Here is a 57,671-nt window from a genome sequence, read left to right on the forward strand (position 1 = left end):
GTGTCTGTGTGTCTGTGTGTCTGTGTGTCTGTGTGTCTGTGTGTCTGTGTGTCTGTGTGTCTGTGTGTCTGTGTGTCTCCACGCCATTCCTTTTTTTTTGGCGTTATTATAATAATTTAGTAAAAAATAATCAAAATAGATTTTTTGGGTTTTAGTTGGCTGTTTATAAATATTTCAATATTTATACTATTTTTTAAAGTTTAGTATTATTAAATGGATCAAAGTGCTTGGAATGGATAAAAAAGCACCACTTCTTAAAATGCAGTATCAAAAAGAGGTAGAAAAGATAAGTATAGGTTCAGAGTTTAAGATTAATTAATATAAGCTTTATAAAACATAGCATATAATTCTAGTTGCCTCTCTTGAGACTTGTGCAATTGGTTTCTTGGGTAATGCTTCAGGGTGGGAACACAGCAGAGCGCCTAAGTTATCGATGTGCCGCAAGTATCTTAAGGGAGGTTTTTATCTTCTGGTTTCTTGCATTTTCTTTAATCTAATTTGGCACTATGGAATTTTTTCGTGCGGTTTTTTGGAGTTAAAAGCAATTAAGCCTATTGCTATTACATAAGATGTAATTAAAACTCTCAAAGACAATGTTTGAATTTATCTTGAAATTTCAATATTTTTTATCAAGGTGATATTGTTGTTATATGCCACTACTATAATAATATAAAGTTTAAACAATTATTTGATTGTCTCTGACTTTTTTGATACAATGTGACAAATCATAAAATGAAGTGATGGGGCAATAAATGCAAAACAATTTGAGCAATGATGATATTATTGCGTTGGCGAGTTCTTATATGTCTTACGCAAATCTTTTTATCGTTATTGCTACACTTATCATTGCTTTTATCACAATATGCTTAACTATTTATTATAATAGAGACAAGAAGAGGATAATCAATGAAACGACTCGTAATATTTTAAATAAAATTGCCGATGATGAACAAATGAGGAATACTTTTGTTGAGAAAATTTTAGAGAATGAGGATTTTAAACAAGAGTTTGAAAGAATGGTAGATATACACATAAGCGATAAAATGGGTAGACTTGTAGATGAAAATAAAGAAAAATCAAGCATAGGAGGTTTAAAATGAATTGGACAAATATAAAAAATAAATCCCCTTATGAAATTTTAGAAATGCTTCAAATGAATGAGCCGCCTTTTAACCCTTTTGATATTGCAAGAAGGCTGAATCTTAATGTTAAAACAACGCTTGATTACGATAAGTTGGATACAGAAGGTCAAATTAGTGTAAATGAGAATAATGAGCCAGAGATTTGGATAAATCCTATAAAAAGTGAAGCAAGACAACGATTTACTTTAGCACACGAGATTGGACATTTGGCAAATGATGTTTTACCAGAGATTGATAATCCTATTGTTGATAAATATGAGACTTTGTATCGTAGCAACGCTTATGGAGGTATAGAAACAAGAGCAAATAAATTTGCTGCTAAGCTTCTTATGCCTTTAAAACCAATAGAACAATTTATAGAGGAACAAAGAAGTGAGAATTCTAATCTACGTGCTAAAGAGGCAATTGAGCTTATCGCTGCCAAATTTGAAGTTTCAAAACAGGCTGTATTTCATAGACTTCAAAATATAGGGCTTATTGCACCTGATTATAAATATCCTTTTTAGTTAATAGATTTAAAATCTAGTTTTTAGCAATTTGCTTTTGTATTTAGAAAATTCAAATTTATAATATTGGCTGTGTTTAGAATTGCTTTCCTCAAACTTTGGAATTTTGTTTATTATTTTTAAAATCACGTTATATTTTATAGTCTTTAATATTTTAATAATTAACAATAAAAGACAATCTATTCTATAATTATAAATTTCTTTTTCATTAAAAAACGAACTTCTTAAATAGCGAGTCTACTATGCATTTATAGGGCTTTATCCATTGGTTATTTTGAGTGTGCCCTATTGATACTATTTCTTTGCCAACCCTAATAAATTTCTGCCCCTCTGATTCAGCTTTACACAATGCAGTAAGCAATAAATATTTTATATATTTAACAAAAGAATATCTCCTACGCCTGTAATTGTTCCAATACTTATGAATGATAAATGAAATTGCATTTATTTCCTTCTATGATTTTTATCTCATCATTGGTTAAATTATACAATTGATACACTAGATTATCGATTTTAGATTCTAGCTCTTTGGTATCTTTTGTTGGGTCTTTGGCTTTGGAATCTAAAATTTGTTCTACTAGGCTTATTATCTCATCGCTTAAGGCCTTGTTTGTAGAATCTATTTTTGGGATAGGGATATTTAATAAAGGCTCTTTGTCTATTTGATAATTATTGCCCTGCATTTTTCCTTTGTGTTTTAACCAAAATGCGATAAGTTTTGAATTTAAAATAGCAGTTAAATATTTTGTATCAATTTTTTGAGTTTTTATAATATAAAAAGTAGCCGACACATAACAATCAAAGTCAACATAACTAAACTTGGGTTCACCTACGCATTTTCTAAGTGCGATAATTCTAGAACTTCCTGTAAAAAACCTTTCGTCTCTTGCTCTATGTAGTCCATAAGGTTTATTGTCTGAAGTAATGACTTTTTGAAATCTATCTAGATGCTTTTTTAAATTTGGATAATTATCCATAGAGTTTGGCTTCTTAAATGAAGAATTTGTATATATAACCCAAAAATTATTATTTTTTTCAACAAAATATTTCTTTATATCATCACTTTCGTAAATAGGCTTTAAAAGACTTTTTTCAAACTCTAGAAGTTGCAATTGTTTCAATTCTTCTTTTGTTAGTTTTTGAATACCCTGACCAATACAAAAACCCTCTCCCAAAATCCCTAAAGATTTTTTATTTACATTTTCTTGCGGATAAACTATCCCTTGTGCCACTTCACTTTCTTTAAGATAAAAATTTCCATATTTTTGAATCTTATTAAAAATCTCTTCATAATCATTCTTTGTAAAATTTAGAGTTTTACCTATAAAATCTTTTGGAGAAAAATTTATTTCTAAGATTTCGTTATTTTTGGATTCTTTGTTGTTTAAAATATCTTGTAAGTCTTCATAAGTTGGGGTTTTGGTCGTGATTTTTGCAAAATGGAATTTATAATTTTTAGGTGGCTTTGTTTTTTGAAATTGCATTATCATTGTTTGGATACTTGCAGAATCAAACACCATAAAAGAGTTAAAATCAATAAGACTTAAAATTTTAGATTCTTCTAAAACTATATTGCGTAATTTTTTAGCCCCTGAATTTGTAGTCCAATTATTTGTAACGATAAACGATAAAAAGCCATTTTTCTTTAATATGTCAAATCCACGACCCACAAAATGATATCAAATGTCCATTTTGCCTTGATAGGTTCTTAAGTTTTTTGTATTTGCAAAAAGCTCTTTATTATCACTTTCTTTAATATAAGGCGGATTGCCAATTATTAGATCAAAGCCTTTAAAATCTCCACTCTCATCTAGTGCTTCTGGGAATTCAAATCTCCATTCAAATGGTTTGTTTGATTCTAGATTAAAGATAGAGTTGTATTTGTCTTGTAGTTTTGCAAAGTCGATTTGTGTTTCTTTCTCATCAAACTCGAGGAAAAATCCCGCTTTGACATAGATAGAGAGATCTTTGTCGTCTTTGGCTATGTAGTTGCCGTATTTTTGACTATATATATCGCACTCTTTTTCAAAAGCTTTGATTTCTTTTTTGAACTTATCTCTAAAGCAGAATTTTTTGAATGCTTCTTTTAGGTTTTTGATGTCTTTATCTATGTCGGCTTTGCTTGTGTAGAATCCTTGCTTATAGTTTGAGACAGATTTTTTGTAGTCTTCCATTTTTTGCTTAATGTTTGGGTGGTGGCTAAGGCTTTGAGTTATATCAAAATAAGAGATAAGGGAATTACCGCATTTGATATTTATATCTATATTTGGCAGGGTTTGGAGGGTGTTTGTGTTGTCTGTATCATCAAAGATATAGTAGCTATATTTCAATAACTCTATCCAAAGGCGTAGCTTTGTGATTTCACAAGAATTTGGATTTATATCCACACCAAAGAGGCAGGATTCTATTATTTCTTTTTTTAAGTGGAATAGTTCTTTTTGGATTTGGTGCTGTGGCTCATTCTCATCGCTTGGGCGTGTGTAGCTAAATATATCTCCATTTTGTCTTATTACTATTTCATCATTTTCTAGCTTTAGCGTGGTTTTGAAATCTAGTGAATCTAGCAATCCTATTTCATATGCGATAAGCACGATTTCGTTTAGCGCAGAGACTAGAAAATGTCCGCTTCCTACTGCTGGATCGCATATTTTTAGGCTAAGGAGGGTTTGGAGTAATGATTCTTTAGATATGTTTTGCTCTCTAGCTATGTGGAGTATGTCTTTTAAGTTTTTTGCATTCCAGCTAAATGCTTCATTGAATCTATTAAGTATAATTTGCGTTATACTCTCTTTACACATATAGCTTGTAATAAAGCTAGGTGTGTAAAAGCTCCCTTCTTTATAGCCATTTAGCTTCTCAAACACAAGTCCTGGCACAGATGAGTTTATGAGTTTGTCGTGGTTTATCTTAATGTTATCTTGTATATCTTTTGGTGTGGTGGTGAAACTATAAGCATTTAAGAATCTAAATAGATATTCTAAGAGTGGCAATGATCCTTGCGTGTCTTTTAGGATTGATTTTTTGTAAAGTTCTAGTGGTTTAGAATCTAAAAGCTTTATCTCTTTGCCCTCTTTTTCTAGTTCGCTTTTGCCAAAAAGACTTGAGTTAAGATAAGGGATAGATTGCAGTGCTTTAGGTATGGTGCTGTTTCTATCCTTTTGCCTTATGGCTAATACTTCAAAAAACAATGAATTTAGCGTCCTAAAGTCTGGTATATCTTCATGGTTTAGAAATGGTTTATCAAAGTGCTTGAAAGAAATAAGCATAGATTCTAAAAGCCGTAAAAATAAAATGCGGTTATTCCATAGAGTGATGAGGCTAAATATCTTTTCAAAATCTTGTTCTATGTCTAGCCCTAGATTCTCTCTTATGACATAGCTTAGTGTGTTTGGTGTTGAGCTAAGCTTGATTAGTTTATTGCTTCCATCTTCTTTTAACCCTAAAATATAGAGTAGCTCTTCATAGAAATTTTGATTAAGCACATTGCTATCAAAGTTGGATTCTCTGCCAAGTAGCATATGAGGGCTAAAGATCTGATAGAGTAGGGTAGTATCTGTATCTTTGATGGTAAAATGTGTGAAGATTATTTCTGTATCTAATTTGTTTATAATATCTTTTGCTTTTTTGTAGAAAGTTTGTGTTCTTTTGTTATTTACATCTGCATCGCCTACATCTTTGTAGTGTTTTTGTATATCTTTGTTTTGATAGAGTTTTTCAAAGTATTTTGATTTTATTATATAAAATGTATCTATGGTGCATAGAGATATGAATTTTATATGATTATTTCCTTGCTCCCTTTCTCTTATGTAATATAGTAAGCTTTCATAGAATGCTTTTGAATCTAGTGTGTTTTGAGATTTTGGGAATTCTTTTTTATTGGCTACTAATTTTACTTCAAAGAATGTTTTTACTTCGTCATTTTCATATATGGCAAGATCTATTCTTTGTTTTGTATTTATTTTTGGGTAGCTAAATGCTTGTTTTAAAAAATCTGCAAAAAGATTTTTTTGAAATTCCTCACTCTCGCTCGTATCTTTTGTTGTTTGTTTTTGGCATTCTCTTAAGAAGTTATTTAGATGTTTTTGGAATCTTTTTAGAGATTCTTTTGTAGGTATGGGTAGGTTATAATCTTTTAGAAATATATTTAGAGGTATTTTGCTATATACCATGTTTATTCCTTGTATTGTAGAAATGAATTCCCAAAATTCTTTGATTGGTTTTTAGTGTTAGAATACAGCATAGCATATAAGCTACCTGTATTTAGATATATTAAGGATTAGTTTATATGATAGTTTGGTGCTTCTTTTGTGATCATTACATCATGCACATGAGATTCTCTAAGTCCGCTTTGTGTGATTTCTACAAATTCAGCTTTATCCCATAGTGTCGTTATGTCTTTTGCACCTAGATAACCTAAAGAAGCAGAGATTCCACCTACCATTTGATATACTATATCAGCAATCTTTCCTCTATAAGGAACTCTACCTTCTATACCCTCTGGGACTAACTTTTCTCGTGCTACACCTTCTTGGAAATATCTATCAGAGCTACCCCTATTCATAGCGCCCAAACTTCCCATTCCTCTATAACTCTTATATTGTCTTCCTTGATAGATTATCATCTCTCCCGGAGATTCTTCTGTCCCTGCAAACATACTTCCTATCATAACGCTACTTGCTCCTGCCGCAAGGGCTTTTGCTATATCACCAGAGTATTTTATCCCACCATCTGCTATTAGTGGCACCCCATTTTTGTGACATACTTCAGCTACATCAGCTATTGCAGTTATTTGTGGCACTCCAACTCCAGCTACGATTCTAGTTGTGCATATGCTTCCCGGTCCAATTCCAACCTTTACTCCATCAGCACCAGCATCAATAAGGGCCTCTGCGGCTTTGCTTGTGGCTATATTTCCAACTATTACATCTACTACTAGATCTTTTTTAATTTTCTTTAGAGTTTCTATTATTCCATAGCTGTGTCCATGTGCAGAATCTAGCACTAATACATCAGCTCCAGCTTCAACTAATGCATATGCTCTATCAAATTGATTAACACCAATTGCAGCACCAACACAAAGTCTGCCGAAGTCGTCTTTGTTTGATCTTGGATATTCTATTCTTTTTTGTATGTCTTTTATTGTTATTAGTCCTTTTAGAATCCCGCTTTCATTTACTATTGGAAGCTTTTCTATTTTGTTTTTATTCATTATTTCTTTTGCTTCTTCTAAGCTTACGCCAACTTGTGCTGTAATTAGAGGTGCTTTTGTCATTACCTCTTTTACTAATCTATTTAAATCTATCTCAAACCTTATGTCTCTATTTGTTAGGATTCCTATTAGGCTACCGCTATCATCTACTACTGGTACACCGGAGATTTTGTAAGAATCTGTAATTTCTTTAGCTTGTTGAAGTGTAGAATCTGGGCTTATATATATTGGATCTAGTATTACACCACTTTCACTTTTTTTGACCTTTTTTATTTGTTCTGCTTGGGATTTCTCGTCCATATTTTTATGTATGATACCTATGCCACCAAGCCTTGCCATTGCTATTGCGGTTTTGTATTCTGTAACTGTATCCATTGCGGCTGATACTAGAGGTATATTTAGTTTTATATTCTTGCTTAACTTGGTGCTTAGAGATACTTCTTTTGGTAATACTTCAGAATATGCAGGGACTAATAATACATCTTCAAATGTTAATGCTCTTGCTCTTATTTTCATTGCTTCTCCTTATTTTATTGATTGTTCCAAATTTAATGCAAGATCTAGAATCTTTTGCTCATCAAAAGCATTTCCTATTAGCTGCATACCAATTGGTAATCCATTATCTTCACATACAGGAAGTGAGATAGCAGGAAGTCCAGCCAGATTAACTCCTATAGTGTATATATCTTCTAAATACATTTGTAGTGGAGTTTTAATATCATCAAAGCCAAATGCAATACTAGGTGTAATAGGAGATAATATCGCATCACACTCGCTTAATATTTCATTGTATTGTCTTGCAATTAGTGTTCTAACTTTTTGTGCCTTTATATAGTATGCATCGTAATATCCGCTACTAAGAACAAATGAACCAAGCAAGATTCTTCTTTTTACTTCTTCGCCGAATCCTTGTGATCTAGTTTTTATGTATAGTTCTTTTAGGTTATTTATATCTTTTGCTCTATTGCCATATCTAACACCATCGAATCTTGCTAGATTTGAACTTGCTTCAGCTGTGCATATTATGTAATATGCAGAGATTATATAGCTTGTATCTAGCATTTCTTTTTCTACTATTTTATGTCCATTTTTACTTAGAATGTCTATTGTATTTTGATATGCATTTTGTATGTTTGCTTCTGCATCTTTTAGCAATGAAGGCATGATAGCGATTGTCATTTTATTGTTTGGGTTTAGATTTTTAAATGTATTTGTAGATTCTAGCTTTGCAGAAGTTGAATCTAAACTATCATAACCACTTATAGCGTCAAATAAAATAGCACAATCTTCCACATTTTGTGTAATTGGTCCTATTTGATCTAAACTTGAGCTATATGCTACTAGTCCATATCGGCTAACTCTTCCATATGTTGGTTTTAGTCCTACACAACCACAAAAACTAGCGGGTTGCCTAATGCTTCCACCAGTATCGCTTCCTAGTGCGGCTATTGCAATGCCTCCTGCGACCGCAGCAGCACTTCCTCCGCTACTTCCACCTGGGACTTTGCTTTTGTCTTTTGGGTTTAGTGTTTTTCCATAGCAACTACTAGCAGTGGTGCTTCCCATAGCAAATTCGTCCATGTTGGTCCTGCCAAATGGAGAGAGTCTATTTTTTAGCATATTAGAAATTGCAGTTGCATTATAAGGTGCGATATATCCTTTTAGTATATTGCTAGAGCATGTAATTTCCCAATTTTTTACATTTATATTATCTTTAATGGCTATTGGAACTAGACTATCTTCATAGTCTAAAATCTCTCCTACATAAGCGTTTAGATCACTATTTTTTATTTTTTCTTTTAAGGTTGCTTTTAGTTGTAGTATTTCATCTTTATCTAGTTGTAGTGCTTCTTTTAGGGTTGGAATACTCATTTTGGAATCTCCATTGTAAAATTCTGGAATTATAACAAATTTATAGTTTATTGCCTTGCAATAGTTGTGAAGTATCTATTTTGAAATCAAAATATTGCGAAGCAGTTTTTAAATCCCCTATACGAGAGAATTGAGAGACCGCAGCATTTAGATTTTGATCTTGTAGATATAAGATACCATTTGCGATTCTTGTCTCATAGTTTGTTGGTGATTCTAGCTTTGATAATTGCAATAGTGCTGCTGCATTTTCAATATGTCCAGCACCTATTGCTGCAACTGATGTTAGAAATAGAGTTTGAGTGTCATTTTCTTTAAAGTCATCTATAAGACTATTGTATAAGGTAAAGGCTTTTTCAAATTCTTGTAGATATATATATGTTAGAGCTAATGCTTGAATCACACCTCTTGCTTCATTTTGTTCTGTTATTAGTCTATAATCTAGGTCTTGTTGCACATAGTGTAGAGTTCCTATTATATGTGCTACTTTGACATACATTTCTCTAACTACTGCAGGTCCGTAATATATTGGTTCTTTATTTATTGTTTTATCTTGATAGTAGTTTTGGAGTTTTAATGATAAGGCTTTTGGATCATCTTCATAATTAATTGCTAATAGTTCAAGTAGGTTTGTTAGAGGATCTTTTGGCATTATTTCTTTTAGATTTGTAGCTGATTGTATCATTAGGCTTTTGTCGTTTAGTTCTATTGCTTGTGCTAGATTTAGTGCATAGTGTATTGCTTTATTGCTTTTTTTATCTTCTAGGAATTCGAGTGGCACTGGGATTCCATTTCTTGCGTAGTTTAGCATAGCTTGAGTAAATTCTTGCTCGTTTTTATCGGCTTCATAGTTTGATATTTCTCTTCCTAACTCATTTTCTAATCTTTGAGTATCCCTATATGTTAGCTTTGCAGTTATTAATGCAAATATTCCAGTTTGGACATCTTTAGGATTTAGGTGGAATGAACGTATAAAGTGCTGATATGCTTTGTCAAAATCACCCATTTGAGCATAATTTACCCCCAAGTTGTAGTGCAAAATCGAATGGTTTGGATATTGGTTGGATACTGCTTGAAGTAGCTTGTTTGCATTTCGTATATTTCCATTTAGTGTTTCTAATATTGCATTTGCGATGTTTCTATTTACCCTTGATATTGTATTTCCTCTAAGCAATACTTCTTTTGCTTCATTTAGATTTTCTATATTTATATTAATCCCACCTTCAGCTATTATGTTAAATGCCTCTTTAGCATCAAAAACTTTGTATGGTGCAAAGTAAAAAATAATTTCATAAGAATTTAGTTTTAGTCCTTTAAATTCAGACCAGAATCTTTTTTGTGCTACATTTACATCAAAGAAATCTTTTCTTAGAGTGATTTGTATTGGGTATGGATTATCTTTTATTGCTTCTTTATTATCAGAGTATTTAGCTAGAATTGATCCTGCAGCACCAAATTCTGCTAGTTTTAATTTTATTAGTGCTAAAGCCATGTTTGATTGTAGTGTTTCCCCAAAAGCACCTATTGATTGCAATAATAAATTGTTTGCTTCTTCATATCCTCCGATTCTTGCATAAAGTAATGCTAGGTTAAACCAGTTTTCAGAATCAGAAGAGTGTTTGCTTAGATATTCGATTGCTTTTTTGTCATTATTAAAATAAGAATAAAGTGAAGCTAACATGTAGTTACTTTCTTCATCATAATATTGAGAACTTCTGTTTGTAAGTGGTGATATAGCTTCTATGTAGTTTTTATTATAGTATTGTGTTAGGGCATATAAATATGAGTATATTTTAAGATTTCCAGAATATGGCAAGTAAGCTTGTGCTAATTGTAGATAATAATTTTGTGTTAGTGGTTCTTTTAGGTATAGTGCCGATACAGAGGCATTTATTGCGCTAGCTACTCTATCATCACCAAGTGTTATTGTTGATTGGAATGATAATATTGAATCTTTATATGATTTTTCTTCCATTTGTGCTACACCTAAATTATAGCTAGATAGTGCTTCAGAGTAGTTTGAGATTTTTCCATATAAATCTAGTGCTTCTCTTTTGTTTCCTGTTGTATATAGGAAGTTTGCTTTTTTGATTAGATTTTCTAAATCTTCAGCATTATTTATTATATCTTCACCTTTTTCTATTGAGAACTCTGGAGGTGCTATTTTTTCTATTGGCTTTGGTTGTTCTGTTTCATTTTTTAGGAAATGTCCTACTAAAAATATGAATCCCAAAATTAAAAATCCAAGCAATAAAGCTAGAAAAATTGTTAATTTTTTGTGTTCACTAAAGAATTTTGTTATTTTTTCTAGTTTGCTCGGTGGCTTTACTTCTTCTGGTTCTTTTTTTAGTATGTCTTGAAAGATATCAAAGTTATCACTAAGGTTATCATCAAGGCGTATTACATTATCATTATCAGCCATTTATTTACCTTAGATACTCTCTTAAGACTTCTGGTATTTGTATTTCACCATTTTCTGTTTGATAATTTTCCATGATGGCAACTAAAGTTCTGCCAACTGCTAAACTTGAGCCATTTAGCGTATGTGCTAGTATATTTTTTTTGTTTTCATCTTTGTATCTTATCTTAGCTCTTCTTGCTTGAAAGTCTCTTGTATTAGAAATGGAGCTAATTTCTCTATAACAATTTTGTCCTGGTAGCCACACTTCAATATCAATAGTATTGCTAGCACTAAAGCCTAAATCCCCACCGCATAATTGCACTAATCTATGTGGTAATCCTAAAGATTCTAGCAACAAAGAAGCACATGTAACCATTTTATCTTGCATTTCATCACTATCTTTTTGTGATGTTATTGCTACTAATTCTACTTTGTCAAATTGGTGTTGCCTTATTATCCCTCTTGTGTCCCTTCCAGCACTTCCTGCTTCTTTTCTAAAGCATGGTGTATATGCAGTCATCATTAGTGGTAGTTTGTTTATATCTATTATTTCATCATGATATAGATTTGTTAGCGTAACTTCTGCAGTTGGGATAAGATATAAATCATGTCCCTTTTTGGTGTCATCATCAAAAGTTGAATCTGAAATCTTAAATAAATCATTTTCGAATTTTGGTAGTTGTCCTGTTCCAAACATCATTTCTGAATTAACAATGGCTGGAGTTTGAATCTCATTAAAGCCATGCTTTGTATTAAAATCAAGCATATAATTAATAAGTGCTCTCTCTAATTTCGCACCAAGCCCCATAAATACGCTAAATCTGCTTTTAGCCAACTTAACGCCTCTTTCAAAATCTATCCAACCATTTATTTCTGCTAACTCCCAATGTTCTTTTGGAGTGAAGGAAAAACTCTTTGGAGTTAATACCTTTTTTATTTCTACATTATCATTTTCATCTTTGCCAAAAGGCGTCTTATTATCTGGTATGTTTGGGATTATATGAGATAAATTTTGTAGTTTTTCTTCTAGTGCGGTTACTTCTTTTAGTTCATTTGATATTTCTATTTTTAATTTGTCGCATTCTTCTTTTAGTAAATTTATATCTTTGCCTTCTTGTTTATATTGTGCAAACATTTTGCTTTTGGCATTTTGTGTAGCTTGTAGTTCTTCTAGTGATGTTTTTTTGTTTTTGTATGCTATGCTTGTTTCTTTTAGGGTGTTTAAAAAGTTTTTATCTATGTTTCGTTTTGATAATTCTTTAATTGTGCCTTCAAAGTTGTTTATTAGTAGTTTTAAATCAATCATAGATAATCCTAAATAGCAAGTTAATCGTAGAATTTTAACGAAAAATAGTTTAATTTTTTTGTATAATTTCACAAAAATTTTAAAGAGGGTATCAATAGTGGATAGCGTTGGAGATTTTATTACTATTTTAAGCATTATGGGCGTTGTTTCGCTTGTCATTATAGTTGCTACTATTATTTCTGTGGCTAAGAGTGGTGATAAACTTACTTCTTTTGAGAAGAAAGTTTTGATATTTGTTGCAATAGCCCTTTGTCTTGGTATTATGATGCTATATATCTTTTCTAATTTGGAAGTCTTTAAGGCAGCTTTTTAGAGTTTATGCCTCTTCCAAATTCCGCTTTGGAATATTTTCCAATACACAAATGCTCTTAAAAATGTCTCTAGTGTTATGCAGATATAAATGTATATAACTGGATATTTTAGTGTTGCTAAAAAATAGCAAGGCAAGATTCTTAACCCCCATATCATAAGACTATTTACAATTAGTGTTATTTTTGTGATACCAGCTCCTCTTAGAGCCCCATCTAATATACATATAAATGCAAATGGCACTTGAGAGATTCCAATAGGGATTAGGTAGCTTATACTTCCCTGTATGCTTTCTATTTCGTCTGTAAATATAGCGGATAGATAGTATGCAAAGCATGTCATGCAAAGCCCTATTATCCCCATAAATATGCTACCTAACAGAATAGTATTTAATGTGCTATATCGTGCTTCTAGTGGTTTTTTGGCTCCTAGATTCTGTCCCATAAGTGCCATAGCTGCTATCATAAAGCCAAAGCCAGGCATAAAAGCAAACCCCTCAATTCTAGTGGCTATTTGATAACCAGCTAGTGTATGAGTGCCATATATTGCAATTAATTTATTCATTAAAATAATTGAAAAAATTGTAAGCAATCTTTCAAAGCCCGATGGAATCCCTATTTTAAATGCTTTTTTAATGTATTCTAATTTTATTGTTTTACCAAATGTTACGGGACTTTTTTTGTAAAGCCACAATACAAAAAACAAAGAACAAGTCTCAATAACATTAATAATCAAACTAGCAATAGCAGCACCTTCAATTTCTAATCTAGGAATAATAAAGAAGCCAAAAATCAAACAATATTTCAATAACGGATTTATTAGAGTTATTATTATTTTTATAAAAAATGGAATCTTTGTAGCACCAGCTGCAGAAAATGCAGAGATGACTACTTGCTTTATTAGTAAAAGAGGGATTCCAAATAAAAGTATTTGTAAAAAATTATCGCCAATTTGCTGTGAAAATTCATCAACTCCAATCCAAGCAAAAAATGGCGTATAGCATAAAAAAGCCAAGCATGTAAGAGGTATTGATATAATTGCTGTTGCTAGTGTGATACTTGTTATTGTGTTATTTGCCTCTAGTGGATTTTTTGCCCCTAAGAATCTAGATACAAGAGCATTATTACCAACAAAAACTATTGTAGTAAATGCAAAAATAATCATCATATAGCTTAAGCTAACCCCAACACCAACAATAGTAGTAGCCCCAAAGCTACCAAGCATAATTAAATCTATGGATAAATTTATAATATCCAAAAGAGAGTTTAAGCCAGAGGGAATAGCTATGTTTAGTATTTTTTTGCTTCTTTGCTTTGAGTAAAAGTATAAAAACCTTCTAGCCACGCGCTACCAGTCTTGCCACCAATGTTGAATCATCATTTTTGTTTAATAAAGATTCTTCATAAAATAATATCTCTAAGTTTAAAAAAGCCCTTAAAAGTTCATTTTTGTGTAGCATGTGATTTATGTTTATTGGTGTGTTATTTGGTTTATTTATCACAAATGTCTCAAAAATTAATATTCCATTTTTCTTTAAAGACTTTGTAATTTGGGGAAATAGTCTTCTATCTAAAAAGAAACTATTTACAACTAGAGCATATTTGTTTTCTTCTATTATAAAATCATCTAAATCAACGCATATTGCGTTTATATTGTGTTGGTTCTTTAGGCTTTCTATTGCTGTGCTTGATATATCTATACTATCCACAATAAACCCACTATCACGCATAAAATATGAGTTTCTACCCATTCCACAAGCAATATCTAGTGCAACTTTATATTCACAATCTTGTGCTAGATGAATATAATTTTTTAATAGTTCCAATGGTGTTGTATTTGGGGGATTTTCCTTGTGCTTTTTATCCCACTTTTCTTTATCGCTAATCATCAAAACGCTTTAAAATACTAGAGTAAGCATCAATTCTTCTGTCTCTTAAAAATGGCCAGATTCTCCTTACTTCCTCGCTTCTATTTTTATCCCATGTGAAATATAATATCTCTTCTTTATCTATACTGCCTAATGCTAGAATCTCACCTTGTGCGTCAAATGCAAAACTAGAACCCCAAAATCTAATTCCATTTAACACCTTGCTCTTATCTTGTTCAAAGCCAACTCTATTTATAGCTACAACTGGGATTCCATTTGCAATAGCATGCCCTCTTTGAACAGAAATCCATGCTTCTCTTTGTCTATCTTTTTCTTCCTTGCTATCTTCGTCAAACCAGCCAATTGCTGTTGGGTATATTAAAATCTCTGCTCCTTTTAAAGCCATGATTCTTGCAGCTTCAGGATACCACTGATCCCAACAAATTAGCACCCCAAGTTTGCCTAAGCTTGTATTTATTGGTTCAAACCCTAAATCTCCGGGTGTGAAATAGAATTTTTCATAAAATCCCGGATCATCAGGTATGTGCATTTTTCTGTATTTCCCAGCTATTGTTCCATCATTTTCAAACACAACAGAAGTATTATGATATAGCCCACTAGTTCTTCTTTCAAATAGTGAGCTAACTAGCACGATATTATTATTTTTAGCTATTTCGCTAAAGTATTCACAATCTTTATCAAAATCTAATGCATAATCAAAAAAATCTACATTTTCACTTTGACAGAAGTATTCGCTTGTGTGCAATTCTTGTAATAAAACCAATTTTGCACCATTTTGCGCAGCTTCTTTTATCATTTTTGCTGTTAGTTTTAGCGTATTTGGCTTATCGCCTTTGTATGATTGTTGTATTAGAGCTACTTTTATGCCCTCCATTAATCATCATCTCCTTCATATTCAGAATCACTACTATCATAGTCATCTTCATCGTATAAAAAATTATTTTTATTTCCGTAATTTTCGTAATCATCGTCTTTATCTATATCTTCATAATCTTCATACTCTTCATCTTCGTATGGTTTTGTGTATATCATATTAACTCCTTAAAATAAATGATATTGCCTCACTTGCAAGTCTTAACCCAAAAGATGCAGTAACTCCGCTAAAACTTCCAAGCTCTTTACATTTTGGCACTTCTGGGCTAAAAGCAACATAAAAATCACCTCTAAAATTTGCCTTTTTTAATCCTTCTCTAAATTTTCTTGCAAACTTATCCCCATGACTTTTCCAAATGCTTGCAAATTCTATTTTTGAAGGGTCTAGCTTTTTTGCACTACCTGTTGATGATAGTAGTATGGGCATAGTTTTTATCTTTGGTTTATTTGCTATTTTTAGTGCTAGCAATATTTTTGCATTTATATCATCTATTGCATCAATTACTATGTCATAAGATTCGAAGTTAAAACTATTTATGAATTCTTCATCTACTTTAGAATCTATGGCGTTTATTCCTTGATATTTTTTTGCTAGGACTTCTACTTTTTTTTGTCCTACACCTTCAAGGGCTCCTATTTGTCTGTTTTGATTTGTTTCATCAAATTTATCATAATCAACTATACAAATATTTCCAATACCTGTCCTATAAAGGCAATCAAGTGCGAAACTTCCAACACCGCCAACACCAAGTAGTAGAACTTTAGAATCTTGTAGTTTTTTAAAACCATCATCTTTAAATAATAGTAGTGTTCTTGTGAATCTTTTATCCATTATTTATCCATTGTTTTAGTGTATTTATTTTATCTCTTGCCGTAAAGTCAAGTGTTATAGGAGTGATTGATACATAATTATCAAAGACTGCACTAAAATCTGAAGTCTCATCTCCTTCTCTTTCCTTCCAAGATAGTGGATGTAATCCAAGCCAATAATATTCTTCGCCTCTTGGATTTCTGTGTAGTTGTGCATCGTTGCCATACATTCTAATTCCAAGCTCTGTTATTTTAAATCCCTTGCACTCTTGTTTGGTTATTTGTGGGATATTTATATTTAAAAATTGTCTATTTGCTAATGGAAAACCACCTTCTAGGACTTTTTTGGCAAGTTTATAGATACTATCTTTTGCAAGGGCAAAGTCAAATCCAAAATGATTCTTATCCTTTAATACTTGTGATATTGCAATTGATGGAATATCATGTAATGCACCCTCCATAGCAGCAGCTGCAGTGCCTGAATAACTCACATCTTCTCCCATATTTGAGCCTATATTTATCCCACTTACTATTAAATCTGGTGGATTATCATATAGAGAATATAGTGATAAATAAACACAATCAGTTGGAGTTCCATTATCTAGCTTATAAAAATCATCATCTATTTTTATGAATCTAAGCGGGTGTGTTAAGCTCATTCCATGCCCACATGCTGACTTTTCTACTGCTGGGGCTACTACTACTACATGTCCTAGTGGAGATAGTGCTTCTTTTAGAGCTAGAAGACCCGGAGATTCATATCCATCATCATTTGTTATAAAAATTCTTTTCATTAAACCTCTTTTAGATATTTCTTTAAAATAATATTTAGTATTTCTTGTGAGTTTGTATTTAGCTTTTTTATCTTTGAATCTATTTTTGTTTTTAATTTTTCTAGCTCATATCTAGCACCTTCTAATCCTAAAAGATTCACATAGCTATTTTTGTTTGTATCGTTATTTGTTGTTTTTAATGCTTCTTTTTCACTTTGTGTTGAATCTATAATATCATCTCTAATTTGGAAAAATAAGCCTAGCAAGATTCCAAGTTTTTTTAATGTTTTTAGTGTTTTTTTATCTACATTTGCAATTGCTCCACCCATTTGCAAAGAGGCAGAAATTAGTTTTGCAGTTTTGTTTATGTGTATTGTTTTTAGTGATGATAGAGGTAATTTTTTTTCTTCAAAATAACAATCAAGTGCTTGTCCTAGCACCATGCCATAGATTCCACCATTTTTGCTTAATATTTTTACTAGCTTTATTTTTGTCTTCGGTTTTAGCTTTGCTTGTGATAGCAGGTAAAATGCGTAGGTATTTAATGCGTCTCCTATTAGTATTGCTCCTGCTTCGTCGTATTTTGTATGAAGTGTTTTTAAACCTCGCCTTAATGAAGCATTATCCATGCTTGGTAAGTCATCATGTATCAAAGAATATGTGTGTAATACCTCTAGTGCTAATGCTGGAAGGAATGCACATTGTATTTTGTGTGGTGCATAAGCTAAGACTATAGTCATTAATAGCTGTGGTCTAAATCTTTTACCACCGCCTAATACCATCTCCCATAATGCAGATTCATAATATGGGTGGAAACTCTCTATTTTTGGAGCATTTAGAGCTATGAAAGATTCAAAATCATCTAATGTATTCTGTAAAAGCGTTTTCATTTTGCGAATCTTTTGTATTAACTTCTATAAAAAATTGAAAATCATCTCTTGAAATAAGCCATTTTTGCTCACTATCTGGCATCTCTCCTAGCATTCTTATTATGTTGTTATATCCAGTTGGGACTTTTTTATTGTTTATTTGTATTATTTTATCTCCAACTTTTAGCTTATCAAATCCATTTTTAGCCGTTGATTCAACTCTTGTTATGACAAAATTATCAGATATTTCAATTCCGATTCTTGCTAGAAAATTTTCTGGTAATAGCATACCTCCCGTGCGTCTATCGACAACTACGAATGTATTTATTACATTATTATTCCTATTTATTCTAACTGGCACTTTACTGCCTTGTGGTAAATCAAAGACAACTCTGTTAAATGCTGCTAAATCAGGTATTGCCTCGCCATTTATAGCCATTATGATATCTCCATATGCAAATGGATTATTTTTAAAGAATGGATCTACGACATTTACCTCTATTAAACCTTCTTTGTTGCTAAATACTCTAATTCCTATATCCCCATAATAAATAGGATTATTTAAGAATCTATCTATATATCTTTTCTCTAAGAAGTAGTTATTTCCTATGCCAATTCCATATATATGGTCGCATATGGTTGATATTATTGAGCTATTAAATGTTGGGACATTTAAAGTAGCAAAATCAATTTGACTTTGTTGAAGTGTGCTTATTTTGCCACTAACGCTTTGTGTTGGGGTTATACTTGCTATTTCTTGCTCTAGTATATCACCATTTATTTCTCTTATATTAAGTGGTTTTAGTTTCTTTTTTGGTTTTAGAAGATACATTCCGACAAATGGGTCATGTTTTAGGATTGTGTATCCCCTTGGTGTTACCTTTGGCGAATAGTAAAAAAGAACAATTTCTCCATTATTATTTTTTAGTGCTACGCCATATTCTTTGCCAATTTTTTCCATTGATGAGGAAGCTTGTTTTTGACATACTCTAAAATCATACGCAAAAACACTTGTTATAGATAATAGAAAGCAAAATATTATTTTTAACATTACATACCCTTTAATCCACCAAGACCGATGTTATTCATCATATCCAGTGCCATACTTTTTCTATTTTGCTCAAAGCTCTTTAATGCATCATTAATTGCACTAATTAGCAATATTTGCATTGATTCTTTATCTTCTAGTAGAGAATCATCAATGGTAATATCAATTATCTCTCCATTTCCATTTACACTGACACTAACAAGCCCACCACCACTTTTAGCAGTAAATGTTAGATTTTTATTTTCTTCTTGTGCATTGCTGAATTGTTCTTGTAGGTTTTCTAGTGTTTTTAGTAAGTCTTGCGAATTAAACATGTTTTAAATCCTCTTTTATGTTGATTATTTTGTTGTTGCTATCTACTATTACTACTTTTGGTTTGTATGTTTTTAGTTCATCTTCTGTAAATGACGCATATGCTATTATTATTACTATATCATCTTTTTGAACCTTTCTCGCTGCAGCACCATTTAGACATATCTCTCCGCTTTTGCCCTCTATTACATATGTGGAGAATCTCTCACCATTATTTATATTTACTATATCTACCTTTTGTCCCTCAAGCAAGGAAGCTGCATTTATTAACTCTTTATCTATACTAATTGAGCCAACATAATTTAAATTTGCATCTGTTACTTTTGCTCGATGAATCTTGCTATATAGCATAGTCCTAACCACTACAAAACCACCTAAAAATTTATTTAAAGTTGCACAATTCTATCAAATTTTATTAAAAAATGTTAGTAATATTTGTTTTTCCAAAACATATAGTTCATATCTTATATTTTTAAAAGTTTCGCTATAAACTTTGTTTTCTAACTTATAAATTTCTTCTAGCACTCTTGATGACTCTTGTGTTCTTTTGAAATTTGCTATGATTATATTTTCTAGGCTTTCTCTTTGCATTTCATCATTTATACTTTCTTTTAATACATCATGTGTTGATTCTCTTTGTTTTATTATGTCTATGTAATTATCAATTTTACATTTATGTCGTAGGGTTTTTATCGAAGTTGCAAGGGCTTTGTTGTTAAAGCTATATCTAAGTATATCCTCTATAACTCTTAAGCCTTCTTTTAATCGATTGAGATTTGCATCTATGATTCTATGATTATTGCATAAATGAGAATCCCTAAGATTCTCATTATTCTTTTGAATTGAAGATTCCAAGTAATTGAAGTAGTGATACAAAAAGATTTAAAAAGTCTAAATACAGACTAACTGCCGCCATTACAGGACTATCATATAATCCTCTTACGATGTTTTGTGTATCATATGCGATAAATAAACTAAATAATATAGCACCAACACCAGCTATGATTACCTGTAATAAAGGGCTTCCTAAAAATATATTAATAATAGAGCCTATAACTACAACAATAAGTGCTATAAAAAGCATTTTCCCCATACTAGCTAAATCTTTTGTTGTTCTTAGTGCAAATATACTCATAACGCCAAAAATAGCAGTAGTTAGCAAGAATGCTTGAGCTACTATCATAGCACCACCCGGCATACCCAATACTCTACTTAGAATCGGGGTTAGTGTGACACCTGTAACAAAAGTAAAAGCAAATAGCATAAATAGATTTATGCCAGGCTTTGACTTTGTGAAAAACAATCCAAACAAAAGTGCTAATTCCAAAATCACAAATCCTATGTAATATTGGCTTACCACACCACCAAAGCTAGTAATACCTATATAAGCACCAACACTAGCAGCAAAAAGCGACGCAGCAAAAAGCTGATAAGTTTGCTTTACAAAGCTAATTAATGCAACATCACTACTAAAAGTAGCACTTGAAAAGCTTGACTCATTATTTGTGTAATGATCATTTAATGACTTTCTATCATATAAAGACATCATTTCCTCTCTAATTTTTGATATAAAAGTTTGCATTATAACTTATTTTTGTTTTGATTCCAATATTTAATAAAGTTTGTTTGCGTTTTTGTGTTACAATTCGCACTTTTATGTAAGAAAATATTTAAGTTGTATTGGCATGGGAAAGATTAGATTTTTTATAAATGGTTTTGGAAGAATTGGCAGATGTGTCGCACAAATAGCACTAACTAAGATGAAAGATAGATTCACAATCGTTGGGATAAATGACCTTGGAGATAGTGATAATTTGATGTATTTATTATCTCATGATTCAATACACAAAACAGAAATTACATACACAAAGCTAGATGATAGTTTGTATGCTGTAAATGATAATCAAATAAAATTTAGTTCTTGTAAGATTCCAGAATCTATAGATATTCTAGGGGCTGATATTGTATTAGAGTGTAGCGGATTATTTTTGGATAGTAAATCTGTGAAATGTCATTTAAAAAAGGGTGCAAAAAGGGTGATAATATCCGCTCCAGTGCTTGATGATACAAGGACATTTGTATATGGTGTCAATCATAAATCTTATAATGGTGAGGAAATAATATCAAATGCAAGTTGCACAACAAATGCTTTAGCACCGGTTGTCATGTTGCTTGATGACGCCTTTGGTGTTAATAGTGGGATTTTAAGCACAATTCATAGTTATACAAATGATCAAAGATTAATAGATAGTGCATATTATAAGGGTGATTTTAGGCGTTCTAGGGCAGCTGCATTAAATATAATTCCAACTACAACTGGAGCTGCAAAAGCACTGCATTTGGTGCTACCAAGAATAAAAGATAAGCTTCATGGACATAGTGTGCGTGTGCCAGTAGCTGATGTATCAATGATAGACTTAAATATTAACCTAAAAACAAATGCCACAAAAGAATCTATAAATAATCTTTTTTATGAAGCTTCTAAAGGTAGTTTGAAAGGTATATTAGGAGTTGATGATAATTATGGAGTATCGCAAGATTTTGTGAATAATTCCCTAAGCGGTATTGTAGCTAGTGATTTAACATTTGTGCTACAAGATAAAATGGCAAAAATAATGATTTGGTATGACAATGAATGGGGATATTCTAATAGAATCTTAGAAATGAGTGAATATATATTAAAGCAATAAAAGGTAAAAGGTGAATTTGATAAAAGTTATATTTTGTTTAGTGTTTTTGTTTGAGATTTCATATGCTAGTATTAAAAATAAGCCATTTGATATATATGAGCTAAATGGAAATATAAATGGTAATACTCTATTGGTAATTGGCGGGATTCATGGTGATGAGCCTGGTGGATATTTTACCCCTACATTGTTGCTTCAACACTATAAGATAAAAAAGGGAAATGTACTTGTGGTGCCAAATCTAAATCCAGATAGTATTTTAAACTTTAAAAGAGGATTGTATAAAGATATGAATCGTAAGTTTGCGGTTATTTCTAAAAATGATCCAGATTATGATAATGTAGAGAGAATAAAAGGCATAATAAAAGATGAAAAGGTAAATTTCATTTTAAATTTACACGATGGGCATGGGTTTTATAGAGAGAAATGGGAGAATTCAATTTTTAACCCAAGGGCATGGGGGCAAACATATGTCATAGATCAAAAGCAATTAGATGATGTATTGTTTGGCAACTTAGATGAAATAGCACAAAATATAGTAAATAGTCTAAATAAGAGTTTGCACTATGATTATCATACATTTGGGATTCGAAATACAGAGACTAGACATAAAGATGAAGAACAACAAAATTCTTTGACATTTTTTGCAATATCAAACCTAAAACCAGCATTAGCCATTGAAACCAGTAAAAACATTAAAGATTTAGAGTTAAAAACATTTTATCAACTTAGTTCTATCGAAGTTCTTATGGGTATTTTGGGGATAGAGTTTGAGAGGGATTTTGAGTTAACATTAAGTGAAGTTTCTAAAAAAATACAAGAATATGGTGAAGTTACAATAAACAATAATGTAAAGATTCCGCTAAGCAATGTAAGAAGAGTTATAAATTTTGCACCACTTAAGGTGGGCGATAATGAGTTTGTATTTTCTCACCCTCTTGGTAGAGAAAAGAGAATAAAAAATGGATATGAGTTGTATATAGGAAATATAAAGGTATCTACGCTAAGGGCTGATTATTTTTCTATGAAATGCTCATTTGATAGCATGGAAATAGTAAGTGATAATAAGGATATGTTTTTAGCGTCTTTTGGGGATACTATATCATTTAAAGATGGATTTTTAATAAAAGGCAAAAACACAGCTAGAGTAAATGTAATAGGATACTCTAAAAAGGGAGTAGTTAGTGAGAGTGATGTTTTTATAGATTCTAAACTTATAGATAAAAACTATTCTTTAGATAAGAGTGATAGTATCTTTCGTGTGGAAGTTTATGAGGGTAATAATTTTTGTGGAATGATAAATCTAAAAAAAGGAAATTAGTGGAAAATAACAAACAAGCAGTTGTATTGTTGAATATGGGTGGAGTAAATTCACTCTCTGAAGTATCCGTGTTTTTAAAAAACATGTTTTGTGATCCTTATATATTGCCTATAAAGAGTAATTTTATAAGATCAATGGTTGCTAATTTTATAGTTAATAAGAGACTTGAAGAAGCAAAAGAAAATTACAAAAAAATAGGTGGTAAATCCCCGCTTGTTGAGCATACTTTTAAGCTTACTAAAACTTTGGAATCTTTAGATTCGAGCTATTTTTATACATATGCTATGAGATATACACCACCATTTGCACCTATGGTTGTAAAGGAACTGCAAACAAAGGGTATAGAAGAAATAGTGCTATTTAGCATGTATCCTCATTTTAGTTACACTACAATTGCTAGTTCTTATGATGATTTTATAAAAGCACTAAAAAGTGCAAATTATAATCCAAAAATAACCTATATTAAGCATTATTATGATTTTGAGCCTTATAATAAATGCATTGTATCTAGCATTAAAAATACTCTAAAGAATGATAATTCGAAAGAATTTCATCTTATTTTCTCAGCCCATTCGCTACCGCAGAGAAATATAAAGTTAGGAGATCCATATAAAGATGAAATAGAAAAAAATGTAGAAATTCTAAAAGAAATGTTACGAGCAAATAATTTGGAATTTGCAAGTATTAAAATTGCCTATCAGTCAAAAATAGGACCAATTAAATGGCTAGAACCAAATTTGAGTGATATTATTCCAAAATATAAAGATAAAAAATTACTTATCTATCCTATCTCATTTACAATTGATAATTCTGAAACAGATTATGAGTTAAAAATAGAATATAAAAATCTTGCACAAGAATCTGAATTACTGGAGTATAGGGTTGCTGATTGTTTTAATTTTGGAGAAGAGTTTGCAAAATGTATTTTAGAACTAATAAGGAGCAAGGTATGAGCATAAATTCTTATGTTGATGTAAATAATAATAAAATATATGGTGATTTATCTTTAAATCAAAATGTAAATATCCAATGTGTTTATCCAGTATCTGCGGGGGGGGGGGCGAATATTGCCTTTTTTGCTGGAAAGAGTTCTAATGTAAAGATAGAGTTTCATGGTGCAAATTCTTTGGTCTTTATTGGTGATAATGTTGTCTTTCATGGCGAGGTGAAACTAAGGCTTGTATCTGATAGTGTGGTATATATAGGAGATAATACAACAATAGTTGATGGCAGAATCGATGCTTATGAGACAAAAAATGTATTTATAGGTAATGATTGTATGTTTTCTAATGATGTCTTACTTACCACTACTGATAGTCATGGAATCTATAACTATGAGAATAATAGAGTAAATCATGCAAAGAGTATTTATGTTGGAGATCATTGTTGGCTTGGAATGTATGCTAAATGTCTAAAAGGTTCTAAGATTCATTCTGGTAGTGTCCTTGGTGCTTGCAGTCTTTTGACAAAGAAAATTTATTCAAACCAAATATGGGCTGGAAATCCCACAAAAATGGTAAAAAATGATAGCTATTGGCAAAGAGATTTACATGTAAATACAAATGTATGGACAAGGGAGACTATAAAAAATTATAAGCCAAATTTTAGTGATGATTTTAAATATAGCTTTAGTGCAGAATCTTTTTTGGATTTTGATTTTATAGAGGCTTCTTTAGACAAGCTAGAGACTGCACAAAGCAAGTTAGAATTTTTATATAATGCAGTTTATTGCAATAATGATAAAAATAGATTTGCTCTTTTTGAAGATTCAAAGCCAATCTCTAAAGCTAAAAAAATACAAAACAAATTTAGCAAACTAGACATACTAGAGCCACTATCCATTAACTATTTGTAAATAATTTTTTGATAGAATCCCCAAATTAAGTAATTTTCTAGGGGATTAGTAATGAAGTTTATCTTTGTTTTGATTATGGCTATTTTTTTATTCGGTTGTGGAGATTCTGTTGATTCTAGTGTTGTATCAAGTGGGACGAAAAATACCAAAGAACAATTAGACGCACATAATAATATCGATAAAAACTCATATATCGATGTTGCTGATGTATTTTTAGACACTAATAAAATTATAACAAATAACAAGCCTTATTTTCTGGTTTTTGCTGCTAATGGCTGTATTTATTGCGATAAATTAAAAGAAATAGTAAAAGACGATCATGAAATAAAAAGTATTTTAAAGAATGATTTTTCTCCTTATTATGTGAATCTTAGTTATTCTAAAATGCATCAAGTTGATTTTTTAGACAGTGAGATAAGCACTGCAGAGTTTGGAAAAAAGTATCAAGTTGTGCCTACACCTACTTTGGTATTTTTAAATCCTAAAGGTGAGATAATGTTTGTCTATCCGGGATATATGCCTAAAGATAAGTTTTTGGCTACTTTAAATTATATAAAAGATTCCACAAGTAAAGATGAATCTGTAATAAAAAATGAATTGCAAAATATATTTAAGGATATGGGTGTATGAAAAATGTATTAAATAATATTTTTAAGGGGTTTTGTAGTTTTCAAGTTAGTATAGTTTTGATGATTATTTATGCTAGTGCCTGTGGTGTAGCTACATTTGTAGAAAATGATTATGGCACTCCATCTGCTAGGGCGTTGATATATGATACACAATGGTTTGATTTGCTTCATTTTTTAATTATTTTAAACTTAATTGGACTTATGGTGCTGTCTCGTGCATTACAGAGAAAAAAGTATGCTAGTTTGTTATTTCATGCGTCATTTGTGGTGATATTTGTTGGAGCTGCTATTACTAGATATTATGGTTTTGAGGGGGTTATGCATATAAGAGAAGGAGAGAGTGTAAATACCATGAAGTCGCAAGAGGAGTTTTTAACAATACTTGCTAAAGTAGATGATAAGGTATATAGAGCATTTTTTCCAACTACAATAACACCATTGGTGCAAGAATCTTTTGATCATTCATTACCATTTATGGATAGTAGTTTGAATGTTAAATTCGTAGATTATCTACCTGCTAAAGATAAGATGTCATTTGATTTTTTAAAAGTGGAAGTATCATATAAGGATAATGTAGAAACAATAGAGGTGCCAAAAGATGGTGGTAATGGGAATCTTGTTAGATTTGAGCTTGGTGAGCATAAGTTTGCACTAGAGTGGGGTGCTAGAATTATTACTCTTCCATTTGCAATTAGGCTTGATGATTTTATTTTAGATAGATATGCTGGATCTATGAGTCCGTCATCTTATGAATCTGAAGTTGTAGTAATAGATGATGCAAACAATATAGAAGAGCCACATAGGATATACATGAATAATGTTCTTGATTATGGTGGGTTTAGATTCTTCCAATCTTCTTATGATCAAGATGAGTTAGGAACAATATTATCTGTAAATAGAGATCCGGGCAAAATTCCTACATATATAGGTTATGCAATGCTAACTATTGGTCTTTTGTGGGCGTTTTTTGCTAAAAATGGTAGATTTTATAAATTAGGCAGATATTTAAAAGCACAAAATTTAGCCATTGCAGCATTATTTATAGCTTCTATATCTAGCACTCCTATATATGCAAATGAACAAGAAAAAATAGATATGCATGGCGGTAAATCAGTAGAGATTCCAAAAGCTGATGAAATTACAAATGAAGAAATGCCAGAGATTACAAGTGAAAATGTGCTGGATTTAATAAAGAATCTAAAAGAAAAATCAAAAGATCATGCAAACTCCTTTGGTGAGTTATTGATACAAGATTTTGGTGGGAGGATTAAGCCACTTGATACAATGGCTATGGAATATATGCATAAAATGACTAAGAAAAATGAATTCTTAGGTCTTAGCAATATGCAATTATTCTTAGGAATGATGACATATCCAAATGAGTTTAAAAAAGTAAAAATGATTTCAATTTCATCTCCAAAGTTAAAGCAGGTAATAGGTGTTGATGAGAGTGAAAAATATATAGCCTTTGATGATGCATTTGTTAATGGTCAATATAAGCTTATAAATTACTTAGAGGAGGCGAATAGAAAAAAGCCATCAATGAGAGATAAGTTCGATAAAGATGTTATTGCGGTTGATGAGAGGATAAATGTTGCATTTTTAATCTATACAGCACAAAGCTTAAGAATCATACCTGATTTTAACAAAGAAAGCACTACTTGGTATGCTCCAACAGAGGCTATGGCTACATTTAAACAAGAAGATAGAGATCATTTACACAAGTTATTTCAAGCATATTTTGCAAGCTTCAATCAAGGGTTAGTTGAGGATAATTGGGAGAATGCAACATTAGCATTAAGTGCATTTAAGCAGATTCAAGCCCAATTTGGTGGAGAGCTTCTACCAGAGGCAAAAAGAGTGCAATTAGAGATATTTTTAAACCATTACAATATTTTTGATAATTTAACTTTATTTTATATCTTGGCTGGTGTGATACTATTTATAGTTGTATTAATTCAAATTCTGCGTGATAAAAATGTGGTTATTTTACCTTCAAAATTGATACATTTATTTATTTTATTATTAGTCATTATACACACTATTGGACTTGGGGTGCGTTGGTATGTAGGTGAGCATGCACCTTGGAGTAATGCTTATGAATCTATGATATATGTTGCATGGGCCTCTGGTATTGCTGGAGTTGTGTTTTTTAGGAAGAGTTATTTAGCATTGGCTGCTTCTAGCTTTCTAGCCGGTATTTGTTTGTTTGTAGCGCATCTTGGATTTATGGATCCTCAAATTGGAAATTTAGTGCCTGTATTAAAGTCTTATTGGCTAAATATACATGTATCAATTATTACTGCTAGTTATGGATTTTTAGGGCTTTGTTTTATTCTTGGTGCAATTAGTTTGTTATTGTTTATCTTTAGAGGTAAGAATCCTCAAATAGACAAAACTCTACTAACCATACACACAATCAATGAAATGTCAATGATTTTAGGTCTTGCTATGCTTACGGTTGGTAATTTCTTGGGCGGTGTATGGGCAAATGAATCTTGGGGTAGATATTGGGGATGGGATCCAAAAGAGACTTGGGCGTTAATATCTATTGTGGTTTATGCAATTGTGTTGCATGTTAGATTCTTGCCAAAAGGGGATAATCCATTCGTGTTTGCAGCATTATCTGTGATCGCATTTTATTCTATATTGATGACATATTTTGGAGTGAATTATTATCTATCTGGATTGCATTCTTATGCTGCTGGTGATCCATTGCCAATCCCTACATTTTTATATTATTTTGTAGCAGGAACTATATTGCTTATAATTTTGGCTGGTAGAAAGCGGGATTTGTTGCCACCTAAGCTTTAAGGATTGCTATGAAATGTGATGTGCTTGTATATGGATTTGGTGTAACTGGAAAGCATGTCTTAGGAATCTGCAAAGAACTAAGGCTTACATATAAGATAGTCGATGACTTTGCACTGCCTTTTGGCAGTGATTTTGTATCTTTAGAAGATATAAAAGTAGCAAGGTTAATATTAATCTGTCTAAATGATGAAGATGCACAAGAAAATGCAAAAAATAAGTTGCTTCAGCTTGATTTTGATTTAAATGTTATCAAAGTTATAAATTTGGGCGATTTTCGTAATTCTTATTTGGAATCTTTTAAGGATAGGTTTAGTGCTATAAGCTTTATTGATACACTTTTAGAAGATGACTATAAACTAAATAATTTTCAGCAAATATACAAAGAAATTATAAAAGAATATAAAGAAAAGAAAATAAAAGAAGTAGAATCCAAAAAAGAACTACTGAAAAAGGTAGAAGATAAATATCCAGAGCTAAACTCTTTTGCTAGAATCTTTACCACTTCTTTTAAGCAAAGTGATAATGATTTGTTGCATTATCCTTATTTTCATGTCTTTACTGATAGATCTTGTAGTGATAAGAATTTTTTCTTTAGAGAAGAAGTTGATTTTCATTCTTTAAAAAATAGAGATATAAATACTAAGTTTGTGTTATGCTTTGGTTCTAGTGTTATGAGGGCTGATGAGGTAGCATTAGAATCTACAATTGCTAAGAGATTAGAGGGTTTATTGAATTCTCCTGCGGGGGGGGGGGGATTCCCTTATTAGCTATAAAGTATTAAATTTAGGCATATCAGGTTATAACACATCTGATATGTGTATGTTGTATTTATCACTCTTTGAATCTTTACGCCCAGATATTGTTATGTGTGTATTTTTTGGTAATGAGTTAATTACAGCTTCAATTTCAGATGAATCGTTGTTAAGAGATTGTATGTTGTATTATCACCCATTTGTAGAGAGTGAGTGCAGAAATATTTTTGATAGTAAAATTCCTTTATACTCTGATTTTAGATTCCGTATAAAAGAGGTTGATTATGGTTTGATACTTAAATCAATAGCCTTTAGAATCGAGCAATTTAGCAGAGTAGTAAGTAGTAGTGGAGCGAAATTTTATGGCTTTATAACTCCACTTTTACACCAAAAACTTCATAAAACACAAGATGAACTTCATGGACAAAAAGAAGCTCTAAAAACTTATCCTCCATATTATTTTTCTCATTTAGAGTATGAAGAATCTTTGCTTAGAGAATTTAAAGAGATTGTAAAAGTTAAAGTCTATGATGCAAATTATGCTACTACTTCTTCAAAAGAGACTTTGTTTTTGGATTGGATTCATTTAAATGCTAGAGGTTGTGATGTTGTTGCTTGGTATATGTATGAAGTTATGATGGCTAATGATTAATTTTCACAAATAAACACCAAAGTAGATGTTTATTTTGGCATACTCTCTATATATATGCTCTGTGATGGGAATGCAAAGCTAAGATTGTTTTTCTCTACTATTTTAAAAATTTCATAGCATATTTCTTCTTTTGTATTCATCCATTCACTCCATTGTGTAGATGCAGAGAAACAATGCACTAAAATATTTAAAGAACTATCTCCAAAATTATCAAATCCAACATAAATAGTGTTTTTATACCCAAGTAAATCATCGCTTGATACTATATTTTTATGCACAAGCATTCTTTTTAGCTCACTGGTGTCTCTATCATCTGTTGCTTTTGCAATTTTTGGATTGTTTTCTAGCATTTCTTTTATGTCTTTTATGCATGTTTGTATTTGTTCTAGTTTAGCAGAATAGGTTATTCCTATTGTCATTCTTATCATTCTACCAGCTTTCCTGCGATTCCAGTTTCTTATAGAAGTATTTGCTAAAATTGAGTTTGGCACGAACAATAAAGCATTATCAAATGTTCTAACAGTTGTCCTTCTAAGACCCATTTCTACAACAACTCCTTCAATATCTCCACAAGCTATCAAATCTCCTTGATTAAATGAATTATCAACTAAAACTATAATTGAAGCAAAGAAATTTGCTAGCGTATCTTTAATGGCTAGTGCAACAGCAATACCGCCAATGCCTAAGGAAGCTACAATTGCAGAGATATTAAATCCAAAGTTTTTTAATAGTGCTAAAAGAGTGATGATAAAAATTACAAAATACATGGTTTTTAAAATGAGATTCATAACTTCTTTTCTAAAGTTATTTTGTTTCTCTAGCATGTCGCCTAATATTTCTACTATATAACCTTTAAACAAAAGTATAAAAAACCATGCAAATGATAATATATAAGCAAAATTTAACCATAGTTGGTATTTTGATTCTATATTGTTTGGATATATTAAAATGGCTAAGGATATTTGTATGCTCAAAATTGTGATAATAGTTATAATGGGACGATTTATTTGAGCTTTTATTCTGCATTGAATCGTGTTTGACTGTAGGAATTTTGATAGAAGTGCAATTGTCTTTACTATTAAATTTGCAATGACGCCTTTTAGTAAAAATAGCACAATAAATACAAATGCGCTTAATATTATCTTACTTATTATTTTACTTTGTTGTATTTCTAGTATGTTTAGTTTTGATTCTATGAAGCCAAGAATATGAGATATGCTTAATTTATCTATTATGCTATTGCTTAATAGAGATTCTTCATTTAATGCTAGGAATTTTAAAATTTCTTTGCATGTTGTTATTATATTTAATAGTTCATTTAAATTGTTTTGTAATGTTTTAGATTCATTGTCTAATTTTATGTTTTGTAATTTATTTAGTTTATCTATATATGATTGTATGTGTGTGTTTAAGTTTTCTTTGTTTTCTAAGATAGTGTTGCTTTTTTGTATCTCATATATGCTGTTTTCTAAAATTTGGTGAGCAAGAATTGTATTTAGCTCTATTTCTTTTAGTTTTGCTAGGTATAGATTCCCTATATTTTGGTTGATTGTTATTTGTTCTTTTAGAGTATTTATTACATCATCATAGTCTTTTTGTTTTATTTGCGATTTTATAACTTCATTTAAAAAAGATTCTAATAGTATTAATTTTTTTTGAGAGTTTGCTATTAGCTCTTTTGCACTTTTGTCTTTTAGATTCGAGTTTGTATCTACGATTTCCTCAAAGATATTTTGTAAGTTTCCAAATGCTAAAGTAATTGTGATAAAAAAACAAAATAAAAATCTCATCTATTCTCCTAATATCTTTAATATTTCTTCTTCACTTAGAATTTGTATTTCTAACTCTTGTGCTTTTTTTAGCTTTGAACCAGCGTTTTCTCCACATAAGACAAAGTCAGTTTTCTTAGAAACGCTAGAGCTTATAGTAGCTCCGTTTTTTTCTAATAATTCTTTATAATATTCTCTTGGTTTGCTTAGTGTGCCTGTTAGGACAAAAGTCTTGTTTGCTATTTGTGAGTTTGTTTGTATTGTCTCTATTGTTGGTTGTATTTTTTCTAATAGATATTCTATTCTTTCTTTATTAACGCTACAAAACTCTACTAGAGAGTTTGCCATCTCTTCTCCAAAGCCATCTATATTCAAATAATCATCATAGCTTTTAGCATAGAAGTCTAAGCCAAATGCTAATGCTAACTTTTTACTTGCACCTTGTCCTATATGCTCTATGCCAAGCGCATTTATAAATCTCCACAATGGGCTATTTTTAGTTCCCTCAATCCCTTCTATAATATTATTTATTTTTTTATCTTTAAATCCTTCTAGTCCTTCAAAACTATCACTATTTAAACTATAAATATCTTCTATTTTTTCTATTTTGTTATTTGTGTATAGAATCTCAATTATGCTTTTACCAAGCCCTTCTATATCAAGTGCATTTTTACTTACAAAGTGTATTAATGTGTTTTTGATTCTTGCTTTGCAGTCAATATTTTGACATTTTATTAGCTTTTCTTCTATTAATAATTTGCTATTGCATATTGGACAATTTGTTGGCTTTATTATTTCTTTCTCACTTCCATTTCTTAGCTCTTTTATAGGCTTTATTATCTTTGGTATTACATCTCCACTTCTTATAAGCAAGACATGGTCTCCTATTTTTATGTCTTTTTTTCTTATTTCATCGAAATTATGCAAGGTTGCACGGCTTATATTTGCACCATCGATTAGCACCGATTCTAGTTCTGCTACTGGAGTTATTACGCCACTTCTACCTACTTGAAGTGTTATGTCTAGCAATTTTGCCCTTTTTTCTGTTGCGGGAAATTTGTATGCACAAGCAAAGCGGGGAGCTTTAATTGTAAAACCTAGAACTTTTTGTAGTGATATATCATTTATTCTAATTACCATTCCATCTAACATTATGTTGTAGTCTTGTCTTTTTTCTATATATTCTTTATAGGTTTGTTGTATTTCATTTTCATTATTGCAGATTCTTGATAGTGGAGATTTTATAAAGCCAAAACTGCGGATAAGTTCCATTAGATTAAAGAAATTATTTTCTTGTATTGTGCAGTATCCAACACCCCATGGAATAAATTGTAATTTTCTATTTGCAGTTATCTTTGAATCTAGTTGCCTTAAACTTCCTGCAGCTGCATTTCTAGGATTTGCAAATATTGGTTGATCTAATTTTAATCGTTCGTTATTCAAAGATTCAAAGTCATGTTTTGAAATTACACATTCTCCTCTTATTTCTATTTTTTCTTTGTATGGGATTGTTAGGGGTATGCTTTTTATAGTTCTTGCATTATGTGTTACATCTTCACCTATTAGCCCATCACCTCTTGTTATGGCTTTTTGTAGCTCCCCATTTTCATATAGTAGGCTTAGACTTGCGCCATCGAATTTTGGATCAACACTAAATATAAACTTACTAAAATTTGAAGCCCTATTTACTTTGTTTATCCATTCTTGCATTTCATCTTCATTAAAGACATCTTCCAAGCTCCACATTCTTTCAATATGTTCTTGTTTGTTAAAAGATTCTATTGTCACATCTCCAACTCTTTGGGTTGGTGAATCTTTGCTGATTTTTTGCGGATTTTCTTCTTCGTATTTTTGCACTTCTTTGTATAGTTTGTCATATTCCTCATCTGTGGCTATAGGGTCATCTAGCACATAGTAATGCTTTGCCCATAGATTAAGAATCTGTATATTTTGTAAGTATTCTTCATTTGTCATATTGTCCCTTGAAGTTTATGTATTTGTAAATTGCATACATTGATATCCGATATAAACACTAATTATTGCAAAAATATTTGTTGATACAACATATACAAAGGCTAAGATAAGATTTTTTTCCTTTGCTATTTGTAAGAATTCCAATCCAAATGATGAAAACGTCGTAAATCCACCAAGTATGCCAACTAACAAAAATAATTTTAAATTTTCTTCGTTTATTAAAGAAAAAATGATTCCAGCTATAAAACAACCAAGACCATTTATTATGAAAATTGGTGTTATAAAACTTATAAAGTGATTGTTAGAAAAATAATTAACTAAATATGTGCTAAGTAAGTATCTAAATGTAGCACCAAGTGCTCCACCCAGTGTTACAAATAATATTTTGTCCATTAGCAACTATAAGTTGTTAAAAATTCAAATGGATGCGGACGAGCTTCCCAAGGCCAAATTTCTGTTTCAAACTTGTAAGCTTTGTAAGTTTGGATAAATTCTTCACTAAAGACATTTCCTTCTTTTAAATAAGCTTTATCAAGTAGCATTTCTTCTACTGCATGGCGAAGTGTGTGTGGAAGTTGTTTAATGCCTTTTTCTCTTATTTCATCTAAGTGTAATTCAAAAAGATTCATCTCCATAGGCTCACCCGGATTAATTTTATTTTTAATTCCATCTAATCCTGCCATTAGAAGTGCAGAGAATGCTAGATAAGGGTTTGCCGAACTATCTGGGAATCTAAACTCCATTCTCTTTGCCTTCTCTCCGCTATTGTATGGGATTCTAATACTTGCACTTCTATTTTGTGCTGAATATGTAAGGATACTTGGTGCTTCAAAGCCCGGAATTAGTCTTTTATAAGAGTTTGTAGAAGCATTTGTAAAAGCTGCTAAACCTCTAGCATGCTTTAATACGCCCCCTAAAAAGTGCATTGATAGCTCACTCATGCCCTCATAAGAATCTCCTGCAAAAAGATTCTTTCCATTTTTCCAAATGCTTATATGAGTATGCATTCCGCTTCCATTGTCATTATAAAGTGGCTTTGGCATGAAGGTTGCAGTTTTACCATTTAGGTGGGCTACCATTTTTACGACATATTTTAACTTTTGGACATTATCAGCAGCCTCAAGCATATCGCCAAACTTCACTCCTATTTCGCCTTGTCCTTGTGCGACTTCATGATGCACTACAAAGGTTTCTAGTCCAACTTGATTAAGAACCTTTACCATTTCTGCTCTAATATCAACCATGCTATCTACTGGAGCTACTGGGAAGTATCCACCTTTAAGTCCTGGTCTATGACCTAGATTTACCCCTTCGTATTCTTTAGATCTATTCCACTCACCTTCTTCTGTGTCAATCTCATAATATTGACAATTTACAGAATCTTTCATCTTAATTGAATCAAACACAAAAAATTCATTTTCTGGTCCATAGTAGGCTACATCACCGATTCCTGTATCTTTTAGATATTGCATTGCTCTTTTTACAATACTTCTAGGACATTTTTCATAAGGCTCATTTTTATAAATATCCCAAACATCGCAAAACACAACCATTGTAGTATCGGCGGTAAAGGGATCTATGAAGTATCTTACTGGATCTGGGATTAGGATCATGTCTGATTTATTTACTGGTTGCCATGCGTGAATTGAGCTACCATCAAATGGGATTCCTTCAAAGCTACTCTCATCAATACTACTTGCACTAAATGAGAGGTGATGCCAAACTCCCTTAATATCTGTGAATCTAAAATCAATAAACTCTACTTCAAATTCTTTGCAAGTTGCAAAAAATTTCTCAATTGATTCCTTGCTAGCAATTGGTCTATCCATAATGTGTGTCCTTAAAGTTTAAAATTTCTAAATTTTATCAATTAAATGTTTAAAAAACACATCATAATTATTAAAATACTAGTTTTTTAGTTGTCATTATCATTGTTATAAAAATAATATTCATTAAATAAAATAAGTATTACTGATTCTCATTTTTTATTTTTATTCTTTAAGTTATTTTTTAAATGTAATAGCATAAAATTTATAAATTTCAATTTTAAGCAGGGCTTGTGAAACAAATTACAAAAGAAGATATAAAGAATTATAAAATTACTTCTGATGATTTGCGTTTTATTTCAAAATACTTTAGCATAATACATCACTCAAAGGGAAGGATTCGCCTTAGGGCTAGTCTATCTTTAAAGGGTGCTATAAGCGATAGTCAAATAAATATAGATAGTATTTTAGAGACGATAAAATCAATACCTGCAATTTTGGAGTTTAAGTTTAATAAGTTAATAGGCTCAATTACGATTTTATATGATAATAATATTCTTCATTCTAACTTTTGGGACGAATGGATAAATGGTGAGAATTTAGAGAAAATAGCAGATATTATTAATGAGTTTAAAAAGGAGATATAGTGGTAGATAATTTATTAGAATCTCTACAAAGAGAATATGCAGTTTATAACTTTTATGCCAACAAAATAGATTCTATTTCAAATATATTGGCACAATCACATATGTCGCATATTAATGCTATTAAAGTTAGACTTTTAGAGCTCAATGTTGAATCTAGCGAATATTTGGAGAGTAATTTAGTAGGAGAACCACTAGTTCTTGAAGAATCTTTAATTAGCTTTTATTCAAACATTGAATCGCTTGAGCAAGATTCAATTAACTTGGATCTTTTTTATAAAATTGAAGCAAACATTTATAACAATCATTTGCCACTATTACAAAATAGAGTTCCAAACTTAGCTACTCAATCTGTGCTAAACCAACTTAACACAGGTAAAGAGCTGATAGGAGAGACGCAAGAGATGCTATATAGACTTCAAAATGGAGAGCTATCTCAAGGTGAGCTAGAGGGGTTTTTAAATAAGCTAAATTACTCATTAATAGGTGGAATGATAGCTGGAGGTCTTGGTGCTATGGTATTAAATGAGTTTTTAAACAAAAATAAAAATGAGGAGGAATAGTTATGGCATTACCATTTATAGCTGGATTAGTTGTTGGGTCTGCAGTTGCGGTAGCATTTAGCAAAAGAGATAAGATAAAAGATGTATTAAATAGTAAAGAAGTAAAGTGCGTAATAAATAAAGGAAAAGAAATTTCAAAAAATGCGTATGAAAAGATAAATAGTGAAGTAGCTGATATAAAAGATAGTCTTGCAAATATCACCAAAACTACCAAAGCAGATGAAACAACTTTAAAGAAAACGACAAAGAGGACTAAGAAATGATAGTGAATACAGGTGCTAAAAGATCTGTTGTAGGACATGCTTTTAGTGGTGCTTTTATAGGATTTATTTTAAGTAGTGCTTATGGATATTCTAAATATAAAAATGGTGAAATTGATAAAAATATTGCTATTAAAAACACTATAAAAGCAACAATAGAAGGTGGAATCGTAACTGCAAGTGCAATAGCAGCTACAAATGCAATAGGGAATATAAATAAAACTCCACTGCAAAGCACAATAGAGGCAGTATCTTATGTGGGGGTAGGCATAGCAGGTGTTTATGGCGTAGATAAGATATTAAATAAAGACATAAAACTAATAAAGGAATAAAATGGCATTACCAAACAAAAACAATCCATACATAAACAAAAATAATCAAAATTCAAATACAACAAATGACATTGGCGGAATCTTCGGCAATCAAGATTCTCAAAGAGATTTTATAAAAGGTGCTCTAATAGGTGCTGTTGCTACTTTTCTTTTGACAAATGAGAATGCACAAAGGACACTTTTTAAGGGATTTGCAAAGGTGAGTGAGTTATTTGAAGCTGGTATTGAAGAGCTAAAAGAACGATATGAAGATGCAAAAGCAGAAGTAAAACAGGACTAAAATTTGTATAAAAATAACGAACATGCTTTACTATTAAGCATAATCCATAGCACAAAGTCTAGGGCTAGATTCAAGTATGTAACTCTTAATGGCTTTAAGGTAAATCCATTGCAATTAAGAGTTGAGCTAGACAAGATAGAAGGGATATATAGCGTTAGGGTTAATTCTATTTTGAATAATATTATTGTCGAATATTCTGGTGATTTATTAGAGATTCAAAATAGAATCTACAAGGTGCTTTCAAAGCAGATTACTATTTCCAATAAACATAATGAAGAAAGTTACATTGCCCTAAGAGATGAGATTCCAAGTAGTGCAGAGGTTGTTAGAGCAGGAACTGCACTCATTTCTTCATCTATTGTTAATAATAAGCCAACACAAATGGGGTTTTCGCTTATTGCTTGTTTCCCACTTTTGTTTAGTGGGATTAGAGAGACTATGGAGAGCGGACTTACTTCACGCACACTAGAAGCTATGGCGGTTGCTATTTCACTTTACTTGCAGGATTTCAAAACAGCAAATTCTACAAATTTTATGCTTGCACTTGGAGAGTATATTGAAGAGCTCACAATGTATAAAAGTGATGATTTAATCAAGGAGCTATCAAAGCCAACAGGTGGTTTAGCGTGGGTTGAGACTAGACATGATGATGAGGTCAGTTTAATACAGGTTGATAGCAATGAATTAAAAGTTGGTGATATAGTTGTCATTGGTGCTGGAGATACCATATTAGTTGATGGACATATTTTAGAAGGTGAAGCATTAGTAAATCAAATATCAATGACAGGCGAGGCTACTCCATGTCAAAAAAATAGAGGTGATAGAGTTCTATCAGGCACAATAGTGCAAGAAGGCAAAATAAAAGTATGGGCTGAAGGCGTTGGTGAAGATACTGCAATGTCAAAGATTAAAACCTATATTGAAGAAACTTTGGTGCAAAAGTCAAAAAGAGAATTAGAAGCCTCAAAAATGGCAGATTCATTAGTGCCTATTACCTTAGGACTTGCTACTTTATCATATGTTTTTACTAAAGATTTAATGAGGTTGGCTAGTGTTTTACAAGCTGATTATTCTTGTGCATTAAAGCTTACAACACCAGTTACATTTAAGGCTGCTATTTCATCTGCTGGAAAAGAGGGGATAATAATAAAAGGTGCTAAAAGCCTAGAAGCATTGCAAATGAGTGAGGTATTTATATTTGATAAGACAGGGACGCTTACTAATGGTGATTTAGAAGTTCTTAGTGTACATTCTTTTTCGCAGGAATTTAGCAGTGATGAGATATTAAATCTTGCAGCAAGTATTGAAGAGCATTACTTCCATCCAGTAGCCCAAGCAATAGTAAAAGCAGCTAAGGCAAAGGATTTTACGCATATCCACCATGATGAAGTTACATTTATAGTAGCACATGGAGTAAAAAGTGAAATAGGTGGGAAAGAAGTAATAATTGGAAGTAGGCATTTCTTAGAAGATGATGAGAAAATACCTTTTGCACCACATAGCATACGAATGAATGAGATTCTAAAAGATGGCGATACACCATTATTTATCGGTTATGATGGTGAGCTTTTAGGGGTTATATTGTTAAAAGATGTGTTAAGAGATAATGCAAAAGTAGCATTAGATAGACTTAGAGCAAGTGGGGTCAAAGAAATAATAATGCTAACTGGAGACACAAAGCAAAAAGCACAAGAAGTAGCTGATATATTAGGAATTAATAGATTTTATGCAGAGCTTCTCCCGACACAAAAGGCTGAGATTTTAGAAGATATTATGAAGGAAGGCAAAAAGGTAGCATTTGTAGGAGATGGTATAAATGATGCACCAGCTTTAATTAAAGCTGATACAGGTATTGGAATGTGTAAGGGTGCAGATATTGCCAAAGCTAGTGCTGATGTTGTTCTATTAAGAGATGATGTAGAATCTGTAGCTGATGCAAGAGAGTTAGCAATAATGTGCTTAAATAAGGTCAAAAGAAGTTTTAAGATAACAGTTGGTGTAAATAGTCTTATTTTAGGACTTGCATCACTTGGTAAGCTAACTGCGATTCAGACTGCATTTGCACACAATGGAACTACAATTGCACTTTTATTAAATGCATTACAGAGAATAAAGGTAAAAAGGTGAATTTTTTATTAATTATTACAACTACTCTAAGTGCTGTATTATCTGCTAAGACTATGAGTAATGCATATAGAAAATATAAAAAATCAAAGAATAAAAAGGGATAGAATGGATAAGTTAGAGACAAAAAGGGAAATAGCAAAGATAGGCATGAGTGTTAGTTTGGTGCTAACTGCAGGAAGTGCATTATTTTTGAAAAATAAAGTTGCAAAGAACATACATGTAATTTCTGGAATCTCGCTTGTTGGATTTTCGTTATGGCATTCATCGCTATATCCAAAAGAAAAGCCACTAAAAACAAAAGAAAAGAAAGCTATTAAAAGTAGCACATGAGCTTGAATGTATTTTTAAGATTTTTTGTTTTATTTGCTGTATTTTTTCTTAGTGCTTGTGTTACTATCCCTAGCAATAGTGAGTTATCAAAGAATATACCAACAAGCTTTAATAATGAATCTCTAATACAAACTTCAAAAGACACCAAGGTTCTTAGTCCAGAGATTCAGCTATATTATCTATTTGAAGATGAGAATTTAAGGAATCTATATGATATAGCACTTCTTAAAAATATAAATTTGCAAATTATGCAAAGTAGAATCTTGCAAGCAGAAAGTGCATTAAAGGTCGCATTTAGTGAGTTTTTCCCTAAGGATAGTGCTTCTTTTGGTGGTTCAAAAAGCAAAGGAAGTGGCTTTCAAACACAAGCTTTAGGCAATCTATCTTGGGAGATAGATGTTTTTGGTAAAAATACTAATGCTAAAAATTCAAAAGAATCTCTATATAAAAAGAGTATGGAAGATTTTAGGGCTACGCAAATAACCTTGTTATCTGATGTAACTAGCTTATATTTTAATTTGCAAGAATATAATTTAAATATATCATTAACAAAAGAAAACATTACTCATTATGCAGAGCTCTTAGAGCTAACTAGGCTAAAAGTTGAAAATGGTTTGTTAGATAGCACAGAGCTTTTTACAAAGCAGGATTTATTAACAAATGAGCAAAATACGCTAGAGATTCTAAAAAAGCAGTTTGAAGAGAGTAAAAATGCTTTACTTATTTTGCTTGATCTAAAATCCCTTCCTTTTGTTTTAAGTCCTTCTTTTAGCTATAAGGATGATTTTTTATTTTCTTTTGAGAAGATTCCAGCGAATGCAATATTATCTCGCCCAGATATAAGAGCAAATATTTATTCTTTGTATTCTCAAATTTACAATAAAAGTGAGGCTTACTCATCTCTCTTTCCGATAATTTCAATTAGCGGTAATGTAAGTGAAGTATTGCAAAATAATAGCAATATAGCATGGAGTATAGCAAGTTCAATTAGTGCTCCTATTTTTAATAGGACACAATTAACGCAGAATTATTTTTTGCAAAATGAGCTTTTAAAAGAAAATTATTTGTCATTACAAGATTCATTAAATAATGCATTTTTTGAAATTGAAAATTCTCTTTTTAATATCAAAAATACTCAAATACAAACTAAAAACAATTATCTAAGATTTAAAAATGCACAAGATTATTTTATGTTTGCTACAAATAGAAGAAGTATAGGGTTAATTGATGAGCTTGAATTAAGAGAAAATAACGCATCATTAAATAATTCTAAGAAAAATTTGTATTCTTCTTTAAATGCACAAAGTCAATCTTTGATTATGCTTTTTAAGGCATTTGGTGGGAATTTATATATTGAGGGACAATAATGATTGAAACTAAAGATATATTAAAAAATATAAATCCAAAGAAAAACTACAAAAAGATAATACTAATTTATGGTTCTATTATTTGTATTATCTGTGCCGTATTCGGAATTTTATACTATATAAACACAAAAGCACCAGAGATTAATTATATAACTAGAGAAGTTACGATAGGCGATATAAAAAGCACAATTTCTGCAAATGGTTCTTTATCTCCAACAAATGAAGTAGCAATTGGTTCTGTTATATCAGGGATTGTATTAGAAGTGTTAGTAGATGTAAATGATAGAGTAAAAAAGGGGCAGATTCTAGCAAGAATAGATAGTGAGAGTATTGAACAAAATTTATATAAATATCAAGCACAACTAGGTAGTGCAAAAGCACAACTAAAGAGTGCAGAAGTTAGTCTAAGTGAAAAAGAGTGGAAATATAAACAATATAAGAATTTATATGAAAAAACAGGAGGTAAAACACCTTCTATTTTGGAGTTAGAGAGTGTAAGGAGTGAGTATAATTTAGCCATAAGTGATGTTGAGATTAAAAAAGCAAACATAAAAGAGATAGAAACAGCAATTGCTTCTACTCAAGTTGATTTACGAAACTCTAAAATCACAACCCCAATTGATGGTATTGTTTTAAGTCGTTCTATTGAAGTTGGGCAAAGTGTTGCAGCATCTTTTCAAGCGCCGGAGTTTTTTATTGTTGCAGAAAGTTTAGAGGAAATGGAGCTAAATGCTAGCATTAGTGAGGCTGATATTGGTAAAGTAAAAGAAGGTCAGAAAGTTTTATTTGGTGTAGATTCATATCCTAATAAAACATTTAGTGCTGTAGTAGATAGGGTAAATTTTGGTTCATCAAATACTAATTCTACCTCAAGCCAAACTACAAGTACAAATAATATAGTAAGCTATGAAGCAAGAATCTATGTTGATAATAGCGAGTTATTGTTACGTCCGGGAATGAGTGCAACCGCAGATATTGAAGTAGCAAGTGTAAAAGATGCACTATTAGTTCCATCTAGTGCTTTATATTTTGTTCCAAAGATAAGCATAGATTCAAAGCAAAAACCAAGTTTCAGCCTTTTTAGCCGTCCAAAGACAAGAGTAAAATCAATAAAACAAGTAGCAAATAATTCAATTTGGATTCTTGAAAATAAAGTTCCAAAGGAAATAGAAGTAGAAGTAGGTATAAGCAATGGAGAATACACAGAAGTAAGAAGTAGTGAGTTAAAAACTGGCATGAAAGTTATTATTGGACAGAATTGATGAGTCTTATAAAGCTAAGTAATATTCATAAAAGATATGGAAAAGGCACAAATGTATTTGAAGCACTAAAAGGTGTTAGTTTGGACATTGAAGCGGGTGAGTTTGTTGCATTAATGGGGCCTAGTGGAAGTGGCAAATCAACAATAGCAAATATACTAGGTTGCCTTGATAGTCCAAGTAGTGGTGTGTATGATTTTTGTGGTGTGAATGTAAGTGAGTTAAATATCAAACAAAAAGCACTTCTTAGGCGACATTATATAGGGTTTATCTTTCAAGGATTCAATCTACTTCCTAGAACCACTGCACTAGAAAATGTCGAGCTTCCTTTATTGTATAGACAGGTTCCAAAAAAAGAGAGGCTAAGAATCTCTATGGAAGCGCTAGAGTTAGTTGGATTAGATAAGTGGTGCAATCATAGTTCAAATGAGCTAAGTGGAGGACAGCAACAAAGAGTAGCTATTGCAAGAGCTATTGCATCAAAGCCATTATTTTTACTTGCAGATGAACCAACTGGTAATTTAGACACTAAAAGAAGTGTAGAGATAATGGAGATATTGCAGAATCTAAATAAGGATTCTAAGATTACTATTTTAATGGTTACCCATGAGAGTGATATGGCAAAGTATGCGAGTAGAGAAATTGTGTTTTTAGATGGCAAGAAGAAGTCAGACACTAAGGAAGATTCATGATTTTAAATGCATTTTTTTTAGCATTCAGACAGATTAAAAGAAACTTTCTAAGAGCTATTTTGACTATGCTTGGGGTTATTATTGGTGTCGGTGCAGTTATTATTATGATAACTTTAGGTAATGGGACAACACAAGTTATAACAAGTCAAATGAGTAGTTTGGGTAGCAATTTATTGCTTGTGTTTCCCGGAAGAGATCAAAGTCCTGGTAAAGGTGTGAGAAAAAAGTTTATGCTAGAAGATGCAAACTCACTAAAGCTACAAATGGGAAGCTTGGTAAAAGCAGTAGCACCAATTAGCACAAGCAGTGTTTTGGTGCAATTCCAAAAAAACAATACACAAACGCAGATTCATGGAATTAATAATGATTATTTTGTAGCAACAAATTGGGATTTACAATATGGTAGATCCTTTAATAGGGAGGATTATAGGGCAGGTAGTAATGTGTGTATTATTGGTGGAAGTGTGTCTAAGAATCTATTTGGCGATAATGTAAGTGTAGGCTCAAAAATAAGGCTTAGTAATATAGTATGTGAGGTTGTAGGTGTGTTAGAAAGCAAGGGTCAGGGTGCTATGGGCAATGATCAAGATGATATTGTGCTATTGCCACTTAAGACATTTCATAGAAGTATTTTAAAGAGCGATTCTTTATATAATATAGATAGACTAATGATTTCTTTGCAGGATAATGTAGATTCAAGTCTAGCTACGCAAGAGGCTACAAGAATCTTGCAAGAAATAAGAAAAATAAGAGAAGGACAGAAGAATGACTTTGAGATAATGGATACAAAGCAAATAATAGAAATGATGAAAAGTACAACATCGAATCTTACACTTTTTTTAAGTGCTATTGCTGGAGTTAGTTTGATTGTTGGTGGGATTGGCATTATGAATATTATGCTTGTATCAATTACTGAGAGGACGAAAGAAATAGGCACTAGACTTGCTATTGGTGCATTGCAAAGTGAGGTGTTACTGCAGTTTTTAATAGAAGCAATTACGCTTAGTTCCCTTGGTGGTGTTATAGGTATAGTATTGGCGTTTTTTGGCTCTTTAGCTATTACTAGTATTTTAGATATACCATTTTTGTTTGATTATATAATAGCGTTAATTGCATTTTTGTTTTCTGCATTTATTGGCATTATTTTTGGATATTTACCTGCTAGGAGAGCATCAAGGCTTAATCCAATTGAAGCACTAAGGCATGAGTAGTTATTTAACCTTGGAAAATACCGCTAAGATTCCTCCACATACAATAAGTCCCATACCAATAATTTCAAAGAAATGAGGAATTTTATCTCCCAAGATTACTCCTGCAAATGTTGCAAAAAATATAGTTATATAACTTATAGCCCCTATTATTGGTGGGTCTCCTAGCATATATGCCTTTGTCATATATATTTGTGCATAAGTTGATACAACGCCAAGTGCTAAAAATAATAAAAATTCATTTAAGTTTGGCATTACAAATGGCTCAAATAGTGCAATAGGATATGTAGAATATGGTATTAGTTGAGCTATTAGAGGCAGTATTGAGCCAAATAACATTAAAGATAGAATAATTACCCTTCCATCGTAATACTTGGCTAGTTCAGCTACTGATAGATATGCAAGTGCCGCTCCAATTCCACTATAAAGCCCTATGGTGAGATTCCAAAATGTAAATTCTATCTCTTGTGGATTGCTTATAAGCAAAATACCGCTAAAGCCTAGAAAAATAGCAACCCAAGTCTTTAGTGATACCTTTTGATGAATTAAAATCATACTTAAAAATGCAAGAAATATAGGAGAGGTATAAGAAAACGCATAAGCACTTCCAAGTGGCATTACAGACATATTATAAAAGTATGCCATCATTGCACTCCCACCAACTATTCCACGAAAGATAAGAACTAGAAGTTTGCCTCCTTTTTGCTTGGGTGGTTTAATTAGCAGTGCTACACCTAGCCAAATAAGACCAAATAGATTCCTAGCAAATGCTACTTCAATTACAGGGATATTGTAGCTTAGTTCTTTTACTATCATTCCCATAATTGTAAATAGTATTGATGCAATTAATATTGATCTTACCGCTATTTTTTCCATGTTTATCTTGCTTTTTGTTTTTAAAATCATACTACAAATGTTTGACAACTTAGCTAACTTCTTAGTAGAATTTGAGATTTTATTTTCATGGTGGAATATGGATAAATTTTATGCACAAATTGCGATAATTGGGCTACCAAATGCTGGTAAGAGCTCTCTTTTTAATAGATTATCTAAAGCAAGAATTGCTATTACTTCTGAAGTATCAGGAACTACTAGAGATGTAAAAAAAGGAATCGTAACTATAAATGATAGAGAATTTTTGCTCCTTGATACAGGTGGGCTAGATGATGGTAAGCTAGAAGAAGATTCTTTATTTAAAAAAGTTAGCGAAAAATCACTTCAAGCTGGGGAAGATTCTGATTTAATACTATATCTAGTAGATGGCAAAAGTGGTGTAAATGAAATTGATAAAAAGATATTTTATTCACTGCAAAAGAAGAATCCTAATATATTGTTAGTTGTCAATAAAATAGATAATGATAAAGAAAAAGATGAAGCTTGGTCGTTTATGGAGTTTGGAGCTAAAGAGTGCTTTTTTATATCTGTATCGCACAATAGAGGGATTAATGCTTTAAAAGAGGCGATTTTAGAGTCAATACAAAATAATCCAATTGCAAACTTGCTAGAAAATAATGATGATGAAAGCTTGGAGGAATTTTTAGATTCTAAGTTTAATGATGAGGTTATAAATATAGGGATAATAGGCAGAGTAAATGTTGGGAAAAGCTCACTTTTAAATGCATTATTACAAAAAGATAGAGCAGTTGTGTCAAATGTTGCAGGAACAACAATAGATCCAGTAGATGAAGAAGGTGAGATAAATGGTACTAGGGTGAATTTCGTGGATACAGCAGGGATTCGTCGTAGGGGTAGGATAGATGGATTAGAGAAGTATGCATTAAATCGTACAAGAGAAGTGTTATCTAGGACTGATATTGCAATTTTGGTCTTAGATGCTTCAGAGCCTTTTGTTGAATTAGATGAAAAAATTGCTGGACTTATTGATGAGTATAAGCTTGGGGTTATAGTTGTGTTTAATAAATGGGATATAGTGCATAAGGATTTTTCTAGTATTATGGAGGATTTTAGGCTTAGGTTTAAGTTTTTGGATTATGCACCAATTATTACAATATCAGCAAAGAATAAAAGACATATACAAAAGCTAGAAAATGAGATTTTAAAAGTTTATGAAAACTTCACTCAAAGAATCCCAACTTCAAAGATAAATGACTTAATAAAAGAAGCAACTTTTAAGCACGCATTGCCAAGCGATAGAGGTAAGATAGTAAAAATATATTATGCAGTTCAATTTGAAAGCAAACCGCCTCAAATAGCATTAATTAGCAATCGTCCAGATAGCATACATTTTAGCTATAAAAGATATTTAGTTAATTTTTTTAGAGAAAGATTCTCACTAAGTGGCGTAAAAATAATTTTTATAGCAAGAAGACGAGGCGAGATAGCTTCTTTTAAAGAGAGTGAAGATTAGCGAGATGAGAAATCTAGCTCATAAGTTAGATTGTTGAATTTTATATCTTCTAGTTGTTTTTTTATATGCTTGTTTTCTTCATTTAATGAATCTAGTTGTGTTTGGAGTTGTATTATATTTCGGCTTGTGTAGTATATGTTGTTTCTTATGTATATTTTAGGTATGAATAACGCTAGAGCAATAATCATAGCACTTAATGCTATTAGTATGGTTTGACTACTAAATGCTACTACATTTTCTCTCACATCTGTTAGCAAATCTTTTTCTTCTTGTGTTAGGCTTGTGTTTATTGTCTCTACCTCTTTATTGTCTTCTGCTTCTTGTGTGTGCTGTGTGTGTGGTTGTGCTTGTTTATCTAAAAAGTCCAAATTTTCTTCTGTTAGCTTTGGTTCTTTTTGGAAGAATCTATCAAACAAGCTTGTTTTTTGTATTTTATCCTCTTCTTTTAAGAGTAAATCATCATAATTCAAATTAATTCCTTATAAATTCAAATGCTCTTAATTTTGCACTTCTTGCTCTGTTGTTGTTGTTTATTTCATCTATGTTTGGTGTTATTGGTTTTTTATATATATTTTGTCCTATTTTATGATTATTACCACATATACATTTCATTACTGAACTAGGACATATGCATGATTGTTCCCATTTTTTAAACTCTAGCTTTATAATCCTATCTTCTAGCGAGTGAAATGAAATAATACCGATTCTAGCTCCATGTTGTAGCTTAGAATCTTTACAGATATTTAGCATCTCTTGTAATTCTCCGAGTTCGTTATTTACCTCTATCCTTATTGCTTGAAATGCAAGTGTAGCTGGGTGAAGTTTGGCATTTTTGAAATTCTTTGCTATTAGTTCGCTTAAGACTTTGCTACTTTGTATTTTTTCCTTTTTTCTTGTCTCTACTATTAGCCTTGCTAGTTTTTTATATTCTCTAATTTCTCCAAAATCCCTAAAGATTCTCTCTAACTCAGTGGTTGAATAGTTATTTATAACCTCACTAGCACTAAAGTGTGAATCTAGATTCATTCTCATATCAAGAGTATCTGAAAGAAACGAAAAACCTCTCTCTAAATTATCAAATTGCATTGAAGATACTCCTATATCAGCTAGGATTCCTACTATATCTTGTGAATTTTGCAAGGCTTCTTTTAGGCCAGATGAGAAGCTATTGTTGATTATTGTTAATCTATCTTTATATTTTTCTAGCCTTTTTGTAGCTAGGTTTATTGCTTCTATATCTTTATCTATTGCTATTATTTTTATATTTATATATTTCTCTAGCAGTGCTAGAGTATGCCCACCATATCCAAGTGTGCAATCAATGATAGTTCCCCCAGTATTTATTAGCTTTGTATCAAATAAATTTACAATTTCATCTTTTAATACAGATATATGAGGAATCATTCTTTCTCTCGCACTATATTTGCACCTAACTTTAAGAACTTTTCTTCTAAATTTTCATATCCTCTATCTAAGTGATAGATTCTATGTATGGTGCTTTCTTTGTTTGCAATTAGTGCAGCTAGTATTAATGCACTTGATGCTCTAAGGTCAGTTGCCATTACAGGGGCACCAAATAGCTCACTTTTACCATTTATAGTAGCAGTATTGTTTTTTAGTATTATGTTTGCACCCATTCTTTGTAATTCGCTTACATGCATGAATCTATTTTCAAACAATCTTTCTTCTATTATGCTAACCCCGTTACATTGCGTGGCTAGAGCCATGAATTGTGCTTGCATATCAGTTGGGAATCCAGGGTATTCTGCTGTTGATATTTCAAATGCATTTAGCTCTTTTGCAGGGTAGATTGTAATTGAATCTTGATTGTAGGTTAGTTTAAAGCCAATTTCTTCTAGCTTTGAAATCACAGCTCCAAGATGTGTTGAATCTATATTATGAAGAGTTATTTGAGAGTTTGTAACCCCAGCAGCACACAAATATGTCCCAGCTTCGATTCTATCCGGTATTACACTTATTTCTTTAAATTCTAATCCCTCACCGCTTGTGCCATATATTTCAAGTTCATCGCTTCCTATACCTTTTATGTCAACACCAGCTTGTTGTAATACTTCGCATAACTGCACTACTTCAGGCTCTTTTGCGACATTTAATACTTTGCTTTTCCCATGTGCTAAACTTGCAGCCATTATTATATTTTCGCTACCAGTTACCGTTATTTTGTCAAAATTAATAATAGCACCCTTTAGACCTTGTTTTGCTTCTGCTACTATATATCCATTTTCTACTTTTATATTTGCACCCATTTTTTCTAATGCTTTTATATGCAAATCAACAGGTCTTGCTCCTATTGCACAGCCTCCGGGTAGAGATACTTCACATTGTTTAAATCTAGCTAATAGAGGACCTAAAACTAGTATTGAAGCCCTCATTTTCCTTACTATATCATATGTTGCTTTTGTGTTTTTTAGATTATTTGTATTTATAGTGGCAGTATTGTTATTAAAATCAACATCACTCCCAAGCATTTCTAGTAAATTTAGAAATGTCTTTATATCAACGACATTTGGTAGATTCTTAATTGTTGTTGTATTTTTTGATAATAAAGTAGAAGCCATAAGCGGAAGTGCGGCGTTTTTCGCTCCAGAGATATTTATAGCACCTTGTAATTTTACTCCGCCAACTATTTTTAGATAATCCATTTTTTGCCTTTATTTTTTCTTGTTTTCTTCTCTGTTTTTTAGTGCAGCACCAACTATTGTTTCTATTTCTTTTTTGAAATTAGAATTTAATTTTACTAATTCTTCTCTGTGTTTTACAACTTCGTCTATATCAATGCCATTGCACCATGCAAGTGCAGATATAAAATCCATTCTATTTTGATAGTCTTTGCTCTCTTTTGATATATCACCAAAAGGCATGAAGTGTTTTTTAAATGCCTCTATTGCTTCATTCACACTTTCTGCAGATTCGTTGTTCTTTAGCCTTCCTATTAGATAGTTTATATCTTTTAGTAGCTTATCTTTATCTTCATGTCCTGCTAGATATTCTTTTATTGCTTGATATGCGACAAACCCAGCAGATAGTCCAACAAAAGGCAGAAGTGTGAGTGCTAATAAAATCCAAATTAATACAAAAAAATCAAGCGTATGCAAAGTTATCCTTTGTATTTTTGATAAAACACATTTGTAGCTTTTATAAACCCATCTACGCTTCCGCAATCATATCTTGTTCCATTAAATTTATATGCTAGAACCATGCCATTTTTGCATTGTTCTAATAATGCATCTGTGATTTGAATCTCACCATTTTTACCCGGCTTTGTATTTTTTAGAATCTGAAATATATCTGGTGTTAGTATATATCTACCTATTACTGCTAGATTGCTTGGTGCTTCTTCTTTGTTTGGTTTTTCTATCATATTATCGACTACTATTATATTATTATCTATTTCCTTGCCAGATATTACCCCATATTTGCTTACTTCATTTATTTCAACTTCCTCTACAGCTACTATTGAGCAACGATATTTTTCATATATTTTGCACATTTGTTTTAATACAGAATCACCATTGTTATCACATAAGTCATCGCTTAATATTACAGCAAAAGGCTCATTGCCTATTAGGTTTTCACCAGTTAGTATGGCATGCCCTAAGCCTTTCATCTCTATTTGTCTTGTATATGAGAACGAACAGGTATTTAGTATTTTTCTAATGTCATTTAGATATATTTCTTTATCAGTGCCTTTTATTTGGTGTTCTAGCTCATAGCTTATATCAAAGTGATCTTCAATGGCTCTTTTGCCCCTTCCTGTAACTATCGCCATATTATATATGCCAGCACTCATGGCTTCTTCTACTCCATATTGCATTAGTGGTTTATTTACTATTGGTAGCATTTCTTTTGGCATTGCTTTTGTAAATGGCAAGAATCTAGTTCCATATCCAGCAGCAGGAAAAAGGCATTTTTTAATCATCATCACTCCTTAAATTAATTCAAGTAAATTATTTTTATACAATTCTAAAAATTGCATAGCAACTCTAGGGCTTTTAGAGCCAACTTGTGCAGCATAATTTAGTGCTTTTTGTTTTATAGATTCAAATTCATCTCTCTTAAGTTTTAGGGAAATTAATTCTAAAAACTCCAAGCTCCCATAAGAGTAGAAGCTAAGTTTAATTGGGAATCTATCGCTTAGTGAGATAGATTCATCGTCTCCACTAAAGCCATATGTATCGGAATTTTCATTAATTGACAAATGTTTTTTGTTTGTTGTGGCATATATTAGTATGTTTTGTGGGAATCTTTCTATACTTCCTTCTAGTATGGTTTGTAGCATTTTGTATTCTTTTGAGCTAGATTCAAAGCTTATATCATCGCAAAAAATTATTATTTTATATTGTGTGGTTCGTAAGAAATCCAGTATTTCAGGTAGCTTTTCTATATCGTGTTTTAGAATCTGACATATCTTTAAACCATGACTTTGGTATTTATTAAATATCGATTTTATAAGTGAGCTTTTACCACAACCTCTAGCACCCCATAACAATACATTTAATCCATCATCACAAAATAAAAACAATTCTGTATTTCTCTTTAGTATTTCAATTTCTCTATCTAAATTAAAAAAAGATTCCAAAGGTTTTGAATCTATATCTACTACCTCATGCAAATATCCACTAGAACGATATATAGTAGCATTGTATCTATCAAAATCCCAAGCTAGATTCATTATTTTTTGGCTTTTGTTTTTTTTGTTTTATTTATTAGTTTATTTTCTTTTTTGTTGTAGCTAAAAATTATCTCACCACCTTTGCTTAAATCTCCAAATAGCATTAAATCACTTAGTACATTTTTTATATCTCTTTGTATTACTAAATTTAGCGGTCTAGCACCTAGCTCTTCGCTAAATCCTTCATTTGCTAAGTATTCTTTAGCAGCTTCATCTAAATGTATGGTTATATTTTTGTTTTTTATTTGATTGTTTAAATCCAAGATATTTTTGTCAATAATTTTTAAAATCTCATCTTTACTAAGCGGATTAAATGCAATTATTGCATCAAGTCTGTTTCTAAACTCTGGTGAGAAATTATCTTTTATTGCTTTGTTAAACTTTAGTGAGCTATCTTGTGTAAATCCTAGTGTTGGAGCTTCTTTTGAGCCTACATTTGAAGTCATAATTAAAATTACTGATGAAAAGTCGCTACTAACGCCATTATTATCAGTTAGTTTTGCATGATCCATTACTTGTAAGAATAAATTTAAAACATCAGGGTGGGCTTTTTCTATTTCATCTAATAGCAATATAGTGTGTGGATTCTTCTTTATCATCTCTGTTAAGATTCCACCTTTATCATATCCTACATATCCAGCAGGAGCACCTATTAGTTGTGATATTGAGTATCTTTCCATATATTCGCTCATATCGATTCTATTGAAGTTTATACCCATTGCTTTTGCTAACTCTTTTGCTAACTCTGTCTTGCCAACCCCGCTAGGACCACTAAACAAAAATGAGCCTATAGGTCTATTTGGTGCATTTAATCCAGCTTTGCTTCTTTTAATTGCAGTTACAATTTCTTTTATTGCACTATCTTGTCCGTAGATTCTGCTTTGCAATGTTTTTTCTAAATTTTTAAGTAAGCTTTTATCATCTTTTGAAGCGTCTATTTCAGGTATGTTGGCTAGTTTTGAGATCATTTTTCTAATAGCACTTAGACTTACTCTACCGCTTTTTCCTTCTAGCTTGTATGAAGCACCAACTTCATCTATGATGTCTATTGCCTTATCTGGCAAGAATCTATCATGTATGTATTTATTTGATAGTTCTATTGCTTCTTTTAGGATTTGTGTTGTGTAACTTACGCTATGGAATTTTTCATAATATTTTCTAACGCCTTCTAAAATTAGCAGTGCTTCTTCCTTGCTAGGCTCATTTACATCTATTTTGGCAAATCTCCTAGATAATGCTTTATCCCTATCAAACATGATTCTATATTCAGCATAAGTTGTAGCACCTATACATCTTAGCTTCCCATTTCCTAGCATTGGTTTTAGCAGATTGCTTGCGTCCATGTTGCCATTACTGCTTGAACCAGCACCTATTATCATATGTATTTCATCTATAAATAAAATAACATTTTCCTTTGCTAGTATTTCATCTGTTAGGGCTTTTATTCTTTTTTCAAAATCTCCTCTATATTTCGTCCCAGATACTAATGCACCCATGTTTAGCTCATATATTTGATGACCATGTAGTGGATTGTTTTTATCATTTAGTTTTAATGCTAAGCCTTCTACAATAGCAGTCTTGCCAACTCCGGGCTCACCTATTAGGATTGGGTTATTTTTTTTCTTTCTTAGTAGGACTTCTAATGCCCTTTTTAACTCGAAATCTCTGCCTACTATTTTGTCTATTTTTCCATCTTTTGCTTCTTGGCTTAGATTCGTGCAGTATAACTCTAAGGCACTTTCTTCTTGTTTGGATTCTTGTTTTTTGGTGTTTATTACTTCTTCATTTTCAGTGATATATTCTAAGATATTTAGTCGTGTGATTCCTTGAGACTTTAGTAGTTTGGCACAAAAAGCCTTGTCTTCTTCTAGAATTGCTGCTAATAGATCGCTAATTTGTGCTTCGTTTCTTTGAGAGCCTTTTACATGTCCTATCATTATTTCTATCACTCTAGTAACGGCTAATGTCTCTGTTGGCATTGCATTAGTGCTATCTTGTTTTTGTAAATAGTGAGTTAAGTATTTGTGTATCTCTCTTTTTATTATTGATACATCTCCACCACAATCTCTTAGAATCTTTCTTACCTTTATATTATTTAGCATGGCTTGAAATATATGTTCTAGCGTTAGATATTCATGTCCTAGCTCTTTTGCACTATTTTGTGCATTTTGTAATACTATATTTAATTCTTTGCTTATTTCTATCATTTTTATTCTCTATATTTTTTCTAAAATTGCTCTTAGTGGGAACTGCTTTTCTTTTGCCATTTTTCTTACTTCTACTACTTTGGTTTCTGCTATATCATAAGGGTAGATCCCGCACATTCCCTTACCGCTATTATGTATTTGTAACATTAAGTTTAGAGATTCTTCAAAGCTTTTGTGAAAAATTGTCTGCAATACATGAATCACAAAATCTTGCGTGGTAAAGTCGTCATTTAGCAAAATAACTTTGTATCTATCTGGTTCTTGTAGTTTTTCTACTACTTCAGTTGAGTTCTCTAGTTGTGTTCTTGGCAATTATAGTTCCTTAGTTTTTGTTTATTATATCACTTTTCTATTTTATTAATGCACTAATTTGCTTGAAGCAGTCATCTTTGCAAGTTAGTAAAAATGAAAATAAAATGCTTTGTGTATTTGTAATTGTTATATTTTTTAGTGATAATTCTTTTAGTGCATTTTTGTGATTATTTTTATTTACACTTGAGCAAGAATCTTCTATTACAAACACATTAAACCCTCTATCTTTAGCATCTAATGAGCTCTCTCTTATGCAAATATGACTTTCTATTCCAAAGAATATTATATTTTGTTTTGCTTCTATTTCTTTGCAAAAAAGAGATTCACCAAATGCACTAAATGATAGTTTTTCTATAACTTTTGTATTTACATTTACTACGCTTTTTCCAAGTCCTTTTGGGTATTGTTCTAAAATGATACTATCTATATTTAGAATCTTTGAAGCTTCAAGCAAAAGATTAGCGTTTTTTAGTAGTTTTTCTTTTTTGTGCATTATGTTGTATAGCTTTTCTTGTATATCAACGCATACAAAAATACTACTACTAGAATCTAGCGTTGGCTTGGTTTTAAGTAGATTCATATTTATTCCTTTAGTATTCTATCCCAGCTTTGTGCAACGCGTCTCTTATCGCTCTCATTTGTATATTTTTATCAAAACACCATTTAGGTGCAATTAAAGTATCATTCCTAACTCCAGCACTTACCCTGTGTATTACAACATTTGTTGGGATTATTTTTAGTGTTTCTACTATTAGGTTAATATAATCCACAAGTGATATTGGCTTGTATTTTCCGTCTTTATGCATGTTGGCAAGTAAAGTTTTTTCTATTATATATAATGGATGAACCTTTATGCCATCACTTCCCCATTCAAGCACTTTTTTAAGGGAATTTATCATCATTTCTTTTGTTTCATTTGGGAGACCATATATTATGTGAGAGCATACTTTCAAACCTCTTTTTTTTGTTTCATTTATCCAATATTCAAACTCATCTGCATTATGACCTCTATTTATAAGCTCCAAAGTTTCGTTATAGATTGATTGAATCCCATACTCTATCCATATTTCTTGTTTGTTTTTGTGTTGTAATTCACTTAGAAAATCTAATAATTCCAAACTCACACTATCTGTCCTAGTGCCTATTGACATGCCTATTGTGTTTGGTAGTTTTAGGGCTTCTGTATAGAGTTTTTCTAGCGTTGCAAATGGTGCATAAGTGTTTGTAAAAGATTGAAAATAAATCATATATTTGCAAACACCAAATTTGTTTTTGTGAAACTCGCTTTGCCACTTATATTGACTATGAAGTTGTTCTAATTGAGTGTTTAGTAGCGGATTTTCCTTCATATTTGGATTCATTTTTATGGAGAATTTTGGCTCATGTTCTAAAGTAGGGGAGAAGCTTTCATTTTTACAAAATATGCAACCACCCTTAGCTACACTACCATCTATATTAGGGCATGTAAAGCCACCAAGAGCGATAGGAATCTTTCTAACCCTCTCGCCAAAACGCCTTTTGCAGTATCTACCAAATGTTAGCATTTGTTTCATAAATTGCCTTATACTATGTATTTGCCATCAAAGCATGCTTGACAGAATTTATAGTTGCCATCTCCTATGCTGTTTTTTAATCCTTCTAATGACAGAAAAGACAGAGAATTAGCACCTATATATTTGCATACTTCATCATTGCTCATATTGGCACTTATTAATTCTGATTTAGTAGGTGTATCAACGCCATAGTAGCATGGAGAGATTGTAGGTGGTGATGATATTTTCATATGTATTTCTTTTGCTCCACAATCACGCAAGATTTTTACTATTTGTTTGCTTGTTGTGCCTCTTACTATTGAATCATCAATAACAATAATTTTTTTATCTTTTATTATTTCTTTTATTGGATTTAATTTTAATCTAACTTTTAGTTCTCTAATTTCTTGTGTAGGCTCAATAAATGTTCTGCCTACATAATGGTTTCTTATTATTCCTAGCTCAAATGGTATTCCACTTTGCTTTGAGTATCCAAGTGCTGCAGCTACACCACTATCTGGCACTGGTATAACAATATCTGCATCTACTGGGTTTTCTTTTGCTAACTCCATTCCCATTGATTTTCTAATATCATATACTAATCTTCCAAACACCTTACTATCAGGTCGTGCAAAATACACATACTCAAACACGCAAGGATATGGGTCTTCTTGCATGATTATATGACTTTGAATCTTTTGTTTATCAAAGACTAGCATTTCACCAGCTTCAACATCTCTTATATGCGTTGCACCAACTAAATCAAATGCACAAGTCTCACTAGCAACTATATATCCTTTAGTGCCATCTTTGTTTGTTATTTCTCCCAAGCTTAGTGGTCTAAATGCGTTTCTATCCCTAATTACAAACATTTTAGTTCTACTTAGGATAATAAAGCAAAATGCACCTTTTAGCTTTGGTATAGTTTCTTTTAATCTATCTGTTAGTGTTTGTTGTTTTGATTTTGCTATTAGGTGGATTAGCACTTCAGTATCCATATGACTTTGGAAGATAGCACCTTCTTTTATTAGCTCGTCTTTGATTTCTTTTGCATTTGTTATGTTTCCATTATGAACTATTGCTACTTGTCCTAAGTCATAGTTTGCAAAAACAGGCTGTGCATCTGCACTGGAATCTTCTCCAGCAGTAGCATATCTATTGTGTCCTATTGCATTATTCCCTTTAAGGTTACATAGAATTTCTTTGTTAAATACTTCAGTTACCAAACCTTTGTTTTTTGTGATAAAAAGCTTTTTATTATCACTTGTAGAAATTCCGCTTGCTTCTTGTCCTCTATGTTGCATTGCAAATAGAGAGTAATAAGCTATATTTGAGGCGTCTTGTATGTTATAAACACCAACTACTGCACATTCTTCATTCCATGATTTGTAATTTAGATCACTCACTTACAACACCTATATATCTAAAGAATCGTCAATGCTATATAGCCCATTTGGTTGATTTTTTAGCCAAATTGCAGCCTTTATTGCACCTATTGCAAAAATATTTCTTGAAGTTGCTGTGTGTTTTAATTCTAAATATTCTCCATCTCCATAGAAATTAACACTATGAATCCCAGCAACATCTCCACCTCTTAGAGCCATAACGCCTATTTCATCTTTATTTCTTTCACCAATTCTTCCGCTTCTACCATTTACCATGACTTTATCTAATGATAAATTCCTAGCCTTTGCACAGCTGGAAGCAAGTTTTAGTGCAGTTCCACTTGGAGAATCGACTTTATGCTTGTGATGAGTTTCTACTATTTCTATGTCATAGTCTCTTAGTGCATGTGCTACCAAACTTGCTACTTTGTTTAAAATAGCCACGCTAAATGACATATTAGTAGCACATAAAATAGGCATTTTTTGGGAGGCTTCTTTAATTAAATGTTTATGGTTTTCTTCTAAGCCGGTTGTGCCTATTACCATTGGCTTTGGTCTATTTAGTGCTACTTCTAGTA

At 31.6% G+C, this 57,671-nt stretch carries 56 protein-coding genes, 1 other RNA gene and 1 pseudogene (1 of these 58 running past the window's edge); 24 read left to right on the forward strand and 34 right to left on the reverse strand.

Annotated features, from left to right (window positions below):
* Positions 1–360 precede the first annotated feature (360 nt).
* From ffs to PF022_RS05700, 3 genes are all read left to right on the forward strand, one after another.
* Positions 361–458, forward strand: an RNA gene (gene ffs, locus PF022_RS05690) — signal recognition particle sRNA small type.
* A gap of 294 nt (positions 459–752) precedes the next feature.
* On the forward strand, positions 753–1,100 hold the full coding sequence (locus PF022_RS05695) for a hypothetical protein (RefSeq protein ID WP_271023125.1): 348 nt from the start codon (positions 753–755) through the stop codon (positions 1,098–1,100).
* Positions 1,097–1,648 (forward strand): ImmA/IrrE family metallo-endopeptidase, encoded by a 552-nt coding sequence (locus PF022_RS05700; RefSeq protein ID WP_271023127.1) that lies wholly within the window; start codon positions 1,097–1,099, stop codon positions 1,646–1,648. The genes PF022_RS05695 and PF022_RS05700 overlap by 4 nt, the downstream gene beginning before the upstream one ends.
* A gap of 419 nt (positions 1,649–2,067) precedes the next feature.
* Here the strand turns inward: PF022_RS05700 and PF022_RS05710 are convergent.
* The 5 genes and pseudogenes from PF022_RS05710 to serS all read right to left on the reverse strand — a co-directional run bounded on the left by PF022_RS05710 (position 2,068) and on the right by serS (position 12,433).
* A pseudogene (locus PF022_RS05710) lies at positions 2,068–5,817 on the reverse strand (type IIG restriction enzyme/methyltransferase).
* A gap of 107 nt (positions 5,818–5,924) precedes the next feature.
* Positions 5,925–7,373, reverse strand: coding sequence for an IMP dehydrogenase (gene guaB / locus PF022_RS05715; protein ID WP_271023132.1), 1,449 nt, complete (start codon positions 7,371–7,373; stop codon positions 5,925–5,927).
* Positions 7,374–7,382: 9 nt separating this feature from the next.
* Positions 7,383–8,723: an Asp-tRNA(Asn)/Glu-tRNA(Gln) amidotransferase subunit GatA gene (gene gatA, locus PF022_RS05720; RefSeq protein ID WP_271021498.1), complete on the reverse strand. Its 1,341-nt coding sequence runs from the start codon at positions 8,721–8,723 to the stop codon at positions 7,383–7,385.
* Positions 8,724–8,769: 46 nt separating this feature from the next.
* Entirely contained in the window at positions 8,770–11,148 is a 2,379-nt protein-coding gene (locus PF022_RS05725) for a tetratricopeptide repeat protein (RefSeq protein WP_271023133.1), read from the reverse strand.
* A 4-nt stretch (positions 11,149–11,152) separates the two neighbouring features.
* A complete protein-coding gene (gene serS, locus PF022_RS05730; protein ID WP_271023134.1) occupies positions 11,153–12,433 on the reverse strand; it encodes a serine--tRNA ligase in 1,281 nt (426 codons plus the stop codon).
* Positions 12,434–12,530: 97 nt separating this feature from the next.
* Between serS and PF022_RS05735 the strand changes: the two genes are divergently transcribed.
* Entirely contained in the window at positions 12,531–12,746 is a 216-nt protein-coding gene (locus tag PF022_RS05735) for a hypothetical protein (protein ID WP_271021394.1), read from the forward strand.
* Here the strand turns inward: PF022_RS05735 and PF022_RS05740 are convergent.
* From PF022_RS05740 to PF022_RS05795, 12 genes are read right to left on the reverse strand one after another with little or no spacing between them, the layout of a single operon-like run.
* Positions 12,743–14,086 (reverse strand): MATE family efflux transporter, encoded by a 1,344-nt coding sequence (locus PF022_RS05740; protein WP_271023135.1) that lies wholly within the window; start codon positions 14,084–14,086, stop codon positions 12,743–12,745. The two genes, PF022_RS05735 and PF022_RS05740, sit on opposite strands and share 4 nt — an antisense overlap.
* On the reverse strand, positions 14,079–14,630 hold the full coding sequence (locus PF022_RS05745) for a class I SAM-dependent methyltransferase (protein WP_271021392.1): 552 nt from the start codon (positions 14,628–14,630) through the stop codon (positions 14,079–14,081). The genes PF022_RS05740 and PF022_RS05745 overlap by 8 nt, the downstream gene beginning before the upstream one ends.
* Positions 14,623–15,495, reverse strand: a complete 873-nt coding sequence (locus tag PF022_RS05750; RefSeq protein WP_271021497.1) for a carbon-nitrogen hydrolase — start codon at positions 15,493–15,495, stop codon at positions 14,623–14,625. Before PF022_RS05750 ends, PF022_RS05745 begins: the two co-directional genes overlap by 8 nt.
* An 8-nt stretch (positions 15,496–15,503) precedes the next feature.
* Positions 15,504–15,662, reverse strand: a complete 159-nt coding sequence (locus PF022_RS05755; protein ID WP_271021391.1) for a hypothetical protein — start codon at positions 15,660–15,662, stop codon at positions 15,504–15,506.
* A 1-nt stretch (position 15,663) separates the two neighbouring features.
* Entirely contained in the window at positions 15,664–16,335 is a 672-nt protein-coding gene (locus PF022_RS05760) for a ThiF family adenylyltransferase (RefSeq protein WP_271021390.1), read from the reverse strand.
* Positions 16,328–17,107: a 5'/3'-nucleotidase SurE gene (gene surE / locus PF022_RS05765; RefSeq protein WP_271021389.1), complete on the reverse strand. Its 780-nt coding sequence runs from the start codon at positions 17,105–17,107 to the stop codon at positions 16,328–16,330. The genes PF022_RS05760 and surE overlap by 8 nt, the downstream gene beginning before the upstream one ends.
* Entirely contained in the window at positions 17,107–17,976 is an 870-nt protein-coding gene (locus PF022_RS05770) for a polyprenyl synthetase family protein (RefSeq protein ID WP_271023136.1), read from the reverse strand. Before PF022_RS05770 ends, surE begins: the two co-directional genes overlap by 1 nt.
* Positions 17,945–19,006 (reverse strand): DUF7488 domain-containing protein, encoded by a 1,062-nt coding sequence (locus PF022_RS05775; protein ID WP_271021387.1) that lies wholly within the window; start codon positions 19,004–19,006, stop codon positions 17,945–17,947. Before PF022_RS05775 ends, PF022_RS05770 begins: the two co-directional genes overlap by 32 nt.
* Entirely contained in the window at positions 19,006–19,317 is a 312-nt protein-coding gene (locus tag PF022_RS05780; RefSeq protein ID WP_271021386.1) for a YbaB/EbfC family nucleoid-associated protein, read from the reverse strand. The genes PF022_RS05775 and PF022_RS05780 overlap by 1 nt, the downstream gene beginning before the upstream one ends.
* Positions 19,310–19,666, reverse strand: coding sequence for an aspartate 1-decarboxylase (panD, locus tag PF022_RS05785; protein ID WP_407081415.1), 357 nt, complete (start codon positions 19,664–19,666; stop codon positions 19,310–19,312). The genes PF022_RS05780 and panD overlap by 8 nt, the downstream gene beginning before the upstream one ends.
* A gap of 54 nt (positions 19,667–19,720) precedes the next feature.
* Positions 19,721–20,104: a thiamine-phosphate pyrophosphorylase gene (locus PF022_RS05790; protein WP_271021496.1), complete on the reverse strand. Its 384-nt coding sequence runs from the start codon at positions 20,102–20,104 to the stop codon at positions 19,721–19,723.
* Positions 20,105–20,144: 40 nt separating this feature from the next.
* Positions 20,145–20,861, reverse strand: coding sequence for a Bax inhibitor-1/YccA family protein (locus PF022_RS05795; RefSeq protein ID WP_271021495.1), 717 nt, complete (start codon positions 20,859–20,861; stop codon positions 20,145–20,147).
* 139 nt (positions 20,862–21,000) lie between these two features.
* Between PF022_RS05795 and gap the strand changes: the two genes are divergently transcribed.
* From gap to PF022_RS05835, 8 genes are read left to right on the forward strand one after another with little or no spacing between them, the layout of a single operon-like run.
* On the forward strand, positions 21,001–22,005 hold the full coding sequence (gap, locus tag PF022_RS05800) for a type I glyceraldehyde-3-phosphate dehydrogenase (RefSeq protein WP_271021383.1): 1,005 nt from the start codon (positions 21,001–21,003) through the stop codon (positions 22,003–22,005).
* A gap of 10 nt (positions 22,006–22,015) precedes the next feature.
* Positions 22,016–23,323 carry a M99 family carboxypeptidase catalytic domain-containing protein gene (locus PF022_RS05805; protein ID WP_271021382.1) on the forward strand — a complete coding sequence of 436 codons (1,308 nt, stop codon included), beginning with the start codon at positions 22,016–22,018 and terminating at the stop codon, positions 23,321–23,323.
* The gene (gene hemH / locus PF022_RS05810; protein WP_271021381.1) at positions 23,323–24,276 is read left to right on the forward strand and encodes a ferrochelatase; all 954 of its coding nucleotides are present in this window, start codon (positions 23,323–23,325) and stop codon (positions 24,274–24,276) included. Before PF022_RS05805 ends, hemH begins: the two co-directional genes overlap by 1 nt.
* Positions 24,273–25,178 carry an acyltransferase gene (locus PF022_RS05815; RefSeq protein WP_271023137.1) on the forward strand — a complete coding sequence of 302 codons (906 nt, stop codon included), beginning with the start codon at positions 24,273–24,275 and terminating at the stop codon, positions 25,176–25,178. Before hemH ends, PF022_RS05815 begins: the two co-directional genes overlap by 4 nt.
* A 51-nt stretch (positions 25,179–25,229) precedes the next feature.
* On the forward strand, positions 25,230–25,808 hold the full coding sequence (locus PF022_RS05820; protein WP_271021379.1) for a SoxW family protein: 579 nt from the start codon (positions 25,230–25,232) through the stop codon (positions 25,806–25,808).
* Positions 25,805–28,621, forward strand: coding sequence for a cytochrome c biogenesis protein CcsA (gene ccsA / locus PF022_RS05825; RefSeq protein WP_271023139.1), 2,817 nt, complete (start codon positions 25,805–25,807; stop codon positions 28,619–28,621). The genes PF022_RS05820 and ccsA overlap by 4 nt, the downstream gene beginning before the upstream one ends.
* A gap of 8 nt (positions 28,622–28,629) precedes the next feature.
* Complete coding sequence (locus PF022_RS05830) at positions 28,630–29,388, forward strand: hypothetical protein (RefSeq protein WP_271023141.1); 759 nt, start codon at positions 28,630–28,632, stop codon at positions 29,386–29,388.
* Between the two features lie 52 nt (positions 29,389–29,440).
* Positions 29,441–30,025 carry a hypothetical protein gene (locus PF022_RS05835; RefSeq protein WP_271023143.1) on the forward strand — a complete coding sequence of 195 codons (585 nt, stop codon included), beginning with the start codon at positions 29,441–29,443 and terminating at the stop codon, positions 30,023–30,025.
* A 29-nt stretch (positions 30,026–30,054) separates the two neighbouring features.
* Here the strand turns inward: PF022_RS05835 and PF022_RS05840 are convergent, their stop codons facing one another.
* From PF022_RS05840 to glnA, 4 genes are read right to left on the reverse strand one after another with little or no spacing between them, the layout of a single operon-like run.
* Complete coding sequence (locus tag PF022_RS05840; RefSeq protein ID WP_271021375.1) at positions 30,055–31,815, reverse strand: mechanosensitive ion channel family protein; 1,761 nt, start codon at positions 31,813–31,815, stop codon at positions 30,055–30,057.
* Positions 31,816–33,768, reverse strand: coding sequence for an NAD-dependent DNA ligase LigA (gene ligA / locus PF022_RS05845; RefSeq protein WP_271023145.1), 1,953 nt, complete (start codon positions 33,766–33,768; stop codon positions 31,816–31,818).
* 15 nt (positions 33,769–33,783) lie between these two features.
* Positions 33,784–34,161: a fluoride efflux transporter FluC gene (locus PF022_RS05850; RefSeq protein ID WP_271023147.1), complete on the reverse strand. Its 378-nt coding sequence runs from the start codon at positions 34,159–34,161 to the stop codon at positions 33,784–33,786.
* Positions 34,161–35,597 carry a type I glutamate--ammonia ligase gene (gene glnA, locus PF022_RS05855; RefSeq protein WP_271021371.1) on the reverse strand — a complete coding sequence of 479 codons (1,437 nt, stop codon included), beginning with the start codon at positions 35,595–35,597 and terminating at the stop codon, positions 34,161–34,163. The genes PF022_RS05850 and glnA overlap by 1 nt, the downstream gene beginning before the upstream one ends.
* A 230-nt stretch (positions 35,598–35,827) precedes the next feature.
* Here glnA and PF022_RS05860 point away from each other — a divergent pair, with 230 nt between their 5' ends.
* The 11 genes from PF022_RS05860 to PF022_RS05910 all read left to right on the forward strand — a co-directional run bounded on the left by PF022_RS05860 (position 35,828) and on the right by PF022_RS05910 (position 44,599).
* On the forward strand, positions 35,828–36,181 hold the full coding sequence (locus PF022_RS05860; RefSeq protein WP_271023149.1) for an HMA2 domain-containing protein: 354 nt from the start codon (positions 35,828–35,830) through the stop codon (positions 36,179–36,181).
* Positions 36,181–36,741, forward strand: coding sequence for a hypothetical protein (locus PF022_RS05865; protein ID WP_271021369.1), 561 nt, complete (start codon positions 36,181–36,183; stop codon positions 36,739–36,741). The genes PF022_RS05860 and PF022_RS05865 overlap by 1 nt, the downstream gene beginning before the upstream one ends.
* Positions 36,742–36,743: 2 nt before the next feature.
* A complete protein-coding gene (locus PF022_RS05870; RefSeq protein WP_271021368.1) occupies positions 36,744–37,004 on the forward strand; it encodes a hypothetical protein in 261 nt (86 codons plus the stop codon).
* Complete coding sequence (locus tag PF022_RS05875) at positions 37,001–37,333, forward strand: hypothetical protein (RefSeq protein WP_271023151.1); 333 nt, start codon at positions 37,001–37,003, stop codon at positions 37,331–37,333. The genes PF022_RS05870 and PF022_RS05875 overlap by 4 nt, the downstream gene beginning before the upstream one ends.
* 1 nt (position 37,334) lies before the next feature.
* Positions 37,335–37,613 (forward strand): YtxH domain-containing protein, encoded by a 279-nt coding sequence (locus tag PF022_RS05880; protein ID WP_271021365.1) that lies wholly within the window; start codon positions 37,335–37,337, stop codon positions 37,611–37,613.
* A 3-nt stretch (positions 37,614–37,616) separates the two neighbouring features.
* Positions 37,617–39,740 (forward strand): heavy metal translocating P-type ATPase, encoded by a 2,124-nt coding sequence (locus PF022_RS05885; RefSeq protein ID WP_271021364.1) that lies wholly within the window; start codon positions 37,617–37,619, stop codon positions 39,738–39,740.
* 105 nt (positions 39,741–39,845) lie between these two features.
* Entirely contained in the window at positions 39,846–40,070 is a 225-nt protein-coding gene (locus PF022_RS05890; RefSeq protein WP_271021363.1) for a hypothetical protein, read from the forward strand.
* Positions 40,067–41,437 carry a TolC family protein gene (locus tag PF022_RS05895; protein ID WP_271021362.1) on the forward strand — a complete coding sequence of 457 codons (1,371 nt, stop codon included), beginning with the start codon at positions 40,067–40,069 and terminating at the stop codon, positions 41,435–41,437. The genes PF022_RS05890 and PF022_RS05895 overlap by 4 nt, the downstream gene beginning before the upstream one ends.
* On the forward strand, positions 41,437–42,699 hold the full coding sequence (locus PF022_RS05900) for an efflux RND transporter periplasmic adaptor subunit (protein WP_271021360.1): 1,263 nt from the start codon (positions 41,437–41,439) through the stop codon (positions 42,697–42,699). The genes PF022_RS05895 and PF022_RS05900 overlap by 1 nt, the downstream gene beginning before the upstream one ends.
* Entirely contained in the window at positions 42,699–43,388 is a 690-nt protein-coding gene (locus PF022_RS05905) for an ABC transporter ATP-binding protein (RefSeq protein ID WP_271021359.1), read from the forward strand. Before PF022_RS05900 ends, PF022_RS05905 begins: the two co-directional genes overlap by 1 nt.
* The gene (locus PF022_RS05910; protein WP_271021358.1) at positions 43,385–44,599 is read left to right on the forward strand and encodes an ABC transporter permease; all 1,215 of its coding nucleotides are present in this window, start codon (positions 43,385–43,387) and stop codon (positions 44,597–44,599) included. The genes PF022_RS05905 and PF022_RS05910 overlap by 4 nt, the downstream gene beginning before the upstream one ends.
* Here PF022_RS05910 and PF022_RS05915 read toward each other — a convergent pair whose 3' ends face one another.
* Complete coding sequence (locus PF022_RS05915) at positions 44,600–45,472, reverse strand: DMT family transporter (RefSeq protein ID WP_271021357.1); 873 nt, start codon at positions 45,470–45,472, stop codon at positions 44,600–44,602.
* 97 nt (positions 45,473–45,569) lie between these two features.
* On the opposite strand from PF022_RS05915, the gene der reads away from it, so the two are divergent.
* Complete coding sequence (gene der / locus PF022_RS05920; RefSeq protein ID WP_271023152.1) at positions 45,570–46,964, forward strand: ribosome biogenesis GTPase Der; 1,395 nt, start codon at positions 45,570–45,572, stop codon at positions 46,962–46,964.
* Here the strand turns inward: der and PF022_RS05925 are convergent.
* The 12 genes in view from PF022_RS05925 to dapB are tightly spaced (at most 37 nt apart) and all read right to left on the reverse strand, a layout consistent with a single transcriptional unit that may run on beyond the window.
* The gene (locus PF022_RS05925; RefSeq protein WP_271023155.1) at positions 46,961–47,434 is read right to left on the reverse strand and encodes a hypothetical protein; all 474 of its coding nucleotides are present in this window, start codon (positions 47,432–47,434) and stop codon (positions 46,961–46,963) included. The genes der and PF022_RS05925 overlap by 4 nt on opposite strands.
* A gap of 1 nt (position 47,435) precedes the next feature.
* Positions 47,436–48,368: a 16S rRNA (cytosine(1402)-N(4))-methyltransferase RsmH gene (rsmH, locus tag PF022_RS05930; protein ID WP_271023158.1), complete on the reverse strand. Its 933-nt coding sequence runs from the start codon at positions 48,366–48,368 to the stop codon at positions 47,436–47,438.
* On the reverse strand, positions 48,365–49,627 hold the full coding sequence (gene murA, locus PF022_RS05935) for a UDP-N-acetylglucosamine 1-carboxyvinyltransferase (RefSeq protein WP_271023162.1): 1,263 nt from the start codon (positions 49,625–49,627) through the stop codon (positions 48,365–48,367). Before murA ends, rsmH begins: the two co-directional genes overlap by 4 nt.
* A gap of 9 nt (positions 49,628–49,636) precedes the next feature.
* On the reverse strand, positions 49,637–50,080 hold the full coding sequence (locus PF022_RS05940; RefSeq protein WP_271023164.1) for a hypothetical protein: 444 nt from the start codon (positions 50,078–50,080) through the stop codon (positions 49,637–49,639).
* A gap of 2 nt (positions 50,081–50,082) precedes the next feature.
* Positions 50,083–50,904 carry a UTP--glucose-1-phosphate uridylyltransferase GalU gene (galU, locus tag PF022_RS05945; RefSeq protein WP_271023166.1) on the reverse strand — a complete coding sequence of 274 codons (822 nt, stop codon included), beginning with the start codon at positions 50,902–50,904 and terminating at the stop codon, positions 50,083–50,085.
* 9 nt (positions 50,905–50,913) lie between these two features.
* Positions 50,914–51,657 carry a DUF815 domain-containing protein gene (locus PF022_RS05950; RefSeq protein ID WP_271021350.1) on the reverse strand — a complete coding sequence of 248 codons (744 nt, stop codon included), beginning with the start codon at positions 51,655–51,657 and terminating at the stop codon, positions 50,914–50,916.
* The gene (locus PF022_RS05955) at positions 51,657–53,864 is read right to left on the reverse strand and encodes an AAA family ATPase (protein ID WP_271023168.1); all 2,208 of its coding nucleotides are present in this window, start codon (positions 53,862–53,864) and stop codon (positions 51,657–51,659) included. The genes PF022_RS05950 and PF022_RS05955 overlap by 1 nt, the downstream gene beginning before the upstream one ends.
* 9 nt (positions 53,865–53,873) lie before the next feature.
* Positions 53,874–54,176 carry an ATP-dependent Clp protease adaptor ClpS gene (locus PF022_RS05960; protein ID WP_271021347.1) on the reverse strand — a complete coding sequence of 101 codons (303 nt, stop codon included), beginning with the start codon at positions 54,174–54,176 and terminating at the stop codon, positions 53,874–53,876.
* Positions 54,177–54,213: 37 nt separating this feature from the next.
* Complete coding sequence (locus PF022_RS05965; protein ID WP_271021346.1) at positions 54,214–54,756, reverse strand: isochorismatase family protein; 543 nt, start codon at positions 54,754–54,756, stop codon at positions 54,214–54,216.
* A gap of 10 nt (positions 54,757–54,766) precedes the next feature.
* Positions 54,767–55,729, reverse strand: a complete 963-nt coding sequence (locus PF022_RS05970) for a TIGR01212 family radical SAM protein (protein WP_271021345.1) — start codon at positions 55,727–55,729, stop codon at positions 54,767–54,769.
* 8 nt (positions 55,730–55,737) lie between these two features.
* Entirely contained in the window at positions 55,738–57,114 is a 1,377-nt protein-coding gene (gene purF / locus PF022_RS05975; protein ID WP_271021344.1) for an amidophosphoribosyltransferase, read from the reverse strand.
* A gap of 9 nt (positions 57,115–57,123) precedes the next feature.
* On the reverse strand, positions 57,124–57,671 hold the 3' portion of the coding sequence (dapB, locus tag PF022_RS05980) for a 4-hydroxy-tetrahydrodipicolinate reductase (protein ID WP_271021343.1). The gene runs 220 nt beyond the window's last position; only the last 548 of its 768 coding nucleotides appear in the window; its start codon lies beyond the right edge, outside the window; it ends in the stop codon at positions 57,124–57,126.

The sequence above is a fragment of the Helicobacter sp. WB40 genome (assembly GCF_027859275.1).
Taxonomy (GTDB): Bacteria; Campylobacterota; Campylobacteria; order Campylobacterales; family Helicobacteraceae; genus Helicobacter_D; species Helicobacter_D ibis.

Coding starts and splice junctions, on each gene's coding strand:
- PF022_RS05915 (WP_271021357.1), bottom strand. CDS start 45,472: ATGGAAAAAATAGCGGTAAGATCAATATTAATTGCATCAATACTATTT.
- PF022_RS05780 (WP_271021386.1), bottom strand. CDS start 19,317: ATGTTTAATTCGCAAGACTTACTAAAAACACTAGAAAACCTACAAGAA.
- PF022_RS05775 (WP_271021387.1), bottom strand. CDS start 19,006: ATGTTAAAAATAATATTTTGCTTTCTATTATCTATAACAAGTGTTTTT.
- galU (WP_271023166.1), bottom strand. CDS start 50,904: ATGATTAAAAAATGCCTTTTTCCTGCTGCTGGATATGGAACTAGATTC.
- ligA (WP_271023145.1), bottom strand. CDS start 33,768: ATGACAAATGAAGAATACTTACAAAATATACAGATTCTTAATCTATGG.
- PF022_RS05755 (WP_271021391.1), bottom strand. CDS start 15,662: ATGATATACACAAAACCATACGAAGATGAAGAGTATGAAGATTATGAA.
- PF022_RS05950 (WP_271021350.1), bottom strand. CDS start 51,657: ATGAATCTAGCTTGGGATTTTGATAGATACAATGCTACTATATATCGT.
- PF022_RS05770 (WP_271023136.1), bottom strand. CDS start 17,976: ATGAAAACGCTTTTACAGAATACATTAGATGATTTTGAATCTTTCATA.
- PF022_RS05830 (WP_271023141.1), top strand. CDS start 28,630: ATGAAATGTGATGTGCTTGTATATGGATTTGGTGTAACTGGAAAGCAT.
- PF022_RS05900 (WP_271021360.1), top strand. CDS start 41,437: ATGATTGAAACTAAAGATATATTAAAAAATATAAATCCAAAGAAAAAC.
- PF022_RS05850 (WP_271023147.1), bottom strand. CDS start 34,161: ATGGACAAAATATTATTTGTAACACTGGGTGGAGCACTTGGTGCTACA.
- der (WP_271023152.1), top strand. CDS start 45,570: ATGGATAAATTTTATGCACAAATTGCGATAATTGGGCTACCAAATGCT.
- PF022_RS05870 (WP_271021368.1), top strand. CDS start 36,744: ATGGCATTACCATTTATAGCTGGATTAGTTGTTGGGTCTGCAGTTGCG.
- serS (WP_271023134.1), bottom strand. CDS start 12,433: ATGATTGATTTAAAACTACTAATAAACAACTTTGAAGGCACAATTAAA.
- PF022_RS05760 (WP_271021390.1), bottom strand. CDS start 16,335: ATGGATAAAAGATTCACAAGAACACTACTATTATTTAAAGATGATGGT.
- PF022_RS05910 (WP_271021358.1), top strand. CDS start 43,385: ATGATTTTAAATGCATTTTTTTTAGCATTCAGACAGATTAAAAGAAAC.
- PF022_RS05955 (WP_271023168.1), bottom strand. CDS start 53,864: ATGATAGAAATAAGCAAAGAATTAAATATAGTATTACAAAATGCACAA.
- PF022_RS05700 (WP_271023127.1), top strand. CDS start 1,097: ATGAATTGGACAAATATAAAAAATAAATCCCCTTATGAAATTTTAGAA.
- PF022_RS05905 (WP_271021359.1), top strand. CDS start 42,699: ATGAGTCTTATAAAGCTAAGTAATATTCATAAAAGATATGGAAAAGGC.
- PF022_RS05970 (WP_271021345.1), bottom strand. CDS start 55,729: ATGAAACAAATGCTAACATTTGGTAGATACTGCAAAAGGCGTTTTGGC.
- glnA (WP_271021371.1), bottom strand. CDS start 35,597: ATGGATAGACCAATTGCTAGCAAGGAATCAATTGAGAAATTTTTTGCA.
- surE (WP_271021389.1), bottom strand. CDS start 17,107: ATGAAAAGAATTTTTATAACAAATGATGATGGATATGAATCTCCGGGT.
- rsmH (WP_271023158.1), bottom strand. CDS start 48,368: ATGATTCCTCATATATCTGTATTAAAAGATGAAATTGTAAATTTATTT.
- PF022_RS05890 (WP_271021363.1), top strand. CDS start 39,846: ATGGATAAGTTAGAGACAAAAAGGGAAATAGCAAAGATAGGCATGAGT.
- PF022_RS05820 (WP_271021379.1), top strand. CDS start 25,230: ATGAAGTTTATCTTTGTTTTGATTATGGCTATTTTTTTATTCGGTTGT.
- murA (WP_271023162.1), bottom strand. CDS start 49,627: ATGGATTATCTAAAAATAGTTGGCGGAGTAAAATTACAAGGTGCTATA.
- ccsA (WP_271023139.1), top strand. CDS start 25,805: ATGAAAAATGTATTAAATAATATTTTTAAGGGGTTTTGTAGTTTTCAA.
- panD (WP_407081415.1), bottom strand. CDS start 19,666: ATGCTATATAGCAAGATTCATCGAGCAAAAGTAACAGATGCAAATTTA.
- PF022_RS05815 (WP_271023137.1), top strand. CDS start 24,273: ATGAGCATAAATTCTTATGTTGATGTAAATAATAATAAAATATATGGT.
- PF022_RS05835 (WP_271023143.1), top strand. CDS start 29,441: ATGTTGTATTTATCACTCTTTGAATCTTTACGCCCAGATATTGTTATG.
- PF022_RS05880 (WP_271021365.1), top strand. CDS start 37,335: ATGGCATTACCAAACAAAAACAATCCATACATAAACAAAAATAATCAA.
- guaB (WP_271023132.1), bottom strand. CDS start 7,373: ATGAAAATAAGAGCAAGAGCATTAACATTTGAAGATGTATTATTAGTC.
- PF022_RS05840 (WP_271021375.1), bottom strand. CDS start 31,815: ATGAGATTTTTATTTTGTTTTTTTATCACAATTACTTTAGCATTTGGA.
- PF022_RS05965 (WP_271021346.1), bottom strand. CDS start 54,756: ATGAATCTACTTAAAACCAAGCCAACGCTAGATTCTAGTAGTAGTATT.
- PF022_RS05695 (WP_271023125.1), top strand. CDS start 753: ATGCAAAACAATTTGAGCAATGATGATATTATTGCGTTGGCGAGTTCT.
- gap (WP_271021383.1), top strand. CDS start 21,001: ATGGGAAAGATTAGATTTTTTATAAATGGTTTTGGAAGAATTGGCAGA.
- PF022_RS05725 (WP_271023133.1), bottom strand. CDS start 11,148: ATGGCTGATAATGATAATGTAATACGCCTTGATGATAACCTTAGTGAT.
- PF022_RS05895 (WP_271021362.1), top strand. CDS start 40,067: ATGAGCTTGAATGTATTTTTAAGATTTTTTGTTTTATTTGCTGTATTT.
- PF022_RS05795 (WP_271021495.1), bottom strand. CDS start 20,861: ATGTCTTTATATGATAGAAAGTCATTAAATGATCATTACACAAATAAT.
- PF022_RS05875 (WP_271023151.1), top strand. CDS start 37,001: ATGATAGTGAATACAGGTGCTAAAAGATCTGTTGTAGGACATGCTTTT.
- PF022_RS05745 (WP_271021392.1), bottom strand. CDS start 14,630: ATGATTAGCGATAAAGAAAAGTGGGATAAAAAGCACAAGGAAAATCCC.